Source organism: Amycolatopsis anabasis, assembly GCF_009765355.1.
Classification (GTDB): Bacteria; Actinomycetota; Actinomycetes; order Mycobacteriales; family Pseudonocardiaceae; genus Amycolatopsis; species Amycolatopsis anabasis.
Map to the genome: position 1 here is coordinate 1 of NZ_VTHK01000032.1, position 57671 is coordinate 57671.

Sequence of the window (57671 nt, forward strand, 5' to 3'; positions counted from 1 at the left end):
CGGGCAGCCGCGTGGTGAGCGTCCGCGCAAGCACCACCTTCCTCGCCGCCTTATGCTCGGTCAGCTTCAGCGTCCACGCGACTTCGACGGGCACACCCCGGGATCTTCCTTGCAGGTTGTCCAGTTCCGCAATGGCTCTCAACTGCCGAGCCTGCGCCTGCGCGATCACCTCCCCCTCCGATTGAATAATGTCTTTCAGGTCCGCAAGTCTGGTATTTGTTTCCACGTCTCCTAGTTTATCGAAAACGGAAGATCGACACCTTTCTCGAATGGGTGAATCGGGCACAGAAACCAACGTAACCGAACGTGCTCATTCCGTGGGGAACTGTCGCTGGTGACCAACAACGCGAACCGACCCGAGGAGCGACAGTTTCCCACGGCGCGCCGAAGGCGTGCCTGAAACCCAACCCAACTCCAAGAAACGGCAACCACTCACCGCCCCGAACGTGCAACTCACCGCCCCGAACGTGCAATTCGCTTACCCGAACGCGCAACTCACCGCACCGCCACCGGCCACCGGATCACTCGAGAGCCGCCCGCGGAATCTGCGTGGTGAAGCAGAAGGGGTGTCCTGCGGGATCGAAGAACACACGCCACTTGTCCGGCCCGGGCTGGGTATCGGCCCGCCGCGCGCCGAGGCGAAGGGCCTCGGCCTCCGCCGCGTCCAGGTCCTGCACATCGAGTTCGAGGTGGATCTGCTTGGGAACCTCGTTGCCGGGCCAGGAAGGCGGCCGGTGGTCCGGCACCTGGATCATCACCAGCAGCATTCGTTCGATCTTCACCGCGACGACCTCGTCCTTGCGCATCACGATCTGACCGTCGAGGAGTTCGGACCAGAACTCCGCCAGTGCGGTGGGATCCGCGCAATCCAACGACACTGCCACCAAATGAGCCACCGCCATAGGCCGAGCCTAGCGAGAATCAAGATCGCGGGAAATCCGGATCAACCGCTGAGCACGCCGTCGAGCAGGTGGATACGGCGATCGGCGACCCGGTGGACCGCGTCGTCGTGCGTCGCGACGAGGACCGCGGCGCCCTCGTCGGCACACCGGCGCAGCAGGTCCAGCACGGCGGGTGTGCTTCCCGGGTCGAGGTGTGCGGTCGGTTCGTCGGTGAGCAGCACCTTCGGCCGCCCGCTCACCGCGCGGGCCAGCGCCGCGCGCTGTTGCTGACCGAACGAGACCTCCGGCGGATACCGGTCGCCGAGCCCGTCGATGCCGAGCCCGGCCAGCAGTTCGCCGACCCGCGCGCGGATTTCCCGTTCGCCCGGGCGATTGCCGTCCACCGCGAGCCGGAGCGGCAGGGCCACGTTCTCCGCGATGGTCAGTTCACCCGCGAGGCCGAGTGCCTGGGGGAGGACCGCGCAGGTGTGCCAAGGCGGCGCGCCGGCGATCGGCACCCCGTTGAGCAGTACGCTGCCCGAATCCGGGGTGTCGAATCCGCCCAGCAGCGCCAGCAGCAGGCTCTTGCCCGAACCGGACCGGCCGAACAGCGTGACCAGTTCACCGCTGGAGACCGAGAGTTCCAGGCCGCGCAGGACGTCGACGGCTCCGCTGGGATGCGCGAACCGGCGCCGCAGGCCGATCGCGCGCAGGATCGGCCGGTTCACCGTTCGACTCCGGCCAGCGCGCCGCCGCGCAGCCGCGCGACCCTGGTTCCCAGGCCGATCAGCCGATCGTCGTGGGACGCGACGAGCACCGCGAACTCCTGGGCCACCAGCTCCCGCAGCGTCTCCAGCACCAGATCCGCGGACGCCCGGTCGAGCTGCGAGGTCGGTTCGTCGGCCAGGATCACCGAGCACCCGCGGGCGAGCGCGCAGCCGAACGCCAGCCGTTGCTGCTGGCCGCCGGACAACGCGGCGATCGGCCAGGCGCCGGTTCCGGGCAGCCCGAGCCGGTCGAGGATCTCGGCGGGCCGGCAGGTCCGGCGGGCGGATCGCGCCGCGGCCACCAGGTTGTCCGCGACTGTGAGGTGGGGGAGCAGGTTGTCCGGCGGGTTCTGGAACACCAGGCCGAGGTGTTCGCGGCGCAGGGCGCGGCGTTCGGCGTGCCGCAGCGGACCGGTTTCCCGGCCGCGGAACCGGATCTCGCCCCGGGTGGGCGGCTCGACCAGCGCCAGCACGCGCAACAGGGTCGACTTGCCCGAACCCGAGGGCCCGGCGAACACCGTCATCCCGGCGCGCGGCACGTCGAGGGTCACGTCCCGGATGCCGGGCACCGTGCCCGCGGCGGTCGGGTAGTCGACCCCGACCCCGCTGAGCCGGAAGATCATCTCGTCAGGCACGCAACAACTCCGCGGTCCGGGTGGTGCGCACCGAGCGCACCGCGAGCCAGCCGGCCAGCACGACGACCAGCAGGCCGATACCGAGCACGCCGAGGACGAACGGCGTGGCATCCGGCGGCGTGGATCGCGGGGCCAGCCAGGTGGCGGGGTCGAACCGGGGCGCGGAGACCGCCGCGACGCCCGTCCCGCAGACCACCCCGATCAGCACGGCGAATCCGGCCAGCGCACCCAGTTCGAGCAGATGGCTGCCCAGCATCGCCTTGCCGCTCATCCCCATGCGCAGCACCAGCGCACCGGCGAGCGCGTTCTGCCGCCTGCGGAGTTCGACCGCGACGAGCAGGCCGAGCACCGCGACCACCCCGAGCACGACGCCCAGCACCCGGACATAGGAGAACGTCCACTCCACGACGTAGAACGGTAGCGCGTCGAGCGCGGTCGCCTTGCTGAGCGGATTGTGCACGGCCAGGCCCAACGCGGTGAGCGCGTGCGAGGTCGTCTCGAGCGAGGCGCCGGACAGCACGCTCCAGCGGGGAACCGCCGCCAGTTGTTCCGGGGTGAGTGAACTGCGGGAGATCACATAGCCGGGCTTGCCGCCGATCAGGGGGAACACCGGCAGATCGGCGATCGGCACCGCATCCGGCAAACCGGGCAGCGCGAGGCTTTGCGCGTCGGTGTGGCCGATCCGGATCGCGGGCAGCCCGGGTCCACTTCGGACATCGAGCCGGTGCAGCAGTTCGTTCGCCCGCTCGGGCGTCAGGTCACCGAGCCAGGCGGCGGTGGCGAAGGTGGCCGGGTCGACCACCAGCACCACGCTTCCGGTCCCGGTGATCTCGCCGACCAGGCTGCTGTTCCCGCGCAGTTCGGCGGGCAGCGGAACGGCTCCGGTGCCGAGCTTGGTCTCCGTGTCGACCTTGGTGTTGGCGCCGACGAACAAACCGGACTTCTCCTCGAGCGCCTGCCGCTGCCCGGCGGCGATGCCGTCCCCGGTGGCCAGCGTCCCGATCGCGAGGACGCCGATCACCAGCACCCCGGTCACCGGGGCGCGGGCACTGGCCAGCCTGCGGATCGCGAGTTGCAGGGCCGGGCGGGACCAGAACCGGGCCCGGTGCGAAACCCGCAACAGCAGCCAGACCACCCGCGCCGCGAGCAGTCCCGCGGTGAGCACCACGCACACCGGGTAGGTCAGCGCGATCGGGTCCACTCCGGGCAAAGGGCTGCCGCGGGCGCCGGTGAGCCGGGTCCAGCCGAGCACCGCCAGCCCGGCGGTGACCAGTTCCCACGGGAACAGCGCGAGCAGCCGCCGACGGGTGCGCCGGGGACGGGTCCGGCCGAGCTGGAAATCCCGGTGCGACCGCACGGCCACCACCCCGGCCGGTAGCAGCAGGGACACCACCAGGACCGCCGCGGCGATTCCGGCCGCGGCGAACGCGGCGGGCGGATCGACCCCGCCGGGCGGGCCGTAGACCCCGAGCGACAGACCGGCCAGCACGGCTCCGGCAGCCCCGCCGATCAGCACCGGGAGCGCGAGTTCGGCGACCGCGAGGGCGCCCAGCGCGGCGGGGGAACTGCCGCGCGCGGAAAGCAGTCGCAGTTGCGCGTGCCGCCGGTGGTACCACTGCAACCCGATCGTCCCGATCCCCGCGCAGCCGACCAGCACGCTCAACACGGACAACGGCATGATCGAGAACGCCACGTTCTCCTGCGCCTGCCGGGCGATCCCCACCGAGCGTTCGAAGGGGACGGCGGCGGTCAGGCCCCCGGCCAGCCCTTGCCGGTCGAGGTCCGCGCGCACGGCGGCCACCAGCGCCTTCGACCGCTCGAGGGTGTCCTGCGCCGCCCCGAGCGTGCGCGGAACCGGTTCGGGGAACGTCGCGCTGAAGCTCAGCGACCGCGCGCCCAGCCGGGTCGCCGCCTCGGTGAAGCTCGCCCGGTCGGTCGCGAACAGGGTGTGGAAGCGCTTGTCCGCCACGCCGCTGTGCGCGGCCAGGGTGCCCTGGGAGCACCACCACGGCGGCACCGGGGTGTAGAGGTCGCGGTACACCCCGGTCACCGGTGGCAGTGCGGCGCCGCCGAACGTGCCGGTCAGGGGCAGCGGCAGCCGCGCGTAGTCGGCGACTTCCGAGTTGATCCAGAGACCGCTGCCCCGATCACCGCGCAGCAGAGCGAGGTTGTCCGTATCGCCGTCGCGGTAGGACAGGTTGAAGGAGTACGCGACGCCCTGGTACGTGATTTCGTAGCGTCCGCCCGCATACAAGCCGATCGTCGGGGCGGCGAATCCGTGCGCGGCGGCCTGCCGTTCGATCGTCGCGATCAGCGCGGGGGCGGCCGTGATCGATGCGGGTGTCATGGTGAAGGTCGGCCCGAAGCCGTCCGGGCAGACCGTTCCCGCCTGGTACTGGGCGGCCGCGCCACCGGACGCCGAGGCGGTGAGCACGGCGGCCACCGCGAGAAAACCGGACAGCAGTGCGGTCACCGCCGCCGCGACGAGCGTCAGCGGGCTGGCGAGCGCCGCCCGCGGAGCCGCGCGCAGGACCGGACCGCCGAGCGAGAACTTTCCCCAGTGCACCCCCATGGGCACCGAGACTATCTCGCCCGAACCGGTCGGCGAACCTCTTGCGCGTCGAACAGGGCCGGCGCTACCGTCGAAGTGACCAGTTGACCAGAATGGCAAAACTGGTCAACACGTCAGACAAGGGGCCTGTCGTGCCGGAGAACCGGAACTATCCCGTCGGCCGAGCCGATCGGATCCTCGACGCCGCGGGCGCGCTGCTGGTGCGCCTGGGCTACCGGAAAGTGACCATCGAGGACATCGCGCGGCAGGCCGATATCGGGAAGGGCACGATCTACCTGCATTGGCGCACCAAGGAGCAGCTGTTCGAGGCGCTGATGCTGCGCGAGTTCAGCACGCTCCTCGCCGAACTCGTGGACCGGGTGCGCGCGGACCCCGCCGAGATCGTCCCGCACCGCTTCTTCCGCGCCTCGTTCCTCGCCGCGCACCGAAGGCCGTTGGTGACGGCGTTGATCGCCGGGGATCGCGAGCTGCTCGGCAGGCTGCTCGACCACCCCCTGCACGGGCACGATCTGGTGGCGAAGGAACAGTTCTACGAGTTGATGACCCGCAACGGCCTGGTGCGGGACGACATCCCGAACCTCGCGTACGCGATGGAGGCCACCGAAGTCGGTTTCCACCTGGCCGGTGGTCTCCACGTGGGGGAGGGCGGTCTCGAACCGGAGGCCGAGGCCGACGCGCTCGCGCACACCATCCGGCATGCCTTCGAACCGGCCACCGAGCCCCCTGCCGAGGCGGTGGCCGCGACCGCGGCCGAACTCATCGCGATCTTCGAGGAAACGGCCGCGGGCTACCAAAAATGGATCTACCCGCATGATCCGGCACCGGGGCCGGCCTGATCTCCGGCTCCCAAGCGAAGGGGCAGCACATGACCATGCTCGCCGATAACTGGGGCGTTTCCGAATCGCAGTTCTGGCTGCGCGGCGAAACTCCCGGAGAACCCGTCCAGTTCGCTCCCGAGCAAGGGATGTGGAACGTGTACGGCTATCCCGAAACGATCGAGATCCTCAGCGATCCGGCCACGTTCTCCTCGGACACCGGCCGCGTGGTGCCCGAATCGATCGCACCCGACAAGGACGAGACCGCCGAGGGAAACCTCATCCGGCTGGACCCGCCCGAACACAACAAATTGCGCAAACTGGTCAGCCATGCCTTCACCCCGAAGGTCGTCGCGGACCTCGAACCGCGGATCGCCGCGCTGACCCGGGAACTGCTCGACGCGGCCGACGGGACACGGATCGACCTGGTGGCCGACCTCGCCTACCCGTTGCCGGTCATCGTCATCGCGGAACTGCTGGGCGTGCCCGGCTCCGACCGGAACCTGTTCAAGCAGTGGGTCGACAAGATGATCGAGGCCTCCAAGGATTTCTCCCTGACCGAACAGAGCGAAGCGCAGAAGGCCAAGCTCGCGGTTTCCCGGGAACAACGGAAGCTGCTGACCGATTACCTCGGCGAGCACGCCGCGGACCGCAGGCGGCATCCGCGCGAGGACCTGCTCACCAAGCTCGTCGAGTCCGAAGTGGACGGTGAACGGCTCACCGCCAACCAGATCGTGAACTTCGCGGCCCTGCTGCTGGTCGCCGGGCACATCACCACCACGATGCTGCTGGGCAACACGGTGCTCTGCCTGGACGCGCATCCCGGACAACTCGCGCGCGTCCGGGCGGACCGGTCGACGGTGCCGGGTGCGATCGAAGAATCGCTCCGCTTCCTCAGCCCGTTCGCCACGCTCGCCCGGGTCACCAACCGGGATGTCGAACTCGGCGGCGTGGCGGTGCCCGCGGACCAGATGCTGCTGCTGTGGATCGCGGCCGCGAACCGGGATCCGCGCCAGTTCGCCGATCCGCACACCTTCGATCCGTGCCGGGACCCGAACCCGCAGGTCGGCTTCGGGCGCGGGGTGCACTTCTGCCTCGGCGCACCGCTGGCCCGGCTGGAAGGGCGGATCGCGCTGAACATCCTGCTGGACCGGTATCCGGCCCTGCGCACCGATCCGGAGCGCCCGCCGGAGTTCATCGACAGCCCGAACATGACCGGGGTCAGCAAACTCCCGTTGCTGCTCGCCTGACCGGAAACAGAAGGGGTTCGCACCCTGCCGACAAGGGCCGCCGCTTCTTGGGGGTGTGACTGTTTGGACCGGTTCCAACCGGCCTGTCCACGCACGACTGTTGCCGGTCTGGCCGAGGTGTGCCACACTCTCCACCAACCACTTGGTTGGGAGGGTGATGGTGGAGCGTGCCGACCGGCGGGCGGAGATCGTCCGTGCCGCGTTTCGTCAGGTGGCCGACGTGGGCTTCGAGGGGTTGCGCCTGCGCCAGATCGCCGAGGATGTCGGGATCGATCATTCGACGCTGCACCACCACTTTCCGGGGAAGAAGGACATCGTCGCCGGGGTTGCCGAATACGCGATCGGCCAGTTCGCGGCCACGCCGCCGGCGGGCGCCGGTCCGCTGGAGTCCTTGCGGGGATACCTGAGGCATTTGCGCGAGTTGCTGGCGGACTCGCCGGAGGTGTTCGTGGTGACCGCCGAGCTCGACCTGCGTGCTCGCCGCGATCCGGTGGTCCGGGCGGTGCTGGAACAGCACGAGGCCAACTGGCGGCGGTCGTTGGGCGATTTGCTGGCCGCGGGGGACGCGCGCGGTGTGTGGTCGCGTCGCGTGGGTGCGGAGGGGACGGTGGAACTGGTGATCGCGGTGGTCAAAGGCGTTCAGCTGGCGCCGGACGCGGCGGGCGCCGCATTCGCGCAACTGGATGCCTTGCTCGCCAAATAGTTCATGGAGCACAGGAGAGGATCTCAGGAATGGTGGATCGGCGTTTCCGCTTCGGCGTGATCGCGGAACCGGAGTACACCGGGGCTCAGTGGCGTGCCGTTGCGCGCCGGGCCGAGGAACTCGGCTACTCGACTTTGTTGATGCCGGACGGGCTGCAGCTGCTCGCACCGCTGCCGGCCGTGGCGGTGGCGGCCACCGTCACCACCACGTTGCGCGTGGGCACGTTCGTCCTGGCGAGTACGGTGCGCCCGCCCCGGACGACCGCGTGGGAGGCGCACAGCCTGGCCACGTTGACCGATCACCGGTTCGAACTCGGCATCGGCACCGGGAACCCCTGGATGAACCAGGCCGCGGTGGACGAGATCGGCGTGCCGGTGACCACGCCCGCGCAGCGCCTGGAACTGGTCCGGCGCACCGTGGAAGACCTGCGCCGACTGGAGACGGCCCGGACTCCGGTGATGATCGCCGCCGGTGGCCCCCGGGCACGAGCCCTGGCCGGTCAGCTCGCCGACATCGTCACCTTGGCCCACAGCCCGCTCGCCCCCAGGCAGGACGTCAAGCAGATGTTCGCCGAGATCGCGGAGGCGGCGGGGGAGCGCGCCGACCAGATCGAATACAACCTGAACGTCCCCGCCATCGGCGATTCCATCCCACCCCACATCGCGCCGTTGGTCGGGGACGACCTGGGCGCTCTGATCGAGGCCGATTCCTTGTACCTGCTCCGCGGAACGCCGCGAGAGATGGCCGACGAAATCCAGCGCCGCCGCGATGTGTTCGGCTACTCCTACGTCACCGTCAACGCGCTGTACCTGGAAGAGTTCGCTCCGGTCGTCGAACTCCTGCGCGGCCGGTGAGAACACCGCCCGCGCGGATGGGGTGAACGCGGCCGAGCCGTTGCCTTCCGGCCACCGCGGCGCCACCGTGCGCTCCCTTGCCGGAAACCCACCGGCACTAGCGTGAACAGCTCTGCCTTTCGACACGACAGGAGTGCGTGTCGTGCGGACCTGGGCTCGCGCGCTGGCGCAGGAGCACCTCCTCGGGGCGTTGCCGCGCCGGTGGCGTCACGTGGACGCGGTGGCGGCCCGAGCGCACCGGATCCGCCGCGCCTTCGAACCGGACGGCGATCTCCTGGTCGCCGCGGCCTATTTGCACGACATCGGCTATGCGCCCGGGATCGTGGACACCGGTTTCCATCCGCTCGACGGCGCGCGGTACCTGCGGGCGCTCGGGGCGCCGCCGCGGTTGGTCGGCCTGGTCGCCCACCATTCCCTGGCTGCGGCCGACGCGGAAGCCGTTGGCCTGACCGGGGAACTCGCCGAGTTCGCCGACGAACGGACACCGGTGCGCGACGCGTTGTGGTACTGCGATTTCACCACCGGCCCGGACGGCCAGTCCATGACCGTCGCCGAGCGCATCCGCGAAGTCTGCGCGCGCTACGGCCGGGACGATCCCAAGTGCCGCATCCGCCTGGCCACCGCCCGGGAACGGATGGCCGTCGCCTGGAAAACCCGGAAACGCCTGTCCGAAGCCGGAATCATCCCGCCTCGCGGGCGTGCAGCGCCTTGACCGTGGGGGAACTGGGGACGCGTGCCGGATCCGGGTAGGTGCCCAGGACCCGGTCGCTGGTACCGGAACTGGTGACGCTGAACCAGTAGTGCTCGTTCTTGAAATGGTGCAACCGGTGGTTGCGCCAGACCGCGCGGAACGCCCACGTGCGCGGCTTGTAGTCACTGTGCACGAGGTAGTGCGTCCATTCGTAGCCGAGGCCGAGCAGGCCGAGGAACACCAGGAAGGTGAGGCCGAGACCGAGGCGGGGGAAGGCGAGCAGCGCGAGCGCGGTGACGGCCGGCAACAGCCAGAGATGCGTCTGCCAGGGAATGAACACCAACGGCACATCGCGGGGATCGGCGTGGTGCTCGCGGTGTTTCCGGGCGAGCAGCGAATCGACGGTCAGTCGTCCCAGCCGACGCGGCCGCCAATGCAGCACGCAGACGTGCACGATCCATTCGAAGAACGGGAACACGGCGAGCATGATCACCGGCACCAGGGCATCGGTCCACCGCCAGTCGCCGATCAGCACGCGGGCGACCACCGCGGCGGTGAGCAGCGTGGCGATCAGCCAGGGCGACGGGTAGCGCCAGAAAACGCGGGCGGCCTCGATGAGCGGGAGTTGCGTGCGGCGGGCTCCGGGGTGGTTCATGAATCCTCCTCCAGGCGTTCGATGGCCTTGAGAAATTCGGTGGTGGCCGGGGCCAGCAGATCCTCGGCGGCGCGTTTGGCGAGCGTGGGGTTCCGCGCGGTGATGGCGTCGGTGAGCGCGCGATAGGCGTTCACCCGGTTGACCTCGGCCGCCATGATCCCGGCCAGCGCGTCGAGGGCGGGTTCGTACGCCTCGCGCAGGCCGTTGAACAGGAGGCGGAACACGATCGAGTCCGCGCCGTCGACGACGTGGTCCCAGAACGCGATCGCGGCGCGTTGCCGGGCTACCGGATCCTGCTCCGCCTTCAGCGCGGCCACCGCGTCGCGCAGCAGCGGTCCCAGACGCGCGTTCGCGCGTTCCGCGGCCAGGGCGGCGACCTCCGGCCCGATGATCAAGCGCGCCTCCAGCACGCTGCGCACGACCGCGAGATCCGGTTCGCCGCCGCGGAACAGCAGGCTCGGCAGCAGATCCAGGCCCGCATGGCGCCGGAAGTCGCGGACGGTGGTCGCCCCGCCCTGGCGCACCTCGACCAGCCCGGCATGCGCCATCCGTTGCAGCGCCTCGCGGACCGCGGGCCGGGACACACCGAGCACCTCGGCGAGCCGCCGTTCGGCGGGCAGGGTCTCACCCGGCACGAGCTCACCGCCGACCACGTCGGCGAGGACCTGCTCGAACACCTCGTCGGGAACCGACCGGCGTGCCACCCGTTTCAGCGCCATGGCCAGGAGGCTAGATACCTGGCGGCCAGAGGTCAAGTGGCCAGACCAGTTCAAATTCGGTGATCCGCAATCGGCCGTCAACCGCTACTCTGTTTGGGCGCTGCCCCGGACCCCGGCACAGTCAGGTTGAGATCAAATCCAGATCAAAACCGGGGAAAGGCACAGTCATGAACATGTGGCACTCCGTCATGATCGACTGGCGTACCAGCAGCTACACCCACTACGAGGAAAACGCGTGTGTGGAGGTCGGCGCCACGAGGGACCTGATCGGCGTCCGGGACACCAAACAAGCCGGGATCCCCGCGCATGCGCGGCCGGTGCTGGTGTTCACCCGGCGGGCGTTCAGGGCGTTCGTCGAGGGGCTCAAGGCGGGCTGAGTCCCGCGGCGGTTGCCGATTCCGGAACCAGTCAGCAGGCTGGGACCGTGCTGACTGATCACGCGGACCCCGAACTGCTGGCACGTGCCCGTGCGCTGCTCGCCGAGCATCCGGTGGTCGACGGCCACAACGATCTGGCCTGGGCGTTGCGGACTCAGGTGGGCTACGACGTGGACCGGCGCGATCTCGCCGCCGATCAGTCGGCGTACCAGCACACCGACCTCGCGCGCCTGCGCGCGGGCGGCGTCGGCGCGCAGTTCTGGTCGGTTTTCGTGCCCGCTGACTACCAGGGAGATCGCGCGGTGAGCGCGACGCTCGAGCAGATCGACTGCGTGCGGGCGCTGGCGGATCGCTACCCCGGGGAACTGCGTCTCACGTGCACGGCCGACGAGGTGGAGGCCGCGCGGGCGCAGGGGCGGATCGCGTCCCTGATGGGCGCCGAGGGCGGGCACTCCATCGCGTGTTCGCTGGCCACGCTGCGGGCGCTGTACGCGCTCGGCGTGCGGTACCTGACCCTCACCCACAACGACAACGTCCCCTGGGCGGATTCGGCCACCGACCGCCCCGCCGCGGGCGGCCTGACCCGGTTCGGCGAGGAGGTGGTGCGCGAGATGAACCGGCTGGGCATGCTGGTGGATCTCTCGCACGTCTCCGCGGACACCATGCGGGCCGCGCTGCGGACCAGCCGCGCTCCGGTGATCTTCTCGCACTCCTCGGCCCGCGCGGTCTGCGACCACCCGCGCAACATCCCGGACGACGTGCTGGAATCGTTGCGCGCCAACGGAGGCGTGGCGATGGCGACCTTCGTGCCCAAGTTCGTGCTCCCCGAAGCCGTGGCCTGGACCCAGGCCGCCGACGAGAACATGCGGGCACACGGCCTGCACCCGCTGGACACCACGCCCGCCGCGATGGAGGTGCACCGGGCGTTCGAGGCCGCCCGGCCACGACCGGTCGCGACGGCGGCGACGGTGGCCGACCACCTGGACCACATGCGCGCCGTCGCGGGAATCGACCACCTCGGCCTCGGCGGCGATTTCGACGGCACGGCCTTCACCCCGGCCGGGCTCGACGACGTCTCCGGGTATCCCAACCTGATCGCCGAACTCCTCGGCCGCGGCTGGTCCGCGGCGGACCTCGCCAAACTGACCTGGGGCAACGCGGTCCGCGTGCTGCGGGAGGCCGAACGCGTGGCCGGGGAGCTGCGCCGGACCGAGCGGCCGTCGATCGCCACCCTCGAACAGCTCGACGGCCAGGATCAGGTGGCTTCGGCGTAGTCCTCCTGCCGCGACTTCCAGGACGACAGCGCCGTGTCCGCGGTCGACGCGGCCGCGCCCAGGGCGTCGTCTCCGGCGATCTCCTCCAGGACCGCCACGGCCCGTTCGGCCATCCCGTACCGGAGCAGGTAGGTCGCGGCGGTGCAGCGGACGTACGGCGACTCGTCGTCCAGCAGGGGGAGCAGGATGTCGTCGACGGTAGCCGCCTCGGCCCACCGCGCGACGAGGGGATCCGGTGCGGTGGATGCCTCGTCCGCGGCCGTGTCCTCGTCGCCGGTGTCCATCGCTGCCTCCAAGCTGCTCCCGATCGTTCCCGGCACCCTAGCCGCCGCCAGGATGCGCGGAGTGAACCGGCCCCGCGCCACCCGTCCGGGAAACCCTTGGCAGTCTTAGCCTTGCGAGCTTGTGCGTGTCTACTACACGATGTGGTGAAACGGCGTTCGCCGGACGGTCACGTCCGAAGTGGATTCGCCGGTCCCGTTTCCTGTTCGGAGAACGAACGTTTCGACCGGAATGCCATGTGGAATGACATATCCGTTCGAAATGCGGTTTCCGTATGTTTCGCGGCCCAAAGCCTACTTTCGGCGGTGGTCGGGGCAGACGCGCCTCAGGACACTGGTCACGTCTCCGGAGCGCCTCACTTCCCGGTCGAAATCCCCAAGGAGGCACGATGTTCTTCCGGAAAGCCGCGACCACATTGGTCACCCTGTTCGGGCTGGCGTTCCTGATCCCAGCGCTGGTCGGCGCTCCGTCTTCGGCGGCGGCACCGGTCGCGGTTCGCACGATCTACTACGACGCCAGTCAGGCGCAGGAGTTCAGGGCGGCCGTCGACGAGGGCGCCGAGGCGTGGAACAAGGCGGTGCCGACGATCGTGCTCAAACCCGCGACCGGGAGCCAGGCGACGGTCCGGGTGTACGCCGACGACGGCTGGCCGCGGGCCATTCCCGCCGGGTTCGGCCGCGGCACCGTCTACATGGGACGGCAAGCGGTCAACGACGGGTTCTACCCACCGCGGATCGCGGCGCACGAACTCGGGCACATCCTCGGGCTGCCCGACAACCGGAACGGGCGCTGCGACTACCTGATGTCCGGTCACAGTTCGCCGACCTCGTGCAAGAGCACCACGCCGCACGCCACCGAGGCGGAGCAGGTCAGGCGGAACGCGGGTGGCGGCGTTCTCGCGGTCGACACCCGGCAGGCCGCCTACGCGGACTGCTTCGTGTTCTGACCGCCACCGGCGCCCCGGGCACACCGACGTGCCCGGGGCGCCCTACGCCAGCGGGCGGTCGTAGCGGATGAAACCGTTGAAGCTGGCGACCTTGTCGTAGAGGAGCCGGGCCCGGGCGTTGTCCTGCTGGGTCGTCCAGTAGAGCCGGGACGCCCCGCGCTCGCGGGCCAGCGACGCCACGCGCTCGATCAGCGCGCGGGCCGCGCCCTGCCCGCGCGCCTCCTCGGCGACGAACAGGTCCTGCAGGTAGCAGCCTTCGCCGAGCCAGACCATGGTGTGGAACAGGTAGTGCGCGATGCCGACCGCCCGCCCGCCCGAGCGCGCGGCCAGGCCGTGCACACCGTCTCCGGTCATGAGCCTGTCCCAGGTGTGGTGGTAGGCGTCATCGGGCAACGGGGTGCGGTAGAAGGCCTTGTAGCCACGGGCCAGGACCTCCCAGTCCGCACGGTCTTCGGGGCGCAGCGGGCCGATCTCGATCACGAGCGTCTCCTCCGGGTGAGCTTCTTCGCGCTCGAGACTGTCCTCATGAGTGGCCTTGTGAAATGGCCAACCGTCACATGATCCGAAAGGCCACTTAGACGTCGTGAATGGACCGTGTTGCTGTGCGAACTCATTTCTCGAACCCCCGGACGTTGCGGGAAAAGCGACGACGCCTCCAAATGCGGGTGCGGCGCCGGGGATCGACGGCCTACGCTCCGCGATATGGGCGACGAGCCGGAACTGCCGTGGATGCGGTCCGAACGCGAGGTGCTGCTGCACTACCTCGACAAGATGCGGAACGCGGTGGTCCGGACCACCGAGGGACTGACCGAGGAGCAGGTGCGCGCGCCCGGTGTGCCGTCCGGGACCAACCTCCTCGGCCTCGTCCAGCACCTCACCGCGATGGAAGTGCACTGGTTCGAGCGGGTGTTCCTCGGTGAGGACCGAGTCATCGACGAGTCCATGGCGGTGCCCGCCGGGGTCACCCGTGACGAGGTCGTGGCCGCCTACCGCGCGGCGTGCGCCCGGAGCGACGAGATCGTGCGCGCGTGCCCCGACCTCGCCACGATGTCCAGGATCGCCAACCCGGGCGAGGACTTGCGGGACCCGCTGCGCGTCATCGTGGCGCACATGATCGAGGAGACCGGGCGGCACGCCGGCCACGCCGACATTCTGCGCGAACAACTCGACGGCGTGACCGGCCGATGATCCCGCCCGCCCCGAACCCTCACTCGAGGTCGGGGACGGCCGGGAGTTCGATCCGCACGCAGGTCCCGCGCCCCTGCGGCGGGTCGACGCAGCGGACGGTGCCGCCGTGGGCGGCCACGGTGTTGGCGACGATGGCGAGTCCGAGCCCGGAGCCGGGGAGCGCGCGGGCGCCCGGGGCGCGCCAGAACCGTTCGAACGCCTGCTCCCGGTGCTGCTCCGGGATCCCGGGCCCCTGATCGGCGACGGTGAGCCAGCCCGGGCCGGACCGGACGGCGACCACGGATCCGGCCGGGGCGAATTTGACCGCGTTGTCGAGCAGGTTCAGCACCGTGCGTTCCAGGGCCACGGCGTCCCCGACGGTGCACCACGGCGTGACGACGATGTCGAAGACGTGATCCGGTGCCCGGCTGGACGCGCGCCGCACGGCCCGGTCGATCACGGTCCGCACGCGCACCTCGTCGCGCGCCAGCTCGGTTCCGTCCCGGGCCAGTTCGACCAGTTCGCCGATCAGATCGCTGAATTCCCCGGCCTGCGCCTGGAGCCGGTCGAGGACCGTGGCCCGCCGGTCGGCCGGGATGGCGCGGCCGCTGCGTTCGCTGCGGACCAGCAGATCCACGTTCGTGCGCAGGCTGGTGAGCGGGGTGCGCAACTCGTGGGCGGCGTCGGTGACGAGCTGGTGCTGCCGCGTCCGGGATTCCCGCAGGGCCGAGGTCATCGCGGTGAACGCCCGGCCGAGCCGGCCGACCTCGTCCTGTCCGGTGACCTCCACCGTGGTTTCCAGGTCGTCGGTGCGGGCGATGTGCTCGGCGGTCATCGTCAACCGTTCCATCGGCGCGAGCGAGCGGCGGGCCAGCAGCAGTCCGGTGATCGCCGCGGCGGTGACGCCGAGGAAGCACAGCACGACCAGGATGTTGGCCAGCCCGGTCAGCGTGTCGTCGATGGCGGTGGTGCCGCGCCAGATGGCCAGTACGTCACCGTTCCCGAGCGGGCGCAGGGTGATCCGCACCGGCTCGCCGGATTCGGTTTCACCGTCGCGCAACGTGACCGCGGTGACGGCGCGATCCTCGGGGATGGCGCGCACCGGGTCGATACCGGGCGGGGTGCAGGAACTGCCGTCGGCACGCAGGAGCTCGATCCCCTGCAGGAACTGCAGCATCGCCCCGGCCGGATCGGTGGTGTCGCAGAGGAACGTCAGTTCGGCCGGCTGGGGTGGTTTGCGCGAGCCCTCCGTCGCCTGGAACACGCGCGGGATCGGCTGCCGGAGCAAGGTTTGGTCCAGCTGCGCCCGCAGGTTGTACCGGGTCGCGAACCAGGTGACGGCGCTGATGCTCATGATCGCGGTGGCGACGATGCAGGCCGTGGTGAGGGCGATCCGGCTGCGTAGCAGGAGCCGCCTGGCCCGCGGCGAGCGGCGGTAACGCGAACGCATCGATTCGTCCGTCCATTGTGTACCCGGGTGAACGGTTTCGGAATGCGACACTACTACCGGAATACCCGCGGCGGCGCTTCTCTCACGATCTTCTCAGTTTGCGCCCAGGCTTCTCTCACCGGCGACCGGACACGCTTTCCGGAGGTTTCCTCACCACGAAAGGGAAGAATGCACATGACGACGGCCACATCGGGGGCGGTCACGTCGGCCCCGGCCACCGCGCGCGGCGCGTACCGGTGGCGGAGCTGGGCATTGCCGGCGATCTGCCTCGCGGCCGGAGCGCTGTACGTGTGGAAAATCGGCGCCGGGCAGATGGGCAACGCATACTATTCGGCCGCCGTGAAATCGATGTCGCACAGCTTCACGAACTTCCTGTTCGGCTCCTTCGACGCCATCGGTTTCTCCACTGTGGACAAACCGCCGATGGCGCTGTGGCCCCAGGTGATCTCGGTGTGGATCTTCGGCTACCACGGCTGGGCGCTGCTGCTGCCGCAGGCGATCGAAGGCGTGGCCGCGGTCTTCCTGCTGCACCGCACGGTGCGGCGCTGGGCGGGGGAGAACGTCGCGCTGCTCGCCGCGCTGATCCTGACGATCACCCCGATCACGGTGGCGATCAACCGGAACACCAACCCGGACACCCTGCTCGTCCTGCTCCTGATCGCGGGCGCCTACGCGGTGACCCGGTCGATCCAGGCGCCCACCGCCCGCGGGCGGACCACCTGGCTGTTCTGGTGCGCGTTCTTCGTCGGCTGCGGGTTCCTCACCAAGATGCTCCAGGCGTGGATCGTGGTGCCCGCTTTCGCGCTCGCGTTCCTCGCCGGGACCGCCGCGCCGATCAAACGGCGGATCCTCGACCTGCTCGGCGCCGCGGTCGTGCTGTGCGGCTCCTCGTTCTGGTGGGTCGCGGTGCACGACTTGTGGCCCGGGGGAGCGCCGTTCGTCAGCGGCAGCAAGGACGGCTCCGCCTGGGACCTGGTCTTCGGCTACAACGGGCTGGGCCGGGTCTTCGGTCAGGGCGGACCCACCGGCGGCGCGCGGGTGGGCCCCGGGGGTCCGCAGCCCGGCCCCGGAGGACCACCGGCGCAGAACCCGGGTATGCCCGACGGCATGCAGATGACCGGCGGGGGGCCGGCGATGCACGGCCAGGACCCCGGGCTGACCCGGATGTTCGACGCCACCGTCGGCGGCCAGATCTCCTGGCTGCTGCCGCTGTCGTTGTTCGTGCTCGTCGTCGTGGCGGTGCTGGGAATCCGGCGGATCATCGCCAAACTTCCCGGCAATCCGGCCGAGCGCGGGGGCTGGTTCCTGTGGGGCGGCTGGCTGCTGGTCACCGCGTTCGTGTTCAGCTTCGCCCAGGGCATCTGGCACGCCTACTACACGACGATGCTGGCCCCGGCCGTCGCCGCCCTGTCCGCCGCCGGACTCGCCCTGCTGTGGCGCCACTACCGCCGCGAACCGGTCACCTGGGTTCTCCTGCCCGCGGCCATCGCGCTCACCGCGGCCTGGGCGTTCGTCCTGGTGTCGCGGGATCCGTCGTGGCACGGCTGGGCCCGCTGGGCCGTGCTCGCGCTGGCCGTGCTCGCCCTCGCCGGGCTGGCCTTCGGGCGGATTTCCCCGGCCCGGCGCCGCACCTTCGGTCGAGCCGCGTTCGTCGCCGGGCTCGTGTCGCTCCTGTTCACCCCCGGGCTGTGGTCGGCCGCGGCCGCGATCGACAACGTTTCCGGGATGCCGTCCGCCGGGCCGCCCGCCAACGGCCCGCAGGCCCAGAGCCTCCCCGGCGGCATCGTCATCATGACGGGTGGCCCCAGTGGAACCTCGCCGGAGGGGACCGAGCAGCAGCGGCGGATTCTCGACTACGTCGAACGGAACCGCGGTGGGGCCGAGATCGCGCTGGCGATCAACGGCGCCCAGGCCGCGGCCTGGTACGCCATGCGGTCCGATGCGGTGGTGCTCGGCATGGGCGGATTCATGGGTGGGGACCGCGATCCCACGCCCGACCAGCTCGAGCGGTGGGTGCGCGCGGGGAAGCTGAAGTACGTCCTCGGCAACCCCGCGGGGAAGGGGAGGAACATGCTCGGCGGTGGCGAGGCCCAGGGGCAACGTCAGGCGTGGGTCGAGCGGAACTGTTCGGTGGTCGATCCCAGCGAGTACGGCGGGACGGCCACCGGCGGGACGGACAGCACCCCGATGAGCGGTGGCAACACGCTGTACCGATGCGGCTGAGGAGCTAACGGAATTCGAAGCCGGTCGCGGTGATCAGGGAGGACCAGCCCAGGACGGCGTCCACCACGTCCTGGGTGGTCCCGGAAGCCTCGTTCACGATCCGGCCCTGCACGATCCGCACGGCTTCGGCTTCCGCCACGTCGTACACCTTCACCGCGTCCCGGACATCGGCCCACTCGCGGATGAACAGGAGCATGTGCAGGTCTTCCGGATCGCCGATCGGCACCGAGAGAAACCCGGCGGCGACGAGCATGCGCACCGCGGTCAAGGCTTCCTTCTCCGAAACCTGGTCCTTCACCATGCCACGTTCACCCCAGTGCGCCTCTGCACAGGCCGATCCCGGAAAACCGCCCCTTCGAACTCCCGACTACGCGAACGTAACCACGAACGCCACGGCACGCACCGCGGAATTCTGGTGAGCGGAATTCCATCCAGGTTAATTCGGGGCGAGCGGGGGCGGAGGAGGTGGTGAACATGCTCCGCCGTGGCTCACGCACGATGCGGGGCGCTCGCCAGGCGTTCCGGTCAGTATTCGGCGAGTTTGGCGAGTTCCGTGTCGAAGTCGAACCACTCGTGCTCTTCGCCGACCGGCACCTCCTGGTAGGTGCGGTCGAGGAACTCCGCGAGTTCCTGCGCCGGGGCCTCCAGTACGGCGGCCCCGTCCGGGGTGGTCAACTCCACCAGGACCAGTGCGGGATCCGTGGCGGGGCTGATGCGCAGGTCGCCTTCGCCGGTGGGGCCGAGCAGGCCGTCGGCGAGCAGGTCCCGGGCGAAGATCCAGTGCACGGTGCCCCGGCCGGAATGGAACGCGGCGACCACGGCGAAGGGGTCCCGGGTGTCGTAGATCAGGTCGACCAGCACGGGGAGCGGCCCCGCCCCGAAGGTGCGCAGCGCGAAGCCCAGGGTTGTCTGGACGGTGTTGTGCTCGGTATCCATCGTGTTCCTCCCGCGGGCTGTGCGGACCCCGTTTTCCCAGATAACGCTCCCGGGCCCCCGAAGAAATCCGAAAAGCCCTCGGATCACGCGAAAGGTGGTGACCCGCGTCTCAGTGCCCGCCGGAAAACTCGTCGATGAGGACACGGTAGGTGTCGAAGGCGGGTTTGGGGGAGTAGTCGTCGGCGGTGAGGCCGAACTGGTGGAACGGGTCCGGATTCGCGCTGTCGGCGTCGCGCAGCGTGAAGTGCGTGTACCCGCCGATCCGCAGCCGGGACGCGTTCGCGGCGATGACGCGGATCACGGTGTCGACGACCTCCGCCTGCCGTGCCGGCGGGCGACCGGGGCCGGTGGGCCAGCCGTGCTCGGTGACGTGCAGCGGCACGTCACCGAGCCCCGCGGAACCCAGCACCGCGTCGCGGTGGTGGCCCAGCAGTCCTTCGACCGCGCCGGGCAGCTCGGCCGCGGCGAGCGGCCGGAACACGTCGGGGAAGAAATCCAGGCCCACGTAGTCCAGATCGGCGACGAAACCGGGCCCGCCCCGGCGGGTCAGTTCGGCGACGAAGGAGGTGGCGGGGCCGAACAGCGGGGTGGTGTTGAAGCCGATCCGCAGGTGGTCGTGCCCGAGCCGGCGCGCGTGCGCCTTGGCCGCCGAGACCCCGGCGACGAGCGCCTCGGCGACCGCGGGGTAGTAGCCGTCCAGCGTCGGCTGATCGGTCATGTTCGGTTCTTCGGTCACCTGTAGCGTGCTGGTGACCGCGCCGTACTGCGCCACGAGTTCGCGCAGGAACGCGCAGTAACCGGTGACGTTCCCGGAGGCGGACTGGTACTGCGCCACCAGATCCAGCGCCCGGCCGTCGCCGGTGTATCGGGCCGCGTCGGCCGGGGTCGCGGTCGGATGTGGTTCGCCGAGCGGGGTGGCGTCGGTGAAGCTGACGTAGGCGCGCACCAGGAACGGCCGGCCGGAGCGTCCCTGCAGCCGGTCCAGGGCGGCGGAAATCCGGTGCGGGTCGTCCGGCGCCCCGGTGGCCAGCCCGCCGCTGTCGTCCCCGGCGGCTCCGCCCGGGTAGATACCGAAAACCAGTCCGTTCCGTTCTGCGGGCAAGGTTCGTCCCTTCGTTGCCGGTCGATGATCGCAAGCTATCAGTCGGCACCGACTATTCGCTACCGGCTGTTTGAAGTTTCTGGGGTTCTCCGTGGTGGGAAGGCGGGCTACTGTCGGGGAGTCACGTGAATCGCTCACAAGTGCACGCCGAGGGCTTTTGACAACGTTGTCAGACGGGTTCGGGAGGGCGTTGTGTCCGAACGCAGGGCGGTGAGCCGCAGGCGCCTGCTGGGATTGGCCGCCGCCGGGGCAGTGAGTCTCGGCGCCTGCGGGACCGAGCGCCCGCCGAGAAGCTTCCGCTGGCAGATGATTCCCACCTATTCGCTGCAGGCGCCTTCCCCGGAACGCGTCGACTACATCCGCGCGCGGCTGGCGGAATACCGGCGTGCCACCGGCTGGGAGCCCCTGCCCGAGGTCAGCAGCAACGACATCAACGCGGCGATGGCGAAACTGCTGTTGCAGGCGTCGCAGGGCCGGGCCCCCGAGGTCGGCCAGGTCGACTCGTACGTCTTCCCCCGTTTCGCGCGCTACGCCAAGGGTCTGACCGATCCGCTGCGGCGCGCCGGGCTGCGGCTGGACGACTGGTTCCCGCAGTTCCGCGAGGTGATGACCGCCGGGACGGGCGAGCCGCGGGCCGTGCAGTTCAACACCGACGTCCGCGTGCTGTACTACCGCCGGGATCTGGTGCCGAAACCGCCCGCGTCCTGGGACGAGGTGATCTCCGTGGGCCGCCGGACGGCGGCGCGGGGCAAGTACTTCCTGTTCTGCGGCAGCCGTTCCGAGGACAGCGTGAACACCGCGCTGTGGCCGCAGTACTGGTCGCAGGGCGGCGAGATCCTCAACGCCGACGGCTCGGCCGGATTCGCCTCGGGCGCCGGACGGCAGGCGATGATCGACAGCCTGGGGTTCCTCCGGCGGTTGATCACCGAGGGCATCACCCCGCAACGGATTTCCACCCTGCGCGGCGACGACGACGTGAACCCGGACGTGATCGCCGGGAATGTGGCCATGTTCCTCGGCGGCAGCTGGCAGGGCGCGGATCTGCAGAACCTGGTCAAGGGCGCCGATTTCGCGCGAGAGTGGGGCGCCGCGCCGGTGCCGAGCCGGTCCGGGGACAACCACCGGTGCGTCGCGGGCGGCTGGACCTGGGCTTCGTTCGCGGAGGACCCGGAGGTCGTCCGGCAGAGCATGAAACTCGTCCTCGACGCCTACACCGGCGACGAGGGAATGGCGAAGTGGTGCACGCTCGGCGGCTACCTGCCGACCCGGGAATCGGTCTACGACCATCCCGACTACCACGGCGACGCGTTCACCCCGGTGTTCCGCGAGCACCTGCGCCGCTACGCGCGCGTCCGCCCGCTGCGGCGGGAGTACCAGCAGGTTTCCGGCGCGATGCAGATCGCGCTGTCCTCGGTCACCTCGCTGAGCAAGGAACCGGAAGAGGCGGTCGACGCGGCGCTGGCGCAGATCGTCTGATGTGGACACTCCAGGGAGGGCGGATGTCGCGCAACCCCGTCGCCGCACGGCCGTGGCTCTGGATGCTGCCGCTGGGGGCCGTGCTCCTGCTGGTCTTCGTCTACCCGCTGGTGGAGATCGTGCGGCTGAGCTTCACCGACGCGACCCTGGTGGCCGGTGAGCCCTATTCGTACACCGCGGCGCCCTACCGCAGCGTCGTGGCCGGTCAGGACTTCGCGGACATCCTGCGGATCACCTTCCTGTTCGTGGTGTTCAGCGTGGTTTTCCAGCTCCTGCTGGGGTTCGCCATCGCGTTGCTGGTGGACACCGCGAAGCGCCGCGGCCTGCGCGGCGCGCTGGTCACCCGGACCGTGGTGCTCACCGCGTGGGCGATCCCCGGAGTGGTGATCGGGGTGATCTGGAGCCTGCTGTACCAGGAGGGCTCGGCGGGAATCCTGAACTACCTCGGCGGGCTGGTGGGACTTTCCGGGGACACCGCGTTCCTCTCCGATCCGGACGCCGCGCTGATCTCGGTCACCGTGGCGAACATCTGGCGGGGCACCGCGCTGTCCATGATCTTGATGTACGCCGGGCTGCAGACGGTTCCCCGCGATCTGCTCGAGGCCGCGCGCATCGACGGCGCGGGCCCGGTGCAGTCCTTCCGCGCGGTCACCTTCCCGGTGCTGCTGCCGCTGATCGCGATCGATCTGGTCACCATCACCGTGGAAACCTTCAACACCTTCGACATGGTGCTGGCGCTCACCGGGGGCGGTCCGGGCACCGCCACGCAGGTGCTCGCACTCGGCGTCTACGACCAGATGTTCAACCAGTTGAACCTCGGCCGGGGCGCGGCCATGTCGGTGGTGCTGCTGCTGATCAACGTGGTGATGATCGGCTTCTACTTCCGGTACACCGCACGGCGGGAGGCTCGGGTGTGAATACGAGGCGCTGGCAGAACGTGCTGCTGTACCTGGGCATGGTGGTGACCGTCCTGGTCTTCGTGTTCCCCGTGCTGTGGGTGTTCTCGCTTTCCCTGCGCACGCCGGAAGAAGTGGCCGCCGCCCCGCCGCCGCTGGTACCCGCCAGTCCGCGGTGGAGCAACTACGGGCACGTGCTCGCGACCACGGACATGGGTCGTTACCTGCTGAATTCGGTGATCGTGGTGTCCGGTTCGGTGGTGGTGTGCCTCGCGGTCTGCCTGCCCGCCGCCTACGGCCTGTCCCGGTTGCGGTTCCGGGGCGCGCGCACGTTCTCCCGGTTCGTGCTGGCCTGCCAGCTGATCTCCCCGGTGGTGCTGGTGGTGCCCGTCTACCGGGCGTTCGTGGCGGTCGGCCTGATCAACAACTACCTCGGGATGATCCTGGTGTACGTCGCGGTCACCGCGCCCTTCCTCACCTGGTTCCTGCGCGACTACCTGGAGTCGATTCCCGACTCGCTGGACGAGGCCGCGATGGTGGACGGTTGCACGCGCGGGCGGGCCCTGGTGTCGGTGGTCATTCCCGCCGCGGCGCCCGGCATCGCTTCGGCGGCGATCGTGGTGGCGGTGTTGAGCTGGTCCCAGTTCGTCGTGCCGTTCGTCCTGGTCGACGACTCGGACCTCTACCCGGTTTCGGTGGGGGTGGTGAACCTGCAGCAGACCAGCAGCGAGATCACCACGCAGTACCTCGCCGCGGGCAGCATCCTGGCGGTCGTCCCGGTGATCGTCGTGTTCGTCGTTCTGCAGCGCTACATCGTCGGAGCCCTGACCGCGGGCAGCCTGAAGGGATAGGAACCTTGCACGACGACCGGAAGCTGATCGAGGGGCGGATCGAGCGGGTGCTCGGCGAGCGGGTCCGGCCCGCCGTGTACCCGGAATCCATCCCGGTGCGGGTCGCGGCCTGGCACGCGCCCGGCGAACCGGTGCCTCCGGCGACCGCGCTGGCCGCGGAGTTCGGTCCGTTCGCCGTGGGCGAGGAGTGGGGGCCGGCGTGGGGCACCACCTGGTTCCGGTTCACCGCGACCGTGCCGGCAGCCTGGGCGGGGCGCGTGGTGGAACTGGTGGTCGACCTCGGCTTCGACCGCGTGATGCCGGGGTTCCAGTGCGAGGGGCTGGTCTACTCCGGCGACGGCACCCCGGTGAAGGGGCTCAACCCGCGCAACGGCTGGGTGCGCGTGGGCGCCCCGGTCGCGGGCGGGGAAGAGATCGTCTACTACGTCGAAGCGGCGGCGAACCCGGTAATCCACGACGAACGGTACCTGTTCCGGCCGACCCGCCTCGGGGACCTCGAGACGGCCGGGCCGGAGCCGCTGTACCGCCTCGCGCGCGCGTCGCTCGCCGTGTTCGACGAAGAGGTCTGGGAACTCGTCGCCGATGTCGAGGTCCTCGACCAGCTCATGCGTGCGCTGCCGGTGGATTCGGCGCGCCGGTGGGAAATCCTGCGTGCCCTGGACCGGGCGCTGGACGCGGTGGACCTCCAGGACGTACCGGGCACCGCGAAGGCCGCCCGGGCCGGGCTGGCCGAGGTGCTCGCCCGGCCCGCGCACGCCAGCGCGCACCGGGTGTCCGCGGTCGGGCACGCGCACATCGACTCGGCGTGGCTGTGGCCGCTGCGCGAGACCGTGCGCAAGGTGGCCAGGACCACGGCGAACGTGACCGCGCTGATGGACGAGCATCCGGAGTTCGTCTTCGCGATGTCGCAGGCCCAGCAGCTGGCCTGGCTTTCCGAGCACCATCCGGCGCTGTACGCGCGGGTGCGGGAGAAGGTCGCCGCCGGGCAGTTCGTCCCGGTCGGCGGGATGTGGGTGGAGTCGGATACGAACCTGCCCGGTGGCGAGGCCCTGGCGCGGCAGTTCGTGCACGGCAAGCGGTTCTTCGCCGACGAGTTCGGGATCGAAACCGACGAGGTGTGGCTGCCGGACTCGTTCGGCTACAGTGCGGCCCTGCCGCAGCTGATCGCGCTTTCGGCGTCGACCTGGTTCCTCACCCAGAAGATCTCCTGGAACCAGACGAACGCGTTCCCCCACCACACCTTCTTCTGGGAGGGCATCGACGGGACCCGGGTGTTCACCCACTTCCCGCCGGTCGACACCTACAACTCCGAGCTGTCCGGGGCCGAACTCGCCCACGCGTCGGCCAACTTCGCGGAAAAGGGCCGGGCGCGCCGCTCGCTGGTCCCGTTCGGCTGGGGTGACGGTGGCGGCGGCCCCACCAGGGAGATGCTCGCCCGCGCGGCCCGCCTGTCCGATGTGGAGGGATCACCGCGGGTCGCGATCGAGCGGCCCGCCGAGTTCTTCCGCCAGGCGCAGGAGGAGTACCCGGACGCCCCGGTGTGGGCGGGGGAGTTGTACCTGGAGTTCCACCGCGGCACCTACACCAGCCAGGCCAGGACCAAGTACGGCAACCGGCGGAGCGAGCACCTGCTGCGCGAGGCCGAGCTGTGGGCGGCCACCGCGTCCGTCCGGTGTGGACTCGACTACCCGTACGAACGGCTGGACCGGCTCTGGAAGTCCGTGCTGCTGAACCAGTTCCACGACATCCTGCCCGGCTCCTCGATCGCCTGGGTGCACCGGGAAGCCGAGCGGACCTACGGCGCCGTGGCCGGGGAGCTCGAGGAGGTCATCGGCGAGGCGCAGCGCGCGCTGGCGGGCGCGGGCGACCGGATGATCGCGTTCAACGCCGCACCACACGAGCGGGCCGGGCTGCCCGCGGGGGGTGCGGCGGCCCTGGCCGCACCGGCGGACCCGGTCACCGCGCACGCGCGGGACGGCGGCTTCGAACTGGACAACGGCCTGCTCCGGGTCACCGTGGACCGGCGCGGGCTGATCGTCTCGGTGCTGGATCTCGCCGCGGAACGCGAGGTGATCGCCCCGGGTGCGGTGGCGAACCTGCTGCAACTGCATCCCGATCTGCCGAACCAGTGGGACGCGTGGGACGTGGACGAGTTCTACCGCAACACCGGCACCGATCTCGTCGAGGCGGACGAGGTCTCGCCCGGGCCGGCGGGGGTGCGGGTGGTCCGGTCGTTCTCCCGGTCGACGGTCACCCAGTTGCTGACGCTGCGGCCGGGCGCCCGCCGGTTGGACATCGAGACCGAGGTGGACTGGCACGAGACGGAGAAGTTCCTCAAACTGGCCTTCCCGCTGGACGTGCACGCGGACCGGTCGGCCGCGGAGACCCAGTTCGGGCACGTGTACCGGGCCACGCACCGCAACACCAGCTGGGACGCGGCGAAGTTCGAGATCTGCGCCCACCGCTGGGTGCACCTGGCCGAGCCGGGCTACGGGGTCGCCCTGGCCAACGACGCCACCTACGGCCATGACGTGACCCGGTTCGCCAAGGAGGCCGGGGGAATCGCCACCACGGTCCGGGCGTCCCTGCTGCGCGCGCCGCGGTTCCCGGATCCGGAGACCGACCACGGCGTGCACCGGTTCCGGCACGCGCTCGTGGCCGGCGCCGAGCTCGCGGACGCGGTGCGGGAGGGGTACTTCCTGAACCTGCCGGTCCGGGTGGTCGAAGGCGGGCAACCGGTCGAACCGCTGATCTCGGTCGACAATCCGGCGGTGTGCGTGGAATCGGTGAAGCTCGCCGATGACCGGTCCGGTGATGTGATCGTGCGGCTCTACCAGGCCACCGGCGCCCGGAGCGGCGCCCGGATCACCGCGGGCTTCGCCCTGGCCGCTGCCTGGTCCACCGATCTCCTCGAACGGCGGTGGGACCGGACCGAGGATTACGCGGTGACCGGTCGTGCGCTGAGCGTCCGGCTGCGTCCGTTCGAGATCGTCACGCTCCGCCTGGCCCGGTCCTGACCACGCTCCGCATATACCAGGATGCCCGAACGGCGGCAATGTCCATTCGGGCAGAGTAACGGGCCGGATAGCGGTAAGGGGTTCGGGTTGACTTGAACCCGGCTTCAAGAGCGAAACTGCGACCGGCCAATTCCTGCCAATACTCGGCCGGGTCGACAGGGGCCCTGGTCAGGTCCGCTGGGGTGACCAGAGATCGGAGGTCGGACGAGCGAGTTCGGACAACGAATCGGGTGTCTTGCGGTGCGGATACTTCCGATTCGAGAAACTATCGGCGTGGAAAATTGAGTGGCCGGTAGGTTGACATTAGTCGAATCAAGTCTGGCCGTTTGGTCGAGATGGCGAGACGGTCATTTATCGTATCATTTTCTCCATTGCTTCCGCCTTTTGGCGCAATCGTTAGCTTCCTTGCCGCTTGGGACTGCCTCCGGTAGACTCGCGCTTGTCAAGGAATGATCTCCGATGGTGGGGGATCGCTGGGGTCCTGTTCTCGCGATTGACTGTGAATCCAGGGCAATCGACTGTTTCGGCGTGCGTTCCTCTGGGGAGGGATACTCAATGTGTCAGGACGCACCGGAAGAATTCCGCCGGTTTGATTGAGTGGGGGATTTCGTGAAAGCACACATCTGCAGTGCATTGGCCGCGCGTTGGTGGCCAGCGGATTCTTGCACGAGTACGGTATCGCGCGCAAGACGTACCGGAAGTTTCGGGTGGGATCGCCATGTTCTCGCGGCCGGTTATCGGATTAGGGGCGCTCGGTCGCGTACCGCATGAGGATCGTTGCACACCGCTATTCGGTCGAAATTCGATCTGCTGAACGCTGAGGTCCGACTTGTATCGAATTCATGCGAATTTGCTAATACCCGGCAAGGGGGAGCCGGTCGCCGACGGGGTGGTAGTCCTCGATGGCGCCCGTATCCACTACGCCGGTCCGGAAACGAACGCACCCGGTGCCGGTTCGGGGGACGAAATAGTTCGGGTTCCGGTGGTAATGCCCGGAATGTGGGACTGCCACACGCATTTCGTCGGTTTGCCGGACTCGGTCAGCACCGAACGGCTGATGCTCACCCGATCGGAGGTCGCGGTCGCCCGATCGGTGCGGGATGCCGAGGTCGCCCTGCGGGCGGGATTCACCAGTGTCCGCGAGGTCGGCGGCTACGGGATCTTCCTGGCCCAGGTGGTGAACGAAGGCACGGTCCCGGGTCCGACGATCTACGCGGCGGGCTGCGTGATCAGCCAGTCCGGCGGGCATTCCGACGCGCATTCGCTGCCCTACACCTGGGTCTCCGATCCGCAGCGGCCGAACGGCATGCTGCACGTCGCGGACGGGGTCGCCGAATGCCTGCGGGCGGTCCGGTTGCAGCTCCGGCTGGGCGCCCGGGTGATCAAGGTGTGCACCTCGGGCGGGGTGATCAGTGAACTCGACCATCCGCGGCACCAGCAGTTCAGCGCTCCCGAGCTGCGCGCGATCGTCGAGGAGGCCACCCGGTCCGAACGGGTGGTGGCCGCGCACTGCCACGGCAAGGCCGGGATCCTGGCCGCGCTGGAAGCCGGGTGCCGGACGATCGAGCACGGGACGGAGGTCGACGAGGAGATCGCCGGTGCGATGAAGGAGGCCGGCGCGATTCTCGTGCCCACCCGGACCGTGTACGAGGGGTTCCTCAGCCGCAAGAACCTGCTCCCGCCCGCGGCGAGCCGCAAACTCGAGGAGATCGAGGAACGTCATCGCGAGGCGATGGCCATCGCGTACTCGGCCGGGGTGCGCATCGCGCTCGGCACCGACCTCGGCACCAACGCGTCCGGCAATTCGCCCCTGGCCTGGGGGCGCAACGGCGAGGAGTTCCGCCACCTGGTCGCCGCGGGGCTCAGCCCGCTCGAGGCGATCGAGGCCGGTACGGCCACGGCGCCGCTCACGCTCGGCCCGCAGGCACCGCGGTCCGGGCAACTCGCCGAAGGCTTCGACGCCGACGTCATCGCACTGGCTTCCAGTCCGCTGGACGACATCACCGTCCTGGCGCGGCCGGATGAGATCACGCACGTCTGGAAATCCGGGGCGCTGGTCAAGAGCTCCGCCACGGCACAACGCATCACCGCATGACCCGATCAAAGGATAACTATGTCATTTACGCCTCAAAAAGAGGGTGACCTGGTGGCCGCCTTGAAGACGATCGACGACGTCCTGGCGCATTTCCAGGTCGTCGGTGACCTTGCCCGCGAGGCGCGTACCAAGCTGGCCGCCTACCAGGAACAGCCGCCGAGCGAGCAACGGCGGGCCATCCGGTCCGAACCGGTCACCTCCTTGCTGGACGGCGTGAACGCGGGATTCCTCACACCGCGGCCCGCGGTCCGGCTGACCCGGCGCCAGCAGCAGGTGCTGGAACTCCTCGTGCAGGGCGTGTCGAACCGCCGGATCGGCCGGACGCTGCACATCACCGAGCAGACGGTGAAGGCGCATCTGCACATGATCTACCGCAAGCTCGGTGCGACCGACCGCACCGAGGCGGTGGTGATCGCGTTGCGGTCCTCCCTGGTCCCCGAGCACCTGCTGGGCGGCAGACCGGCGCCACCGCCCAGCGAAGCCGCTTCTTGAACGCGCTTCTCAGGTCGCCCGAGCCGGCGCGAACTCGTCCAGTTCGCTCGTGAGGACCGCCAGCATCGGCTCGGGCTCGTTGAACAGGAAGAAGTGGTCGCCGGGAAACTGCTCCACCCGGCAGCCACCGTCCGTGTGCCGGCGCCATCCGTCGAGTTCGGCGGAGTTCACGTCGGGATCCTCGGTCCCGCCGAATACCACGATCGGGCAGTTCAGCGCTGCCCGGTTCTGGTAGCGGTAGGTTTCCGAGATCGTGAAATCGGCCCGCATGACCGGGAGGAACATCCGGAGGAACCCGGGATTCTCCAGCACGACCTGGGGCGTCCCACCCAGTTCCCGCAGCCGCGCGACGAACTCCGCGTCCGGCAGGTGGTGGATCACCTCCTCCCGCAACGGCAGGTGCGGGCCCCGGTGCCCGGACACGAACAGCCGCGCCGGCGCGCGATCCCGCAGCCGGTCGGCCGCCTCGAACGCCAGGATCGCGCCGAGGCTGTGCCCGAACAGGGCGTAGGGAAGGCTCGTGTCCACGACCGGGAGGATGTCGTCGAGCACCGCGTCCAGGGTGTCCAGCGGACGCTGGCGCAGCCGCTCGCCCCGGCCGGGCAACTGCACCGGGCACACCTCGATGTACTCGGGCAGCAGCTCGGCCCACTTCGCGAACATCCTCGCGTCGCCACCGGCGTGGGCCAGGCAGTAGAGCCGCACGGTCGCGGTCCCGGACCGGGGGACCGGCCGCTGGATCCGGCCCCGGTTCGTCATGCTTTCTCCTCGGGAAGCGAACCGGCGATACCCCGCAGCAAGATGTTCGAGGTGCCCTCGTAGATCCGGCCCGCCTTCGCGTCCCGGTAGAACCGTTCCACCGGGTAGTCCCGGGTGAACCCGTTGCCGCCCAGCACTTCCACGGCGTTGGAGGCGGCGCGTTCGGCGACCTGGGAAGCGAAGTACTTGGCCATCGCGGAAAGCCGCAGCCGTTCGGCGATGTCCGCGCCGCCCTCCACGATCCGGGTGACGTCGTAGAGCAACGCCCGGGCCGCGGCGACTTCGGTCGCGATCTCGGCCAGAGTGAACTGAACTCCCTGGAACGAGCCGATGCGCTGGCCGAACTGCTCCCGCTTCCGGCTGTAGGCCAGCGCCTCGTCCAGCGCGCCCTGGGCCAGGCCGACCAGCTGTGCCGCGATCCCGATCCGGCCGATGTCCAGCGCCGCGATCGCCACGCCTTCGCCGTTGCCGAGCCCGCCGAGGCACTGCTGCTTCCGCACCACGACATCGGAGAGCACCACGTCCGCGGTCGACGCCGCCCGCACACCCAGCTGTTCGGTGCGGGGTTCGACGGTGACGCCCGCGGCGGAACGTTCGACCAGGAACGCGGAAGCGCCGTGCTCCTCCGCGCGGGCGAACAGGAGGAACAGATCGGCTTGTGCCGCGTTGCTGGTCCACCGCTTGCGGCCGTTGAGCACGTACCCGCCGTCCTTCTCGGTGGCGGTGGTGGCGACCGCGAACGCGTCGCTACCCGCCTGTTCCTCGGACAATGAGAACGCGCCGACCTGCCGGGTGGCCAGCAGCGGGAGGTACTTGCGCTTCTGGTCGCCGTTGCCCTGCCGGAGCAGCGCGGCCACGATCAGGGCGTTCTGCACGTCGACCGCGACCGCGACCCCGGGATCGACCCGGGCGACCTCCTCGATCGCCAGCACGACCTGGAACAGCGAGCCACCCCGGCCGCCGTAGCGCACCGGCGCCTCGATGCCCATCAGGCCCGCGGCGAACAGTTTCTCGCGCAACCCGGGATCCAGGGTCGCCTTGCGGTCCATCTCGTCGGACAGCGGCGCGATCTGCTTGCGCGCGAAGTCCCGCACGTGGGCTTGCCACGCCGCGTCCTCGGGGGACAGCCGGGTAAGCGATGCCGTCGTGGGTTCGGTGGTGGTCATGCGGACGTCTTCTCCCGTTCCACGAGCTGGGCCAAGGCTTCCAGGGTCGGCGCGACGAACAACTCGCGCAGCGGAACCGAAACGCCCCACCGCGAACGCAGGATCGTCATCAGCCGCATCAGATGCGCCGAGTGCAGGCCCAGGTCGCCGAACCGGTCGTGCACGCCGATCCGGTCGGTCTCCACCAGTTCGCCGACGATCGCGCCGAGCGCCCGTTCCATCTCGGTGCGCGGCTCGACGATCTCGGCGGTCGCCGCCTGGTCCACGCCCAGTTCGGGGAGGGCCTTGGTGTCGATCTTGCCGCCGATCCCGGTCGGGATCTCGTCGATCCAGCCGATCGCGGCCGGGACCATGTGCTCGGGCAGGCGCTGGGCGGCGAAGTCCCGCAGTTCGGCCGGTTCGACCTGACCCTTGTCGCTCGGTACCGCATACGCGACCAGTTTCGCCGAACCGGAAGCGTCCCGCCGGGTGATCGCGACCGCCGAGCGCACCGCGGGGTGGGCCCGCAGCACGGATTCGATCTCACCCAGTTCGACCCGGTAGCCCCGGATCTTGACCTGGGTGTCGCCGCGGCCGAGGTACTGCAGGGCGCCGTCGGGCAGGGCGCGCACCAGGTCGCCGGTGCGGTACATCCGCTCACCCGGCGCGGCCGGTTCGGCGCCGAACCGGCGGGCGGTCAGCTCGTCCCGGTTGTGGTAGCCCAGCGCCACCGCGGGCCCGGCCACGCACAGCTCGCCCTGGGTGCCCAGCGGCACCGAGCGGCCCCGCTCGTCGAGCAGGTAGGCCCGCTGGTTGGGCAGCGCCCGGCCGATCGGGACCGGCCCGTCCTCGGCCACGTTCCCGGCGGTGATCCGGTGGTAGGTGGACACCACCGCGGCCTCGGTGACGCCGTAGAGGTTGTACACCCGCGGGCGGTCGTCGCCGTGGCGGTCGATCCAGTCCCGCAGGATCGAGGCGTGCAACCGGTCGCCGCCGATGAAGATGCGGCGCAGCGCGGACAGCGACGGCACGGATTTCCGCGTGCCGTCCCATTCGGCGTCGGCGGCGGCGAAGTGCTCGAACAGCGTCGGCGTCTGGCTGCACACGGTGACCCGTTCGGTGAGCACCAGGCGGTGGAACTCCTCCGGCGAGCGGACCGTCCACTGTGGAACCACGACGAGCCGGGCGCCGTTGCCCAGCGCGCCCCAGATCTCCCACACCGAGTAGTCGAAGGCGAAGGAGTGGCTGAACGTCCACACGTCGCCGACGCCGAACTCGAAGAGCTCGCGGCCCGCCGCGAGCAGGCTCTGCACGTTCCGGTGGGTCACCACCACGGCCTTCGGCCGCCCGGTCGAACCGGAGGTGTAGAGCACGTACGCCGGTTGCTCCGGCCCGGTTTCCGGCAGCGCCAGCCCGGACGGCCGGGTGAGGACCTCGCCGTCGAGGGTGAGCACCGTTCCGTCGAACTCCGGCACCCGCTCGGCGAGCTCCGGGGACGTCACGACGGCCTCGATGCCCGCGTCGGAGAGCATGTCGGCCAGCCGTTCCGCGGGATGCTCCGGATCGAGCGGCACGTACGCGGCGCCCGCCTTGAAGACGCCGATCATCGAGGCGACCAGCCGCGCCGAGCGGTCCAGGCAGAGGCCGACCCGGGCGCCCGGGCGCACGCCGGCGCCGATCAGGCGGCCGGCGATCGCGTCGCTGTACTCGTCGAGTTCGGCGTAGCTGAGCCGCTGGTCGCCGAACGTGAGCGCCTCGGCGTCCGGATTGCGCCGGGCGTGCTCGGTGAACGCGCCGTGCAGGGTCTCCTCGTCGATCGCCATGGTGGTCCCGCCGCTCACCGGAACCGCCTCGGCCGCGCCGGGGGACAGCTCGCCGAGGGTGAGTTCGGGATGCTCGACCATCTTGGTCAGCACCTCGCGCAGCTGGTCGCAGAACCGGTGCGCGGCCTCGGGGGAGAACCGGTTGCGGTCGTAGATCACCCGCAGCGGCATCCCCTCACCCGGCATGATCACCATGGTGATCGGGTAGTGCGGGCGGCCGTCGTACCGCATGTTCGTCATCTTCGAGCCGGTCTCGGCGAGCGCGAAGTCCGGCATCGGCATGTTCTCGTAGGAGACGCTGCTTTCCAGCAGGGGCACGTCCAGCGCGCGGCCCAGCACCCGCTGCACGTCGAACAGCGGCATGGTGGTGTGGTCGCGCACGGCGGCGATGTGCACCTGCAGATCGCGCAGCCAGGACAGCGCCGCCCTGGTCATCTCCAGCTTCTCCCGCACCGGCATGGTCGCGATCAGCGGGCCGAGGATGGTCTCGCTGCCGCGCAGTTCCGGCGGCCGGTGCGCCATGGTGAATCCGCAGGCGACATCCGTGGTGCCGTAGTAGTGCGCGAGGACGATCAGCCAGGCGCCCTGCACGATGGTGTTCAGGGTGAGCTGGTTGGTCCGCGCCAGCTCCTTCAGGCCCGGTTCGATGTCCACCAGTTGCAGTTCCACGAAACCGTGGCTGGGCTCGCCCGGGCCCGGTGGCTTACCACCGAGGAACAACGGCTCCGGCGGCTGGAAACCGTCCAGTTCGGACCGCCAGAACTCGAGGCTGTCCTCGCCGTCCTGCTTGCTCCACCAGGCCACGTAGTCCCGGTAGGGGCGCATCGGGCCCCAGTTGGGTTCGTGGCCAAGGCACTGCGCCCGGTAGGCCTCGATGAGATCGGTGACCGCGAGGCCGAAGGACCAGCCGTCCATCAGCAGGTGCGAGAGCCGCCAGACGAACAGCCATTTCTCCGGTTCGCTGCGGATGACCGAGATCCGCATCAGCGGGGCCTTCGTCAGATCGAACCCCTCGACCCGCTCGCGGTCCAGCCACGCCTGCAGTTTGTCCTGCTGCTCGTCGGCCGGAATGTCCCGCCAGTCCAGGATTTCCAGCGGCAGCTCGGCCTTCGCGTGCACGACCTGGAGCGGCAGGCCCTCATCGCGCCAGTGGAACGAGGTGCGCAGGATCGGGTGCCGGTCCACCACCTGCTGCCAGGCGCGCTGGAACTCGCCGGTGTGCAGGGTGCCCTCGAAGGTGAGGACGAGCTGCTCGAAGTAGACCCCCGCCTCCGGGCGCTTCAACTGCTCGAACAGCAGGCCCTGCTGGATGGGGGCGAGCTCGTAGACGTCCTCGATGCCCTTCTTGCTAACTCGGTTGGAGCTCACGTAAGCGTGCCTTTCGTCGTGGGGAAGTGGGATCGGGGACTATTCGAGCGTGTCGAGGAAAGCGCTCAGCTCTCCCGAATCCAGCCCGGCGAGCGGGAAGTCCGAGGGTTCGTAACCGCCGGCGGAGTCCTGGTGGCAGTGCTCGACGATCGCGGCGACCGCGTCCGCGAACGCCTGCGACACCGGCGTCACGGACTCGCCCTGGTGCCGCCAGTGCAGCCGCAGTTCTCCGGCCACCAGCGCGGCGCCGATCTCGCCAATGGTTCCCGGCGGCGCGGCGACTCCGCGCGGCCCGGTGAACCCGTCCAGCACGAGCGGGCCGGACGCGGGCCGCCAGTCGTCCTCGACGAACTCGCGCACGTACACCCACCGGTCGCCGCGGGCGGCGGTCGCCTCCTCGCGGAAGTCCCGCTTGACCGAGGTCAGCACCGCGGCCGGATCCTCGGCGCCCGCCGGGGTGAGCGCCACCAGTTCGGTGAACCGCCCGGTCGAACCCTCGACCGCGGGTTCCCGGGCCGAACGCTCGGCGAGCACGGCGGGTGCGCCGCCCGGCCACCGCCGCAGCGCCAGCAGGATGCCCGCGGTGACCGCCTCGCCCAGGCTCAGGTGGTAAGCGGTGAACGCGGCCTCGCGCAGCGCGTCGACGGTAGCGGCGTCGAGCGTGGTGACCTCCTCGGCGGCCAGCGCCACCGGTTCGAGTTCGGCGCTCGCCGAGGATCCGCCCGTCCGGTTCCGCGACCACTCGAGGAAGCACGCGGGCCGACCGGTCCACTCGACCGTGCCGTGCTCGGCCAATCCCTGGTAGGCATGGGCGAACTCGTCCAGCAGCACCCGCCAGGAGTTGTCGTCGAGCGCCGCCGCCGCGCCCAGCCAGACCAGGCGGTCCCGCTCGGCGCCGGTGGCGATGTGCACCAGTTTGGTGCCCTCACCCGCGGCCAGATCCAGTTCCTCGGTCATCTCGGTGACCAGTTCGTCCAGCGCGGCCGCGCGTGCGTCGGCCGGCAGGCCGCTCAGGTCGATCGCCGAGACGACGTTCTCGACCGCGGATCCCGCGTCGAACAGGCCGGGCGTCTCGTCCTCCCGGGCGCCGAGGCGGAAGCGCAACGCCGTGTGCCGCTCGGTGATCTCGGCCAGGGCGCGCTCGGCGAGCTCCGGGTCGAACCCGGCCGCCACGTCGACCTCGATCCAGGTCACCGCGCCGGTGAGCCCGGCCTGATGGGCGGTGAGCGGGACCGCCTCCGCGTCGACCACGGCCGTGCCGCCCTCGGCGACGCGCTTGGCGAGTTCGAGGAAGTTCGCGCTCTCGAACAGGTCCTGCGGCCCGACCGCCAGGCCCTGCGCGTTCGCCTGGCTGACCAGCTGGATGCCCATGATCGAGTCGCCGCCGAGCTCGAAGAAGTTGTCCGACGCGCCGATCGTGTCCAGGCCGAGCACGGACCCGGCCAGGGCGATCAGCCTGCCGACGCTCGCGGCCAGCCGTTCCTCGACCGCGTCGTCTTCCGCCGCGTGCCCGGCGCGTTCCGGCGCCGGCAGCGCGGCCCGGTCGACCTTTCCGTTGCTGCTCAAGGGAAGGTCGTCGAGCACCACGATGTCCGCGGGGATCAGGTATGCCGGGATCGTCCGGGTCAGGTGCTCCCGCACCGATTCGACCAGAGCCTCGTGGTCCCCGGCCGGTTCGGTGGGCACCACGTAGCCCACCAGCCGCTGGTTGGTCCGCGGGCCGAGCGCGGTCGCGGCCGTGTTGGCCACCGCCGGGTGCTGGGCCATGGCGTGTTCCACTTCGCCCAGCTCGACCCGGAAACCACCGATCTTGACCTGGAAGTCCTCCCGGCCGAGGAACTCGATGTTCCCGTCCGGCAGGTACCGGCCGAGGTCGCCGGTGCGGTACAGCCGTTCGCCGGTGACCGGATGGGTGATGAACGATTCGGCGGTGCGCTGCTCGTCGTTCCAGTAGCAGGCGGCGAGGCCGACCCCGCCGATGTACAGCTCACCCGCGGTCCACACCGCCGCCGGTTCCAGCCGCTCGTTGAGCACGTGGAACGTCTGGTTCCGCAGCGGGCGGCCGTACGGGATGGACGTCCAGTCCGGCGGAACCTCGCCGATCGGGTAGTGGATGGACCAGATCGCCGCCTCGGTCGCGCCGCCGAGGCTGATCACCGTGAGGTCGTCGGCGAGCGCGCGGGCCCGGTCCGGCAGCCGCACCGGGATCCAGTCACCGCTGAGCATCGCCAGCCGGATCGGCAACGTGGAATCGGCCGCATTCTCCAGGTAGGCCACCAGCATCTCCAGCAGCGCGGGCACCGAGTTCCACACCGACACCCGGTGTTCGCGCATCAGCTCGATCCACCGAGCGGGGTCGCGCCGGGCGTGCGCTTCGGGCAGCACCAGCGCGGCGCCCGCGCCGAGCACCCCGAAGATGTCGAACACCGACAGGTCGAAGCTCAGCGACGACAGGCCGAGCACCCGGTCGTCGGCGGTGATGCCGAACCGCTCCTGGACGTCGACCAGGGTGTTGAGCGCGGCGGTGTGGGTGACCGCGACGCCCTTCGGCGTGCCGGTGGAGCCGGAGGTGTAGATGATGTAGGCGATCTCGTCCGGGCTCGCCGGGCTCCGCCACGCCGCGACGTCGACCGAGCGCCAGTCGGGCTCCTCCGCGATCGCGATGGTGTCCACTTCGGACGGCCAGGCGTAGTCGTCGTTCCCGTCGACGACCAGGCAGTCGACCCCGGCGTGCTCGATCAGCCAAGCGCGGCGGCTTTCCGGCAGTTCCGGGTCGATCGGCACGTAGGTGCACCCGGCCGCGGAAACCCCGGCCGCGGCGACGATCTGGCGCCAGCCCTTGACCAGCCCGATGCCGACCAGCTTGCCCGGCCCGAGGCCGTGCCCGGCCAGCGTGCGGGCGAGGTCGACGGCGCGGCCGGACAGTTCGGCGTGGGTCAGCGTGCGGTCCGCGGTGATCACCGCGTCCCGTCCGGCGATGGCCGGGTCCGCGCCCGCGGCCAGCACCGGATCGATGATCAGGCCGGTCGGGACCGGGCCCGCGGTCTGGTTGACGCGTTCGCGGGTTTCCAGCTGCCAGCCGGGCAGCGCCGTCGACGGCGGCCGGTTCCAGCCCTCCGGCGACGCCAGGCCGATCAGCAGGTCCTGGTAGACCTCGAACATCTCGGCCATCACGTTTTCCGGGAACAGCTCGTCGACCGCGTGCCAGGCCAGTTCGAGCACCCCGCCGAACTCCAGCACGAAGTGGTCGATGGTCACCTGCGGGGTCTGCGAGATGAACCGGGCCTGCTCGCCGAGCCACGCCACCGGGGACGGCACGCTCGCCGGATCCTGTTCGGTGGACAGCGCGCTGGTGAACACGACCGGCATCACGCCGCCGGTGGTGTCCCGGCGCACCCGGTTGAGCTCGCGCAGGATCCGGACGCCGCTGACGTGGCGGTGTTCGAAGTCCTCCCACGCCTGGCGCTGCACCTGGGACACCAGTTCGGCGAAGGTGCTCAGCTGCCGGGTGTCGACCTCGAGCAGTTCGAAGGAGGCGAACTCGCCGACCATGTCGTCCACGTCCTCGTGGAACGGCAACCGGTTGACCGCGGTGAAGTTCAGCGTGAAGTGCTGGCTCTTGCTCCAGCGGGAGACCGCCGCGGCGTAGGCGGCGACGAGCACGCTGGACGGGGTGACTCCGCGTTCCCCGGCCTGCTCCTTCACCTTGGCCCAGACCTGGGAGTCCAGGCTCGCGTGCCGCCGGACGAACGTCGGCCGGATCAGTTCGCCGGGCGCGACGGCCGTGGGCAGCTCAGGCGCGGGCGGGAGTTGCTGAACGCGTTGCCGCCAGTATTCCAGCGAACGTTCGTAGAGCGGCGTCTCGCGAAGCTCCTCCTCGGCGAGCACGTAGTCGCGAAACGAGAGCTCCGGCAGGACGGTGGACCGGTCGGGTTCCGCGTAGAAGTCCCGCCACGCGGGCAGCACCTGGTAGAAGAAGCTCGCGACGTCGGCGCACAGCAGGTCGAAGCTGATGTGCACGCGGAGCTTGCCGTTGCCGAGTTTGCTGGCCCGGACTTCCCACAGCGGCCAGGTGTCGGCCGGGCGCACCTCGGCGCCCATCCGGTCGGACAGTTCGGCGAGCTGCTGCCGGGCCACGTCGCCCTCGGCGTCCCGCAGGTCGAGCACCTCGAAGCGGTACGGCGGCACGTCCTTCAGCACCCGCTGGCGGCCGTCGGACAGGACCACGATGCGCAGCATCTCGTGCCGCTGCACCACCTGCTGCCACGCGCGTTCCAGCCGCTCGAGGTCGAGGGTGTCGCTGTCGAACTCCAGGTAGAGGTGCGGGGCGTTCCCGCCCATGTCGAAGCTGCCGAGCCGGCCGATCCACTGCGCCTGCTGCATTTCGGTGAGCGGGAACGGGTCGTACCGGTGCTCCGGATCGGGATCGATGGCCGGGAGCTTGTCGTCGTACGCCTGGCCCGGCTCCTGGTCCTCGAGCAGTTCCGCGAGCGCGGCCACGGTCGGCCGGGACAGCAGCTGGGCCGGGCTCGCCGAACGCCCGAGCTCGGTGCGCAACCGGTTGAGGATCTGGGTGGCCAGCAGCGAATGCCCGCCCAGTTCGAAGAAGTTGTCGTGGATGCCGATCCCCTGGAACCCGAAGAACTCTTCCCACAGCCCGGTGACCTGGCGCTCCAGATCGGTGCGCGGGGCGACGTAGGTGGTGAGCAGGTGCTCGGGACGGCCGGTCCCGGTGGTTTCGGTGTCGTCGGCTTCCTGCGCGGGGGTGTCGATGACCAGCTCGCCGCTCGACTCGCCGCGCGGTTCGATCCAGTACCGCTTGTGCTGGAAGGGATAGGTGGGCAGCGGTGTCCGGCCGGCCGGTGGCTGGAGCCGGGTCCAGTCCACCTCGTGCCCGGCCAGCCAGAGCCCGGCGAACGCGGTGAGCAGGACGTCGAGATCGGGCTGCTCCTGGTCGGGGCGGCGCATGGTGCCGACCACCGTCGAACCGGCGCACGGGTCGATCACCTGGCGGGACAGGGTGCCCAGCGTGTTGCCCGGGCCGACCTCGAGCAGGATGCTCCGGCCGAGGCTGCCGACCTGGCGCACGGCGTCGCCGAACCGGACCGGCTTGCGCATGTGCGTGCCCCAGTACTCGGGGTCCGTGGTCTGCGCGGCGTCGATCCATTCCCCGGTGACCGTCGAAACGAACGGCAGTCCGGGCGCGCGGAGGCTGGTGCCGCGCACCTCGTCGGTGAACGCCGGCACGATCGGGTCGATCATGCCGGAGTGGAACGCGTGCGAGGTGTGCAGCCGGCGGGACGAGATCTCGTCCGCCGCCAGGCGTTCTTCGAACGCGGCCACCGCGTCGTGCGGGCCGGAGACCACGCACAGCGAGGGTGCGTTGACCGCGCCGATGGACAGCTCGGCGGGCAGCAGCTCGCGCACCCGCTCCTCGGGGGCGGCGACCGAAAGCATCGACCCGGACGGCAGTTCCTGCATCATCCGGCCGCGCGTGGCGACCAGCCGGAGGACGTCGGGCAGATCGATCACGCCGGACAGGCAGGCCGCGACGAACTCGCCGAGGCTGTGCCCGACCATCGCGTCCGGTTTGATCCCCCAGCTCTCCAGCTGGCGCGCGAGCGCGTACTCGGTGACGAACAGCGCGGGCTGGGCGAACGCGGTGTTCTCCAGCCGCCGGGCGGCCGCTTCCGGGTCGGCGCCCGCGGGGGGATACATCACCTCGCGCAGATCGGTGCCCAGCAACGGCTCGAGGATCTCGACACAAGTGTCCACTTCGGACCGGAACACCGGCTCCTCGAGGTAGAGGCCGTGCCCCATCCCCGGGTACTGGGTGCCCTGTCCGGGCAGCAGGAACACCACCTTCGGCGCGCCGGGCGGCGCGGCGGCGCTGGACACCCGGGCCGGATCGGAACCGGACAGCAGATCGGCGGCCTCGCCGAGGTCCCGGGCCACCACGGCCCGGCGGAACGGCAACGCGCCGCGGCCGAGCTGGGTGGTGGAGGCGAGCGTGGCCAGCCCCACCGGGGTGTCGGAGTCCCGTTCGGTGGCGAGGTGCGCGGCGAGGTTCTCGGTGGCGCGGTCGAGCGCCTGCGGGGACCGCGCGGAGAGCACCACGATCTGCGCGTCCCGTTCCGGCACCGGCACCGGCCGCGCCGGGGGCGCCTGCTCGAGGATGACGTGCGCGTTGGTGCCGCCGATGCCGAACGAGCTGACCCCGATCCGGCGCGGATGCGTGCCGTTCTTCCAGTCGGTCAGTTCGCGGTTGACGAAGAACGGGGTGCTGTCGAAGTCGATGCGCGGGTTCGGGTTGCGGTAGTGCAGGTTCGGCACGAGCTGGCGGTGCCGCAACTGCAGCACGGCCTTGATCAGGCTCGCCACCCCGGCCGCGGACTCCAGGTGCCCGATGTTGCCCTTGACCGAGCTGACCGCGCAGAACCCCTTCTCCTCGGTGTGCGGGGCGAAGGCCCGGCTCAGCGCCTTGATCTCGATCGGGTCGCCGACCTGGGTCGCGGTGCCGTGCGCCTCCATCGCGGTGATCGTGTTCGCCTCGACCCCGCTCGCGGCCAGCGCGGCGGCGACCAGGCGCTCCTGCCCGGCGACGCTCGGCGCGGTGTAGCCGACCTTGTCCGAACCGTCGTTGTTCACCGCGGAGGCCCGGAGCACGGCGAGGACGTTGTCCCCGTCGGCGACGGCGTCCTCCAGGCGGCGCAGCACCACCACGCCGACCCCGTTGCCGAACACCGTGCCGCGACCGTCGGCGTCGAACGGGCGGCAGTGGCCGTCGGGGGAGTAGATCAGCCCTTCCTCGTAGAGGTAACCCACCCGGTGCGGGACCCGGACGCAGACGCCCCCGGCGAGCGCGGTGCCGCATTCGCCGGCCAGCAACGCCTGGGACGCCTGGTGGACGGCCACCAGGGAACTCGAGCACGCGGTCTGCACGGTCACCGCGGGCCCGGTCAGGCCGAGCAGGAACGAGGTGCGGCTGGCGAGGTAGTCCTTGTCGTTGTGGATCTGCAGCTCGAAGACCGCGGGACTCATCACGATCCGGCTGCCGCCGAGCAGGTTCGACATCAGGTACGCCGGCATGTTCGCGCCGGCGAACACCCCGACGTCGGTGTCGGTGCCGGGGCCGCGCCCGGCGTCCTCGAGGGCGTGCCACGCGGTTTCCAGGAAGAGCCGCTGCTGCGGGTCGAGCAGCGCGGCCTCGCGCGCGTTGATGTTGAAGAACGGCGCGTCGAACTGGTCGACGTCGGTCAGGATCGGGGCGGCGCGGACGTACTGGGGGCGGGAGAACACATCCCGCGGCACACCTTCGGCCAGGAGTTCCTCGTCGGACAACGGCGTGATCGACTCGACGCCGTCGCGGAGGTTCTGCCAGAAGGAAGGGATGTCCGGGGCGCCGGGAAACCGCCCGGCCATGCCGATGACGGCGATGGCCGCGGCGGACGTGTCGGTGTCGTTGCGGGCACTGTCGCGCCGGATCACTGCTGAGCCTCCTGGGTGGCGGTGGGGGAGAGCCGGGAGATGTCGTGTTTGGTGGTGCCGCTCATCGCGAGATCGACGCAGATCTCCCCGAGCAGCGGGACGAACTTGAAGCCCCAGCCGGAGCTGTAGAGCACGATGTGCTCCCCGTGCGGCACGAGCTTGTCCGCCAGGCCGAGGTAGAACTGCCGCCGCGGGTCCCCGGGCAGCACGGCGAGGCAGGTCGAGGTCTGCGCGGGCGTCGGATCGAGCGAGGGGACGTGCTCGCCGACCCAGGAGGTGAGCCGTCGCACGTGGCGCGGATCGGGCACGCCGGTCGCCTGATCGGCGTCGTCGATCGGGTTCACCTCGAACACCGGGCCGAGGCGCACCAGTTCGCTGGGGGACCACGGGTTGCGCCCGAAGCCGTAGAACAGGTTCGTGTCCTCCTCGGTCGGCTGCTGGAACACGAACCAGAACGGGAAGTCGACGTCCTCGTCGCGGCGGGGCAGCGACACCAGGGCCATCTCGTAGAGCTTGATGTCGAGCGTGGCGCCGAGCGGGGTGAGCAGGTGGTTGACCTCCGCGCCGTTCGCCAGGACGACCTTGGCGGCCCGGTAGGTGGTCCGGTCGGTCCGGACGGTCACCCCGTCGGCGTCCGGCGTCAGTCCGAGCACCCGCTCGCCGCCCCGCAGGTGGCAGCCGTGCTGCTGGGCGAGGCCGTACAGCGCGGCCAGCGTGCCGCGCACGTCGATCGCGCCACCGTCGGGCTGCATGAAGCCCGCGTAGTGCTTGGGCAGGTTGGTGAACCCGTAGCGGCGCTCGATCTCCTTCGCGGTCAGCCAGTCGTAGCGGAGTTCCAGCTTGTCCATGACCCGCGCGGTTTCGGCGATCTGGCCCTCGTTGGTGTCGACCTCGATGTCGCCGAACCAGAGGCTGCCGATGTGGTGGATCAGCTTGCGCTCGGCGAGGCTCTCCAGCCGGCGCCACAGCGGAAGTGTCTCCAGCGTGAGCCGGAACAGGTCTTCCTGGGTGTACTGCAACCGCCAGTGCCGCTCGGCCCCGCTGGTCCCGCACTGCTCGTTGAAGAACCCGTGCCGGTCCAGCACCAGGGTGCGCTGTCCCTGGGCGGAGGCCTGCCAGCCGCAGGAAAGGCCCACCGGGCCGCCACCGACGACGATGATGTCGAACGAGGTGGAATCGGTCATTCTCTCTTCGCCGTCCTTCGAGGTTTTCGTTACTGGCTTGCCAAGGCGGAACCGCTGGACGCCGCCTCGGTGAGGACCGCGTCGAGCGAGTCGAGGAGGGTGTTCACCTGTTCCTCGGACAGGCTGGGTTGGCAGGGCACGTTGATCTGCTGCTGGAACCACATCTGTTCGGCGACCGGGCATTCACCGAGGCGGTGCCCGCGGGCCCGCCATTCCGGCAGCAGGTGCAACGGGAAGTACCGCAGCTGGAACTGCACACCCCGCTCGGCGAGCCGCTCCACGATCAGATCGCGATCCAGGCCGGCGCTCGGGTCGAGGAAGAAGGTGTAGAGGTGGTACGCGTTCAGGACGTCCGGCGGCTCGGGGATGAGCCGGGCGAACGGGAACCGGGCCAGCACGGCGCTGATGCGCTCGGCGGTCTCCCGGCGCCGCTTGACCAGCCGGTCCAGCCGGCCGAGCTGGGCGATGCCCACCGCGGCGCTGGGTTCCGGCAGTGTCGCGTTGGTGCCGGAATAGCGGACCTCGAGGCAGCTGTGGGTGTAGGAATTGCCCGCGTGCAGCATCCACGGCCGGGCGCCGTCCCGTTCCCCTATTCGGCGGGGGGAACGCACGAAAACGGCGTCTGAATCGTTCGAGCGCATCCGGTCGAGCCGATTGCCCCATTCGTCGTCGTTGACCGTCACCATTCCGCCCTCACCGAGGGTGGTGATGTTCTTGCTCGAGTGGAAGCTGAAGCAGCCGATATCGGCCAGCGCCCCCGGACGTCTTCCGCGATAGACACTTCCGAGCGCGTGCGCGCAGTCCTCGATCACCCGGATGTCGTGCGCGCGGGCGATCCGCATGATCTCGTCCATGTCCGCGGGCAGGCCGCCGTAGTGGACGATCAGTATCGCGCGGGTTCGCCTGGTGATCAGCGATTCGATGCTCGCCGGATCCGCGTTGAGCGTATTCGGGTCGACATCGCAGAAGCGGACGTTGACCGGGAGGTCCAGCAACGGCTGGATCGTGGCCTTGTAGGTCTGCGGGGTCACGATCACTTCGTCGCCGGCACGCAGGTCGAGCAGATTGATGGCCAGCGAAAGGGCGACTGTGCCACTGGTCACCGACAGCGCGTGCCTGGTGCCGATCAGGTCGCGAAACCGCTGCTCGAAGGTCTCTCGATAGACGCCGCCGGAAAGCGGCAGGTCCGACTTCACGACCTCGGCGAGCGCGTCCAGTTCCTCATCACCGAGCAAACTGCCACGCTGCGGGTACGGGACGAGATAGTGATCTGGTGACATCCGAGTAACCACTTCTCCGTAGTTTCGGCGAGAGAGGCTGCAGTCTCCGGGCCTGAATCGGCCGCATCCCCAATCTTGCGGAGGAACGCTCCTGATCAGGTATTGGCCAATTGGTGTTGGCGGTTGTACGACCCCGCGCCGAGTACTAGGAGTTTTAGCACCAGAGATGTACTGAGCTGGACCCTGTTCTGCGTTACCGTCCTTTTCATGGGCGAACTGTGCGAAATCCTGCGGGAAATAGGCGTCGAAGAAAACGAGATCGCCGCGGATCGCCAGCTGCGATCCCACCTGGCCCTCGATTCGACCGAGACGGTCGAGCTGGAGGAGGAACTGCGCCGCCGGTTCGGCGTTGTGGTCGACCTGTGGGACAAGCACGACTACACGATCGCCGAGCTGGCGGCCCGGATCGACGACGCCCGCGCGCAGCGGGCCTGAGGGGAGAATTCCGGTGCGGGAGACGTTGAGCAGGATCGACCAGGGACGGGCGCGGCGCTACCGGCGGGAGGGGATCTGGGGCCCCGAGCGGGTGGACGAGACCGTGCTCGCGGGCGCGCTGTCCCGGCCCGGCGAACTCGCCCTGAGCTGCGGAGACCGGCGGCTCACCCACGGCGAACTCGCTGCCGCGGTGCGCGCCGCGGCGAAACGGCTCCACGCGCGCGGAATCCGGCGCGGTGACGCGGTGATCGTGCAGTTGCCGAACGAGCCGGAGCTGGTCGTGCTGACGCTCGCGCTGTCGAGCATCGGCGCCCCGCCGGTGCTGACGCCGACCGCCCTGCGGGACTACGAACTCGACCACATCGTGCGGATCACCCAGCCGGTCGCGATCGCCGTACCGGAGAAACTGGCGCGCTTCGACCACTTCGCGATGGCGCGGCGCCTGCGGGACGCCCACCCGTGCCTGCGCACCCTGCTGGTGTCCGATGTGGACGATGGGGACGCGGTCGGGCTGGCCGCCCTGTGCGCCCCGCCCGCGGCAGGGGAATCGCTGCCCGACGCCGAACCCGCCCAGCTCGACGATCCCGCGCTGTGCCTGCTCTCCAACGGAACCACCGGACCGCCGAAGGTGATCCCGCGGTTGCAGGAGGCCTACGACTACCAGCTGCGGGTCACCCCGGAAGTCGCGGGCGTGGGCCCCGATTCGGTGTACCTCGCGGTCATGCCCGCGACCCACGGGTTCGTGCTCGGCTGCCCGGGTGTGCTCGGCACGATCGGGGCCGGTGGCCGGGTGGTGCTCGGCGCGTCGGCCGAACCGGAGGCCGCGTTCGAACTGATCGAGCGGGAGCGGGTCACCCACACCACGCTGGTGCCCGCGCTGGCCGAGCGCTGGGTGGCGGCGGCCAAGGACACCGGGTACGACCTGTCCAGCCTGCGCGTTCTGCAGGTCGGCGGGGCCCGCCCGCGCCGCAGCCAGATCGAACAGGTGCCCGCGGTGCTCGGGTGCCGGGTGCAGCAGTGCTACGGGATGAGCGAGGGCCTGCTGAACTACACCGCCCTGGACGATCCGGACGACGTCGCTTTCGACACGCAGGGCCGGCCGGTCTCGCCGGTGGACGAGATCCGGATCGTGCGCGAGGACGGATCCGAGGCGGCGCCGGGGGAGGTCGGCGAACTGCTGACCCGCGGCCCGTACACGGTCGCCGGGTACTACGCCGATCCGGACGCCAACGCGAAGAACTTCACCGGGGACGGGTTCTACCGCACCGGCGATCTGGTCAGCGTGCACCAGCCGTCGGGTTCGCTCGTGGTGGAGGGCCGCAGCCGGGACGTGATCAACCGCGGTGGGGAGAAGATCCCGGCCGCGGAACTCGAACTGCTCGCCGCCGAGCACCCCGCGGTGGCGGCCGCCGCGGTGATCGGCGCGCCGCATCCGCGGTACGGCGAAGTCGTCTGCCTGTTCGTGGTCGCCCGGGACGGCGACACCGCGCCAGGACTGCGGGAGATCCGCCGGTTCCTGCAGGATCGGGGACTGGCCCGGTTCAAGCTGCCCGAGCGCATCGAGGTCGTCGACGCGCTCCCGTACCTCGGCATCGGCAAGGTCGACAAGAAAACCCTGCGCGCCAACGCCCACTTCGACTGATCATGCACTGATCCGAAAACAGAAGAATTTCCGCTGGGGAGCGGACTCGTTTCGGACGTGCGAGTTCCCCGTTTCGGTAGGCGAGTTCCCAGCCGGGCGCCCGGCGAGCGCGGCGCGAAGCCGCGCGCTGAGAAACCCCAGTGCAGGACTCGTGCTGGTGGCGGCCGAGCACGAGGGTAGGTCGTGAGTATTTCGGCCGGTCAGCACCGGTCTCCCCGCGGCTAAGTGCGGCACCTATTGGTCAGGAGGACCCGCCTGCGCACGGCAGCGCTGAATTGTCGGAGGTCGTGGCTATCCTTCGGGCATGCTCGATCACATCGGTGTTCAGGTGGCTGACGTCGAGGCGTCGCTCGCCTTCTACCTGCGTACGTTCGCCCCGATCGGTATCCGCGAGGTGATGCGCTTCCCGTACGGCGACAGTCTCGTCGTCGGCCTGTCCGGGTCTGACGGCAATCCGGACTTCTGGCTCAGTCCCGCCACCAGCACCGAGACTCGGGAACTGCATCTGGCTTTCCGCGCCCTCGACCGTCAGGCCGTGGACGCGGTGCATGAGGCCGCGGTGCGGGCGGGTGTCGAGGTGCTGCACGCTCCGCGCGAGTGGCCCGAGTACCACCCGGGTTACTACGGCGTGTTCCTGCGCGATCTCGACGGCCACAACGTCGAGGCCGTGTATCACGGTGACTAGGTCTCGGCCCCCGGCGAAGCCACCACCAGCGGCAACACATCAAACGTCACAATCTGCCGCTTGTGAGGCCAGGTCGCCGATGTGCCGCACTTGGCCGACGAAGTCATCCCTGTGCGTTGTCAGGTGCGGCCGTTGAGGGAGGTGACCAGGGGGCGCCTTCTTGGGTGGGTCGTGAGTGGTACGGGCGGTTCCAACCGCCCTAACCGGTCACGACCGCGCACTAGGGTTTCGGGACGTTCTTGGCCACCACCAGGGTGTCCTCGCGCCATTCGTCCCGGGTCTCGCCCGCCTGCGGGAACAGATCGTGCACCGCGGTGACCGACTCCCGCTGCGTGTGCTCGGTGAGGCCGCGGTTCTCCGTTTCCCAGGTGTCCAGCGCGAGTTCCACGTCCGCGCCGGCGGCCACGATCCGGGCGAGGTTGAGGGCGTTCATCATCGCGGTCCCCGCACCCTGCCCGATCGTCGGCGGCATCGCGTGCGCCGCGTCCCCGACGATCGCGACCCGGCCCGCCGACCACCGGGTCAGCCGCACCACCTCGTAGCGGTCGTATCGCGGCGCCTCCGGCAGTTCGGCCAGAACCGGCTCCAGGGTGGGGAAGGAGGCCGTCCAGACCGCGGGATCCAACGGCAGGCGCAACGCGCTGTCGTCGGCGGTCGCGCCGAGGAGGAGGTACAGGTCCTCGGTGTTGCACGGAACGTAGAGGACCCGGCGTTTTCGCGCGATGTTCCAGTAGTTCACGTAGTTGCGCCACCGGCCGTCCCGGCCCGGTGCGCGGTCGAGCGGCACCAGGAAGCGGTAGAGGCCGAAGTCGAACACCTGGTGCTCGTCGAGCAGGCCCAGCGAATCGCGGACCGCCGAACGGATCCCGTCCGCGCCCACCACGAGATCGGCCGTCCACCGCCGGCCGTCGGCGGTCACCAGTTCGCCGTCGCGCCCGGCGGCGATCGCGCGGGATCCGGTGCGGATCTCCACCCCCGCCGCCACGGCCTGCTCGTGCAGGGCCTCGAAGAGGTCCTGGCGGGTGAGCGTGATCATCCGCAGCCCGCCGGGGAGCGGGAACGGGCGCGTGCCCAGCTGGCTGCCCGCCGAATCGCATTCCTCCCACAACGAGGCCTCGTGGTAGCGGGACAGCGCCCGGTCGGTGGCCCCGAGTTCGTTGAGTACCTGGAGTCCGTTCTCCCACAAGAAGATTCCGGCCCCGAAGGCGCGTGGCTCGGGGCTTTGCTCGTGCACGCGGACCCGCCACCCCCGGCGGGCGAGTTCGGTGGCCACGGTCAGCCCGGCGAACCCGGCGCCCGCGATTTCCGCTGTTCGATTCATGCTGTTCAGGTCCCCGCTAATCGACGATCACGGCCTTGGAACGCATCAGGAACTCGCCGAGGTAGCCCTCGTGCGGCAGGCCCGGGCGCGTCCAGGTCGTCGGATGGTCCCCGATGTGGATCTTGCTGATGGTCGGCTCCTCGACCAGTGCCGTGATCAGCTCGGGGTCGTCGGTGACCGCGGTGAGCGCCAGCGTGTCGCGCAGCGGGGCCAGGCCGTCGGCACGCGACCAGGGCGCCACCCACACGCACGGGAAGCCCATTTCGATCCGCGCCTGCGGGGCGTCGGCCCGGTCGAGCAGGAACACCGCCGGGCGCAGCACCGCCGAGCCGTCGCCGAGTTCCTCGGCGATCGTGTCCCCGCCGAGCAACGCCTTCGCGTCACCCGCCTTCGCGTGCAGGTATTCGTCGATGGCGCGGGCGGTGTCGGCCTGGGTCACCGGCAGCGCCGCGCGCTCGTCGCCGGGCGGGAGCGAAGGCAACGCGCCCAGCCGCTCGGCGAGCGCCGCGGCCACGGGTGCGGGATCGCCCTCGACGAAGACCGCGGTGGCGTTGATGCAGCCGGTCCCGGCCTGGCTCGCGACCGAATCCACGATCGTGTCCAGGTGCCGCGTGAAGTCCGCGCCGGCGGTGAGCAGAACCTTCGACCGGCCGGGTCCCTGCGGCAGGACGAGGGTGCTGGCCTGGTACTTCTGGACCACCTCGTCGGCGCCGAACGCGATGGCCACGTCCGCTTCCGCGATCAGCCGGTCGGCCGTCGCGTGGTCGGTGGGCAGCAGCATGACCTGGTCGTCGCCGTAACCCGCCTGCCGGAGCGCGGCGACCAGCCGGTGCGGGGTGAACGGTTCGCGCCGGGACGGCCGCACCGCCACCCGGTAGCCGAGCGCCAGGGCCTCCAGCCACGCCGTGTGCACCGCGGGTGTGTTGGCCGGGGCGTGGACGACGAGCACCTCACCGCGTCGCGCCCACACCCCGGAGCCCAGTTTCGTGTTCGGATCCTGCCAGTCCTCCGCCGCACCGGCCGGGCGAGCCATACCGGCGCTCTCGTACGCCAGCGCGGCGTAGTCGCCGACCCGCCGCGTCGCCTCGCGCACCCCGGAGATCGGCATCCCGGACACCGCGGCCACGGTCCGCTGGAAGGAATCGGCGGAGACCCCGTCCACCGAGCCGTCGGCGAACAACCGGCCCGCCTCGGTCAGGAGTTCCCGGCGCCGGGCCGGTTCCGGCGCCCGCGCCTTGCGCAACGCCCGGATGCTGCGCTGCGCGAACAGCCAGGGCACCAGGCTCAGTTCGGCCACCGGGTTCGCCGCGACATCGGAGACCAGTTCCAGGTTGCGACTCCGGTACGGGCCGCTCGCGCCCAGCGCGTCCAGCCGGGCCAGCGGCGTGGAAACGGCCGGCACGTCAGTAAACCCCTTCGATCACCTTGGTGTCGCCGAACTCCTGGACCGGCTTGACTTCGGAGACCGCGTCGCCGGTGTACCCGCGCCCGTGCGGGTGCCGGGTCGCGACGTCCCGCTCCAGGTTGTTGGGCAGGAACAGGTTTCGCGTGATGTGGTGGGAAACGACCTGCCCGCGTTCGCCGTACGGCACGTTCTCGCCGGTTTCCGGGTCGATCACCGAGAACATCGAGAACGGGGAAGGCGGATCGAAGACCGCCGGCTCGCCGTCCGGCGTACCGGGCCGCTCCGGGATCCCGCAGAAGATCATCGTGCTGCCGAAGATGCCGACGATGTTGGCCTTCGGGAAGACCTCGGACCGCAGCAGCTGGCGGGTGTCCTCGTCCATGGACGCGCCGCTCCAGGTGATCGTGGCGACCTTCTCGTTGATCAGGTCCACCAGGTGATCGCGCGTGCAGACCGCCTCCAGCAGCGGCGGGGTGATGGCCAGGATGCCGATGTCCTGGCTCTGCAGGATCCACTCCATCTGGTCGACGAGATGGTTGACGTAGGCCTTGAGCTCGTCCACGGCGCCGCGGGCGACGCAGCCCTTCGCCCAGCGCGGGTCCAGGTCGAGGGTGAAGAAGATGCCGCCGAAGCGCGCCGCGGTGTCCCGGGCGAGCGAGCCGACCATATGCGGTCCGGCCGGCACCACGCCGAGCCAGTTGGCGCCGGGGGTGACCCCGTGCTCGGTCAGCCGGTCGTAGTACCAGGACCAGGACTGCTCCCGGACGTCGGGCAGGACGAACACCCGCTTGGGCGTCCCGGTGGTGCCCCCGCTCTCGCCCACGACCGGCGCCGAGTCGATGCCGAGGGCTTGGTATCCCTTCGGCACCAGGCTTTCCAGCCGGATGTCGCGGAGTTCGTCGACGATGTTCGGGAACAGCGTCAGATCGTCCACGGTCCGGACGTCCTTGCGCGGATCGAAGTCGAGGGACTTCGCGCGCTCCAGCCAGAACTCCGAACCGGTCTTCGGGTCGAAATGCCAGGCCACCGCCTCTTGGACGAGATCGGCTGCGTCGGGCGGGCTACCCCATGCCATGTCCAGTGCGGATGCGGCACGTGCGGTCATAGCCTCACTCCTTGCGTTCGTGGTGGGTGGCCGGTCGACCCGGACGCGGATGGCGGCCTCGTCCCAGGATGAGCGCTGACCCCGCAAAAGTCCCTGCGGTAGTACCGAAGTCTTTGCCGAAGGCCCAAGCCCGGGGGGTTGACGTGCGGCGAGCACACCCGGCCGCCGCGGGTGTTGAGACTTCAATTCCATCGAGAACATTTCACTCCCGGTGCACGGTATTTCTCTCGGTGTATGCGAATTTGGGTGAGTTTCCAACTTTCGGCGATTTCCTGCGATTATCGCACGCACGACTGGAATTTCCCCTAGCTAACGTTTGACGCGATCCGTCGTTCGTCGTGCGACAATCTTGGTGAAAGATCTTTTATTTGTCGCGCGTGTATTTGCGACCCGAAATCATTCTTACGCGATCGAGGTATTTTCATGCCCGAATTCAAGACCAGAGTCCTGATCACCGGTGCTGGACCGGTGGGGCTGTCCACCGCCTTCTTCCTCGCCTGTCAGGGGATCCGCCCCGTCGTCATCGAGAAGCGAGCGGCGACCTCGGTGTACCCGCGGGCGTCGACGAGCATGCGCACGCTGGAGATATTCCGTTCGTTCGGCCTCGCCCCGCAGCTCGGCCGATTGGGCTGGGTCAACTACGGTCCTTCGCGCGCGGTGTACATGGACTGCGCCGTGGGAACCACGTTCGCCGAATCCGAGGCGCCGCCGAGCCACACCCGGCGGTTGGAGGAGTGCAGCCCGGCCGAATCCCGGATGGTGCCGCAGAACCTGCTGGAAGTGGTGCTGCTGCGGGAAGTGCGTCGCCGCGGGGGAGAGGTGCGGTTCGACACCCGGCTGACCGGGTTCGAGCAGAACGGATCCGGCGTGCGCGCCACGCTGGCCGACACGCGCAGCGGTGCGAGTTCCGAGGTTCGCGCCGAGTACCTGGTCGCCGCGGATGGCGCCAACAGCGATGTCCGGGACATGCTCGGCATCGGGATGCCCGACCGGGAGGTCGCCGGGCATCTCACCACCGCGTTCCACCAGACCGACCTCGGCCCGATCATGCACAAATGGCGCGCCCACCTCTGCCTGGTGCGCAACGACGAGGTGTACTCCACCCTGTATTCGTTCGACGGGCGCGACAAGTGGTCCACCCATTTCCTGGGGTATCCGGGCAAACCGGACGGTCCGGCCGAACTCGGCGCGGACCTGATCGCGAAACTGCTGCGCGCGACCATCGGCGACGACACCGTCACCAGCAACGTCATCTCGGCGAATCCCTGGGTGGCCCAGATCGGCATCGCGTCGTCCTTCCGGCGGGGCAGGGTCTTCCTGGCGGGTGACTCGGCCCATGTGCAGACGTCCGCGGGCGGGCTCGGGATGAACACCGGTATCCAGGACGGGCACAATCTGGCCTGGAAACTCGCCGCGGTCCTGCAGGGGCAGGCGGACGCGAAGTTGTTGGACACTTACGAACCGGAACGCCAAGCCGCCGCCCTGGACTCCCTCCGGCTGTCCCGGAACCAGTTCCGGGCCTTCGTGGGCGATTCGGAAAGCGCGGAATCGGTGCACGAATCGACCTCCACCGACTACCTGCGCGGTCTGATGTTCTACCGCTATCAATCCGCCGCGATTCTCGGCGAGAACAACGGCGACGGCGAACTCGGCGTCCTCGACGACGACGCACGACCGGGTTACCGCCTGCCCCATTGCTGGCTCTCGGAAAACGGCGATACCCTTTCCACAGTGGACGTGTCGGGCGGGGGCTGGCTGCTGCTCGCGCGGTCGGACGGGCACGATTGGCTGTCCGCGGCCGTGGACGCCGGGCGGACCTGGGGGATCGACCTCCGCGCGCATCGGGTCACACCCGACGGCCGCGACGGCGCGCTCGGCGACCGGGACGGGAAGTTCGCGGAAGTGGCCGGATTCGGCCCGGAGGGAGCGGTGCTGGTACGGCCGGACGGGTTCGTCGCCTGGCGGAGCACGGGCGCGGTCTCGGACCCGTCGCGCCGGCTCACCGAGGCCGTCGGCCGGGTCCTCGGCCGCGTCTGACGCCGGTCGCCCAGACCGGTGGCGTCATCCGGTCCGGTTGTAGAACCGGGCGATGGCGCCACCGGGTGTTGACGAACTTTGGTACGAATTTCCACCGAATAATCTTGGGTCCACTGTTTCGATCGGCTTTTCGGGTTTACAACCGGGGACCTAGTCTCGTTGTCGCGACCGAGTGCGGCTGATAATCTTTCCGTTACCGCATGTCGGGGAATGCGAAAACGAAAGTTGAGTGAATTTGATGCACTCGGGTCCGGGGCCGGTCTGATGACCGTCGAGCTGGAACCGGTCAACGGCACGGCGGTGCCGGACCTCCGGCACGAGCTCGCGGCGCGGTTCACCGGTGGCCACGCGAACCGCCTTTCCGGCCGCGCGGCGGAACTGCGGATACTCGAGCAGCAACTGGCGGCCATCGAACGCGGGCCGGTCGTCCTCGTCGAAGGGGGCATGGGCACCGGAAAGACCGCCCTGCTGCGGGCGGGCGCCCGGGCGGCGCGGGAACGCGGTTTCCGCGTGCTGCAGGCCGCGTGCAGTTCTTACGAAGCGGACTTCCCGCTCCAGCTCGTCCGCCGGTTGGGCGACGGCGTGCTACGGGATGCCGCGCCGTCCGGGGACGCGGCGGACGGCCGGGCGGCCCTGCGCGAGGCCGGCGCCCTGCTGTTCGAGCGCATCCGGGAGCTGGCGCGGTTGCGCCCGGTGCTCCTGGTCGTCGACGACCTGCAGTGGTGCGATCTCGGTTCGCTGCACTGCCTGGCGTTTCTGGTCCGCCGGTTGACCGGGCATTCCGTCGGAATCCTGGCGTCCCGGCTGAGCGGCAGCCAGAGCGCCGATCCGGTGCTGGTCGACGAGTTGCTGCGCGCCCACCACCCCTGCGTGCGGATCAACCTGGAACCGCTCGGTGAGACCGCCACCGGGATCCTGCTCGAAGCCGCGCTCGGGCTCGCGGCGGCCGGTCAGCGTCCCGCCGTCACCCGCTGGACCGGGGGAAACCCCTTTCTGCTCGGCGAGGTGCTGTCGGTGCTCACCCGGCACGGGGAAGCCGGCACGCCGGTCACCGAGATCGCGCCGCCCAGCGTGCACACCTGGCTGCGCAGCCGGGTTCCGGCCGCGCCGCGGTGCCTCGACGTGCTCCGGGCCCTGGCCATCCTGGGCAGCCAGGCGACCACCGCGCTGATCGCGGCCACCGCGGGGATACCGGTGCTGGAGGCGGCCCAGGCCGTGCGGACGCTGGCCGACCTGGGACTCATCCGGCCGGGCGAGGTGCCCACCTTCACCCAGCCGATGGTGCGCGCGGCCGTGCTCAACGCGATTCCGCTGGAGGAACGGGCGCGGCTGTACCTGTCCGGCGCCGAGCGCCTTCGGGAAGTCGGCACCCCGGACGACAAGGTGATCGCCTACCTGCTGGCGAGCCACGCCGTCGAATACTCCTGCACGACCGATCTGCTGCTGGCCGCGGTGCGGCGCATGGTCGAGGGCAAGCCGGTGCACGAACGCGTCGTGCGGCTCCGGCATGTGCTGTCCCACCACGTATCGGCGGGCGTCCGGGCGCAGCTGTTGCCGCTCCTCGGCGAGGCCGAACTCGACCTCGACCCGGTGGCGGCCGAAGCCCGGCTCGCCGAGGCCCACCGGCTCACCAGCGAACCGGTGGCGCGCGGCCGGATCGCGTTCCAGCGCGCGACCGCCCTGCACGCGCTGGATCGGGGCGCCGAGGCCGTCGACCTGCTGCGGACCGCCGCGGAAGAACTCGCCCGGAGCGGGCGGAACGCGGGCGGCCTCCGCGACCGGATGGCCGTGCACCTGGCCGCCCTCGCCGCGGACGATCCCGAGTCGGCCTCGGCGGCGCCACCCGAGCGGCTCGCCGAACCGGCCCGGCGGATCGTCGCGGTCCTGAGCGGCACCGTCCCCGGAGACACCGCCCCGCCGCTCAACGACGCGTGGCAGCTCCTGCGCCCGGCCGATCCGCTCGGCCTGCCCGTCGCCTGGCTCGCCCTCACCCGCGCGCTGATCTCGGCCGGGGCGCGGACCCGGATCCTGCCGTACGCCACCGCCTGGGCCGCCGCACGCAACCAGGGACCGCTCCGGGAGGGGCTCGCGCGCGCGGCGCACGCCGAAATCCTGTTACTGCTCGGCCAGGTCGAACCGGCGGCCGCCGAATCCACGGTCGCGTTGTCCCGGCTTTCCGCGCTCGGTGCTCCCCGGCCGCGGGGCGTTCTGGCGCTGGCCCTGCCACCGCTGATCGAAACGCTCGTCGAGCGCGACGAACTCGACGCGGCCGTCCGCGTGCTGTCCGAGGCGGGGCTCGACGGCGAACTGCCGCCGCGCCGGGACCACGCGCCGCTGCTGGTGAGCCGCGGGAAACTCAGATACGCGTACGGGGACGCGGAAAGCGGCCTCGCGGACATGGTGAGCGCGGGCCGGTGCGAAGCCGAGCGCGGCGGAACTCCGGCACTCGTGTCGTGGCGGGCGGCGGCCGTGCCGGCGCTGGTGGAACTCGGGCGGCAGGAGACCGCGCGCGAACTGGCTCAGGCGGAACTCGTCCAGGCGCGGGGCCGGGTGCACGATCGACCCGCGCTGGGCGTCGCGCTGCGGGCGGCGGGCCAGGCGGCCGGGGGAGCGGCCGGGGTGGAACTGCTGGGTGAATCGGTCACCGTGCTCGAAGAATCCGGCGCGCCGCTCGAGCTGGCGCGGTCCCTCGGCGAACTGGGGACGGCGTTGTGCCGGCTCGGCCGGTTGCCCGGCGCCCGGGACCGGCTCCGGCGCGCCTGCGCGCTGGCGGAGAAGGCGGGCGCCATCCGGTTGCGGCGGCTGCTCGAGCGCCAGCTCCGGGACGCCGGTGGGCGGGTCCGCGGGCGGATCCAGGGCCTGGAGTCGCTCACCGCGAGCGAACGCCGGATCGCGCGGCTCGCCGCGGCCGGTCGCACGAATCGGGAGATCGCCGAGGAACTGTTCGTCACCCGGCGCGCGGTGGAGATGCACCTGACGCAGATCTACCGCAAGCTGGACATCCGCGGTCGCCGCGAGCTCAACCGGGAATGGCTGGGCCGGTTCTGACGCACGCGCCGGGTCAGCCGCCGCTCGCTCGGCGGAAGGGCTGGAGCCGCAGGTGGTAGTCGCGGCGGTAGCGGCCGCTGAGGATCTCGTCGGCGCGTTCCCGCAGATGCTCGCGGTAGTCGGGGCAGTCGGAGACCCGGTCGTGCACGCACCGCAGAATGTGCGAGAGGAACGTCTTGACGTGCGTCGCCTGTTCGATGAGTTGATCGAGTTCGGCGACGCGGGCGGAGGCCACCTTTTTCGTCTCGTCCATACTGGCCGACGAGTTGTTGATCAGCTGGGCCATTTCCTTGATCGAGAATCCGGCCTCCTGCCAGAAATCGATGGCGGCCAGTTGCAGCAAGCCCTGTTCGTCGAAGACCCGGCGCCCGCCGGAGCGACCGACCGGGGTCAGCAGCCCTTCCCGCTCGTAGTAGCGCAGCGCGGAAGGCTGTACCCTGGCAAGTTCCGCCAGTTCGCCGATGTCCAGGCGAATTTCCTCGTTCCCGTCGGGATCGCTCATTAGGTTGAAGTCTACTTCAATCCGTATCCACTGGCTAGCTGGGCTAATCGGGTGCCGCGCATTGCTCCATCCGGCGGTGGTGGACGAGCGGGCTTGCCAGGCGTGTTTCGGCGGCGGTTCCTCCGGGGCGCTGCGATCAATCCGGTTCGCCGCATTTATCCGTGGTTCGGCGGACGTTCTACAACCAGCGGACGAGTTGAATTTCCGGCCCCGGCCTTGACAATTACTTCGGCCGATAGGTGAATTACTAATCATGGATGAGGCTTATGAGTATCAGCGCGGTATCGACGCGATCTGGCCCGATACCGAGCACCTGTTGCCGGAGACGGTCACCAAGGAACTGGCCACCCTGACCGAGGAGAACGACCGGACGGGACGCCTGGCCGATCGCAGCATCGAGGCGCTGCGGGAGGCCGGGTATTTCGGCCTGCCGGTGCCGAGCGACTTCCAGGGCGGCGGCGCGACCCTGGTCGAGTGCTGCGCGGTGCAGCGCCGGATCGGCGCGGCCGATCCGGCGCTGTCCATCGGCGCGAATATGCACCTGTTTTCGCTCGGATTCATGGTCGAACATTGGATTCGGCATCGCGACGAATCATGGGTATTGCTGGAGGAAACCGCCAGCAAGAGCAGGATTGTCGGATCCGCATTCGCGGAACCGGGGCTGGGCGGCAGTTTGACCCGATCGAATTGCACGGCCCGCCGGATCGGTGACAAATGGGTTACCAGCGGTGTCAAGGTGCCGTGCTCGCTGGCAGAGCGCAGCGACGTGCTCTGCCTGCAGATGGTCGACGAAGCCGGTGGGCCGGAGAGCCTGCTGGTGGCGCTGGTGCCGACCGATCTGCCGGGGATCACCGTCGAGCGCACGTGGAACACCCTGGGCATGCGGGCGTCGGAGTCGGACACGGTGCGGATGACCGACGCCGAGATCTCCGACGACATGATCATCCACCGCAGCGCGCCCGGTTCGGTCGGCGACGAGGTCTTCGCGGCCGGCGTGGGCTGGTTCTGCACCACGGCCACCGCGTGCTACCTCGGGGTCGTGTCCGCGGCCATCGACCAGGCCCGCAAGGCGCTCGCGAACTCCAAGATCAGCCACATCGGGGCGACGCGGGCCGCGCTGCCCTCGTTCCAGTCCACGCTCGGCGAGATCTACACCGAAGTGCTGCCGCTGGAGACCGCCTGCGCGGGGCTCGCGCAGCAGCTGGAGGAGCGCAAGACCGATCCCCGGAGCCTGGTGCCGACCGCGCTGGCCCTGCGGCACCAGTCGGTGGAGAAGGCGATCCGGGCGGTGGAGATGGCCTCGGAGCTGGTCGGGGTC

The 57671-nt window shown here is 70.0% G+C and carries 44 protein-coding genes and 1 pseudogene (1 of these 45 running past the window's edge); 22 read left to right on the forward strand and 23 right to left on the reverse strand.

What is annotated here, in order from left to right:
• The 5 genes and pseudogenes from FXO23_RS33230 to FXO23_RS33250 form a co-directional block, all read right to left on the reverse strand.
• Positions 1-226: pseudogene (locus FXO23_RS33230) on the reverse strand (13E12 repeat family protein); the annotation flags it as partial.
• Positions 227-521: 295 nt separating this feature from the next.
• On the reverse strand, positions 522-884 hold the full coding sequence (locus FXO23_RS33235; RefSeq protein WP_246258178.1) for a VOC family protein: 363 nt from the start codon (positions 882-884) through the stop codon (positions 522-524).
• Between the two features lie 59 nt (positions 885-943).
• Positions 944-1609 carry an ABC transporter ATP-binding protein gene (locus FXO23_RS33240; RefSeq protein WP_158889607.1) on the reverse strand — a complete coding sequence of 222 codons (666 nt, stop codon included), beginning with the start codon at positions 1607-1609 and terminating at the stop codon, positions 944-946.
• Positions 1606-2283, reverse strand: a complete 678-nt coding sequence (locus FXO23_RS33245; RefSeq protein WP_158889609.1) for an ABC transporter ATP-binding protein — start codon at positions 2281-2283, stop codon at positions 1606-1608. Before FXO23_RS33245 ends, FXO23_RS33240 begins: the two co-directional genes overlap by 4 nt.
• Positions 2276-4855: an FtsX-like permease family protein gene (locus tag FXO23_RS33250; RefSeq protein ID WP_158889611.1), complete on the reverse strand. Its 2580-nt coding sequence runs from the start codon at positions 4853-4855 to the stop codon at positions 2276-2278. The genes FXO23_RS33245 and FXO23_RS33250 overlap by 8 nt, the downstream gene beginning before the upstream one ends.
• 131 nt (positions 4856-4986) lie before the next feature.
• Here FXO23_RS33250 and FXO23_RS33255 point away from each other — a divergent pair, with 131 nt between their 5' ends.
• The 5 genes from FXO23_RS33255 (at position 4987) to FXO23_RS33275 (ending at position 9189) form a co-directional block, all read left to right on the forward strand.
• A complete protein-coding gene (locus FXO23_RS33255; protein ID WP_246258179.1) occupies positions 4987-5691 on the forward strand; it encodes a TetR/AcrR family transcriptional regulator in 705 nt (234 codons plus the stop codon).
• A 29-nt stretch (positions 5692-5720) separates the two neighbouring features.
• Positions 5721-6920, forward strand: a complete 1200-nt coding sequence (locus tag FXO23_RS33260; RefSeq protein ID WP_158889613.1) for a cytochrome P450 — start codon at positions 5721-5723, stop codon at positions 6918-6920.
• A 100-nt stretch (positions 6921-7020) separates the two neighbouring features.
• Positions 7021-7623 (forward strand): TetR/AcrR family transcriptional regulator, encoded by a 603-nt coding sequence (locus tag FXO23_RS33265; protein WP_158889615.1) that lies wholly within the window; start codon positions 7021-7023, stop codon positions 7621-7623.
• Between the two features lie 29 nt (positions 7624-7652).
• A complete protein-coding gene (locus FXO23_RS33270; protein ID WP_158889617.1) occupies positions 7653-8477 on the forward strand; it encodes an LLM class flavin-dependent oxidoreductase in 825 nt (274 codons plus the stop codon).
• Positions 8478-8619: 142 nt separating this feature from the next.
• Positions 8620-9189: an HD domain-containing protein gene (locus FXO23_RS33275; protein ID WP_246258180.1), complete on the forward strand. Its 570-nt coding sequence runs from the start codon at positions 8620-8622 to the stop codon at positions 9187-9189.
• Here the strand turns inward: FXO23_RS33275 and FXO23_RS33280 are convergent.
• Together FXO23_RS33280 and FXO23_RS33285 are read right to left on the reverse strand one after the other, a co-directional pair.
• On the reverse strand, positions 9158-9823 hold the full coding sequence (locus FXO23_RS33280; protein WP_158889619.1) for a sterol desaturase family protein: 666 nt from the start codon (positions 9821-9823) through the stop codon (positions 9158-9160). The two genes, FXO23_RS33275 and FXO23_RS33280, sit on opposite strands and share 32 nt — an antisense overlap.
• Positions 9820-10542 (reverse strand): FadR/GntR family transcriptional regulator, encoded by a 723-nt coding sequence (locus FXO23_RS33285; RefSeq protein ID WP_158889621.1) that lies wholly within the window; start codon positions 10540-10542, stop codon positions 9820-9822. The genes FXO23_RS33280 and FXO23_RS33285 overlap by 4 nt, the downstream gene beginning before the upstream one ends.
• A gap of 173 nt (positions 10543-10715) precedes the next feature.
• Between FXO23_RS33285 and FXO23_RS33290 the strand changes: the two genes are divergently transcribed.
• Together FXO23_RS33290 and FXO23_RS33295 are read left to right on the forward strand one after the other, a co-directional pair.
• Positions 10716-10919, forward strand: coding sequence for a DUF397 domain-containing protein (locus FXO23_RS33290; RefSeq protein ID WP_246258181.1), 204 nt, complete (start codon positions 10716-10718; stop codon positions 10917-10919).
• A 47-nt stretch (positions 10920-10966) separates the two neighbouring features.
• Positions 10967-12193, forward strand: coding sequence for a dipeptidase (locus FXO23_RS33295; protein WP_246258182.1), 1227 nt, complete (start codon positions 10967-10969; stop codon positions 12191-12193).
• Here FXO23_RS33295 and FXO23_RS33300 read toward each other — a convergent pair.
• Positions 12175-12477, reverse strand: a complete 303-nt coding sequence (locus tag FXO23_RS33300; protein ID WP_158889623.1) for a HEAT repeat domain-containing protein — start codon at positions 12475-12477, stop codon at positions 12175-12177. The genes FXO23_RS33295 and FXO23_RS33300 overlap by 19 nt on opposite strands.
• 386 nt (positions 12478-12863) lie before the next feature.
• Between FXO23_RS33300 and FXO23_RS33305 the strand changes: the two genes are divergently transcribed.
• The gene (locus tag FXO23_RS33305) at positions 12864-13421 is read left to right on the forward strand and encodes a snapalysin family zinc-dependent metalloprotease (RefSeq protein ID WP_158889625.1); all 558 of its coding nucleotides are present in this window, start codon (positions 12864-12866) and stop codon (positions 13419-13421) included.
• A 42-nt stretch (positions 13422-13463) separates the two neighbouring features.
• Here FXO23_RS33305 and FXO23_RS33310 read toward each other — a convergent pair whose 3' ends face one another.
• Positions 13464-13901 (reverse strand): GNAT family N-acetyltransferase, encoded by a 438-nt coding sequence (locus FXO23_RS33310; protein WP_158889627.1) that lies wholly within the window; start codon positions 13899-13901, stop codon positions 13464-13466.
• 222 nt (positions 13902-14123) lie between these two features.
• Between FXO23_RS33310 and FXO23_RS33315 the strand changes: the two genes are divergently transcribed.
• Positions 14124-14609: a DinB family protein gene (locus FXO23_RS33315; RefSeq protein ID WP_158889629.1), complete on the forward strand. Its 486-nt coding sequence runs from the start codon at positions 14124-14126 to the stop codon at positions 14607-14609.
• Positions 14610-14628: 19 nt separating this feature from the next.
• Here the strand turns inward: FXO23_RS33315 and FXO23_RS33320 are convergent, their stop codons facing one another.
• Positions 14629-16038 carry a sensor histidine kinase gene (locus FXO23_RS33320; RefSeq protein WP_158889631.1) on the reverse strand — a complete coding sequence of 470 codons (1410 nt, stop codon included), beginning with the start codon at positions 16036-16038 and terminating at the stop codon, positions 14629-14631.
• A 174-nt stretch (positions 16039-16212) separates the two neighbouring features.
• Between FXO23_RS33320 and FXO23_RS33325 the strand changes: the two genes are divergently transcribed.
• Complete coding sequence (locus FXO23_RS33325) at positions 16213-18261, forward strand: ArnT family glycosyltransferase (protein ID WP_158889633.1); 2049 nt, start codon at positions 16213-16215, stop codon at positions 18259-18261.
• A 4-nt stretch (positions 18262-18265) separates the two neighbouring features.
• On the opposite strand, the gene FXO23_RS33330 is transcribed toward FXO23_RS33325, so the two are convergent.
• From FXO23_RS33330 to FXO23_RS33340, 3 genes are all read right to left on the reverse strand, one after another.
• On the reverse strand, positions 18266-18562 hold the full coding sequence (locus tag FXO23_RS33330; protein WP_158889635.1) for a hypothetical protein: 297 nt from the start codon (positions 18560-18562) through the stop codon (positions 18266-18268).
• 224 nt (positions 18563-18786) lie between these two features.
• Positions 18787-19197: an SsgA family sporulation/cell division regulator gene (locus FXO23_RS33335; RefSeq protein ID WP_158889637.1), complete on the reverse strand. Its 411-nt coding sequence runs from the start codon at positions 19195-19197 to the stop codon at positions 18787-18789.
• A gap of 109 nt (positions 19198-19306) precedes the next feature.
• Complete coding sequence (locus tag FXO23_RS33340) at positions 19307-20299, reverse strand: hypothetical protein (RefSeq protein WP_246258183.1); 993 nt, start codon at positions 20297-20299, stop codon at positions 19307-19309.
• Positions 20300-20491: 192 nt separating this feature from the next.
• On the opposite strand from FXO23_RS33340, the gene FXO23_RS33345 reads away from it, so the two are divergent.
• The 6 genes from FXO23_RS33345 (at position 20492) to FXO23_RS33370 (ending at position 29126) form a co-directional block, all read left to right on the forward strand.
• Positions 20492-21775, forward strand: a complete 1284-nt coding sequence (locus tag FXO23_RS33345) for an extracellular solute-binding protein (RefSeq protein ID WP_158889639.1) — start codon at positions 20492-20494, stop codon at positions 21773-21775.
• Between the two features lie 23 nt (positions 21776-21798).
• Positions 21799-22692, forward strand: coding sequence for a carbohydrate ABC transporter permease (locus FXO23_RS33350; protein WP_158889641.1), 894 nt, complete (start codon positions 21799-21801; stop codon positions 22690-22692).
• Positions 22689-23522 carry a carbohydrate ABC transporter permease gene (locus FXO23_RS33355; protein ID WP_158889643.1) on the forward strand — a complete coding sequence of 278 codons (834 nt, stop codon included), beginning with the start codon at positions 22689-22691 and terminating at the stop codon, positions 23520-23522. Before FXO23_RS33350 ends, FXO23_RS33355 begins: the two co-directional genes overlap by 4 nt.
• 5 nt (positions 23523-23527) lie before the next feature.
• Positions 23528-26539 carry an alpha-mannosidase gene (locus FXO23_RS33360; RefSeq protein WP_158889657.1) on the forward strand — a complete coding sequence of 1004 codons (3012 nt, stop codon included), beginning with the start codon at positions 23528-23530 and terminating at the stop codon, positions 26537-26539.
• 988 nt (positions 26540-27527) lie between these two features.
• Positions 27528-28634, forward strand: a complete 1107-nt coding sequence (locus FXO23_RS33365) for a metal-dependent hydrolase family protein (protein ID WP_246258184.1) — start codon at positions 27528-27530, stop codon at positions 28632-28634.
• Positions 28635-28685: 51 nt separating this feature from the next.
• Positions 28686-29126 (forward strand): response regulator transcription factor, encoded by a 441-nt coding sequence (locus tag FXO23_RS33370; protein WP_218952222.1) that lies wholly within the window; start codon positions 28686-28688, stop codon positions 29124-29126.
• A 9-nt stretch (positions 29127-29135) separates the two neighbouring features.
• Here FXO23_RS33370 and FXO23_RS33375 read toward each other — a convergent pair whose 3' ends face one another.
• From FXO23_RS33375 to FXO23_RS33395, 6 genes are read right to left on the reverse strand one after another with little or no spacing between them, the layout of a single operon-like run.
• The gene (locus FXO23_RS33375; RefSeq protein WP_158889663.1) at positions 29136-29885 is read right to left on the reverse strand and encodes a thioesterase II family protein; all 750 of its coding nucleotides are present in this window, start codon (positions 29883-29885) and stop codon (positions 29136-29138) included.
• A complete protein-coding gene (locus FXO23_RS33380; protein ID WP_158889665.1) occupies positions 29882-31051 on the reverse strand; it encodes an acyl-CoA dehydrogenase family protein in 1170 nt (389 codons plus the stop codon). The genes FXO23_RS33375 and FXO23_RS33380 overlap by 4 nt, the downstream gene beginning before the upstream one ends.
• On the reverse strand, positions 31048-34221 hold the full coding sequence (locus FXO23_RS33385; RefSeq protein WP_179956952.1) for a non-ribosomal peptide synthetase: 3174 nt from the start codon (positions 34219-34221) through the stop codon (positions 31048-31050). The genes FXO23_RS33380 and FXO23_RS33385 overlap by 4 nt, the downstream gene beginning before the upstream one ends.
• Positions 34222-34260: 39 nt before the next feature.
• Positions 34261-41709, reverse strand: a complete 7449-nt coding sequence (locus tag FXO23_RS33390) for a non-ribosomal peptide synthetase/type I polyketide synthase (RefSeq protein WP_246258185.1) — start codon at positions 41707-41709, stop codon at positions 34261-34263.
• Positions 41706-42893 carry an FAD-dependent oxidoreductase gene (locus tag FXO23_RS50855; RefSeq protein ID WP_179956953.1) on the reverse strand — a complete coding sequence of 396 codons (1188 nt, stop codon included), beginning with the start codon at positions 42891-42893 and terminating at the stop codon, positions 41706-41708. Before FXO23_RS50855 ends, FXO23_RS33390 begins: the two co-directional genes overlap by 4 nt.
• 29 nt (positions 42894-42922) lie before the next feature.
• Positions 42923-44173 carry a DegT/DnrJ/EryC1/StrS aminotransferase family protein gene (locus FXO23_RS33395; protein WP_158889667.1) on the reverse strand — a complete coding sequence of 417 codons (1251 nt, stop codon included), beginning with the start codon at positions 44171-44173 and terminating at the stop codon, positions 42923-42925.
• A gap of 207 nt (positions 44174-44380) precedes the next feature.
• Here FXO23_RS33395 and FXO23_RS51135 point away from each other — a divergent pair, with 207 nt between their 5' ends.
• From FXO23_RS51135 to FXO23_RS33405, 3 genes are all read left to right on the forward strand, one after another.
• The gene (locus tag FXO23_RS51135) at positions 44381-44608 is read left to right on the forward strand and encodes a phosphopantetheine-binding protein (protein ID WP_218952223.1); all 228 of its coding nucleotides are present in this window, start codon (positions 44381-44383) and stop codon (positions 44606-44608) included.
• Between the two features lie 13 nt (positions 44609-44621).
• Entirely contained in the window at positions 44622-46250 is a 1629-nt protein-coding gene (locus tag FXO23_RS33400; protein ID WP_218952224.1) for a (2,3-dihydroxybenzoyl)adenylate synthase, read from the forward strand.
• A gap of 304 nt (positions 46251-46554) precedes the next feature.
• On the forward strand, positions 46555-46935 hold the full coding sequence (locus FXO23_RS33405) for a VOC family protein (RefSeq protein ID WP_158889669.1): 381 nt from the start codon (positions 46555-46557) through the stop codon (positions 46933-46935).
• A gap of 220 nt (positions 46936-47155) precedes the next feature.
• On the opposite strand, the gene FXO23_RS33410 is transcribed toward FXO23_RS33405, so the two are convergent.
• The 3 genes from FXO23_RS33410 to FXO23_RS33420 are packed head-to-tail and all read right to left on the reverse strand — an operon-like array spanning position 47156 to position 50766.
• On the reverse strand, positions 47156-48256 hold the full coding sequence (locus FXO23_RS33410; protein WP_158889671.1) for an FAD-dependent oxidoreductase: 1101 nt from the start codon (positions 48254-48256) through the stop codon (positions 47156-47158).
• 16 nt (positions 48257-48272) lie between these two features.
• Positions 48273-49658 carry an aldehyde dehydrogenase family protein gene (locus tag FXO23_RS33415; RefSeq protein WP_158889673.1) on the reverse strand — a complete coding sequence of 462 codons (1386 nt, stop codon included), beginning with the start codon at positions 49656-49658 and terminating at the stop codon, positions 48273-48275.
• A 1-nt stretch (position 49659) separates the two neighbouring features.
• Positions 49660-50766 (reverse strand): phenylacetate--CoA ligase family protein, encoded by a 1107-nt coding sequence (locus FXO23_RS33420; RefSeq protein WP_158889675.1) that lies wholly within the window; start codon positions 50764-50766, stop codon positions 49660-49662.
• A gap of 423 nt (positions 50767-51189) precedes the next feature.
• Here FXO23_RS33420 and FXO23_RS33425 point away from each other — a divergent pair, with 423 nt between their 5' ends.
• Positions 51190-52803 (forward strand): FAD-dependent monooxygenase, encoded by a 1614-nt coding sequence (locus FXO23_RS33425; RefSeq protein ID WP_158889677.1) that lies wholly within the window; start codon positions 51190-51192, stop codon positions 52801-52803.
• A 264-nt stretch (positions 52804-53067) separates the two neighbouring features.
• On the forward strand, positions 53068-55851 hold the full coding sequence (locus tag FXO23_RS33430) for an AAA family ATPase (protein WP_158889679.1): 2784 nt from the start codon (positions 53068-53070) through the stop codon (positions 55849-55851).
• Positions 55852-55864: 13 nt separating this feature from the next.
• Here FXO23_RS33430 and FXO23_RS33435 read toward each other — a convergent pair whose 3' ends face one another.
• The gene (locus tag FXO23_RS33435; protein ID WP_158889681.1) at positions 55865-56353 is read right to left on the reverse strand and encodes a MerR family transcriptional regulator; all 489 of its coding nucleotides are present in this window, start codon (positions 56351-56353) and stop codon (positions 55865-55867) included.
• 253 nt (positions 56354-56606) lie between these two features.
• Between FXO23_RS33435 and FXO23_RS33440 the strand changes: the two genes are divergently transcribed.
• A protein-coding gene (locus FXO23_RS33440; protein WP_158889683.1) for an acyl-CoA dehydrogenase family protein crosses the window boundary here: on the forward strand, positions 56607-57671 show its 5' portion. 171 nt of this gene lie beyond the right edge of the window; the window shows 1065 of its 1236 coding nt (coding positions 1-1065); the start codon lies at positions 56607-56609; the stop codon falls past the right edge of the window.

Excerpts from the sequence above, each read along its gene's own strand:
- FXO23_RS33250 (WP_158889611.1), bottom strand. The coding sequence starts at position 4,855 with ATGGGGGTGCACTGGGGAAAGTTCTCGCTCGGCGGTCCGGTCCTGCGC.
- FXO23_RS33260 (WP_158889613.1), top strand. The coding sequence starts at position 5,721 with ATGACCATGCTCGCCGATAACTGGGGCGTTTCCGAATCGCAGTTCTGG.
- FXO23_RS33270 (WP_158889617.1), top strand. The coding sequence starts at position 7,653 with ATGGTGGATCGGCGTTTCCGCTTCGGCGTGATCGCGGAACCGGAGTAC.
- FXO23_RS33280 (WP_158889619.1), bottom strand. The coding sequence starts at position 9,823 with ATGAACCACCCCGGAGCCCGCCGCACGCAACTCCCGCTCATCGAGGCC.
- FXO23_RS33285 (WP_158889621.1), bottom strand. The coding sequence starts at position 10,542 with ATGGCGCTGAAACGGGTGGCACGCCGGTCGGTTCCCGACGAGGTGTTC.
- FXO23_RS33290 (WP_246258181.1), top strand. The coding sequence starts at position 10,716 with ATGTGGCACTCCGTCATGATCGACTGGCGTACCAGCAGCTACACCCAC.
- FXO23_RS33300 (WP_158889623.1), bottom strand. The coding sequence starts at position 12,477 with ATGGACACCGGCGACGAGGACACGGCCGCGGACGAGGCATCCACCGCA.
- FXO23_RS33305 (WP_158889625.1), top strand. The coding sequence starts at position 12,864 with ATGTTCTTCCGGAAAGCCGCGACCACATTGGTCACCCTGTTCGGGCTG.
- FXO23_RS33315 (WP_158889629.1), top strand. The coding sequence starts at position 14,124 with ATGGGCGACGAGCCGGAACTGCCGTGGATGCGGTCCGAACGCGAGGTG.
- FXO23_RS33320 (WP_158889631.1), bottom strand. The coding sequence starts at position 16,038 with ATGCGTTCGCGTTACCGCCGCTCGCCGCGGGCCAGGCGGCTCCTGCTA.
- FXO23_RS33325 (WP_158889633.1), top strand. The coding sequence starts at position 16,213 with ATGACGACGGCCACATCGGGGGCGGTCACGTCGGCCCCGGCCACCGCG.
- FXO23_RS33330 (WP_158889635.1), bottom strand. The coding sequence starts at position 18,562 with ATGGTGAAGGACCAGGTTTCGGAGAAGGAAGCCTTGACCGCGGTGCGC.
- FXO23_RS33335 (WP_158889637.1), bottom strand. The coding sequence starts at position 19,197 with ATGGATACCGAGCACAACACCGTCCAGACAACCCTGGGCTTCGCGCTG.
- FXO23_RS33350 (WP_158889641.1), top strand. The coding sequence starts at position 21,799 with ATGTCGCGCAACCCCGTCGCCGCACGGCCGTGGCTCTGGATGCTGCCG.
- FXO23_RS33365 (WP_246258184.1), top strand. The coding sequence starts at position 27,528 with ATGCCCGGAATGTGGGACTGCCACACGCATTTCGTCGGTTTGCCGGAC.
- FXO23_RS33375 (WP_158889663.1), bottom strand. The coding sequence starts at position 29,885 with ATGACGAACCGGGGCCGGATCCAGCGGCCGGTCCCCCGGTCCGGGACC.
- FXO23_RS33380 (WP_158889665.1), bottom strand. The coding sequence starts at position 31,051 with ATGACCACCACCGAACCCACGACGGCATCGCTTACCCGGCTGTCCCCC.
- FXO23_RS50855 (WP_179956953.1), bottom strand. The coding sequence starts at position 42,893 with ATGACCGATTCCACCTCGTTCGACATCATCGTCGTCGGTGGCGGCCCG.
- FXO23_RS33395 (WP_158889667.1), bottom strand. The coding sequence starts at position 44,173 with ATGTCACCAGATCACTATCTCGTCCCGTACCCGCAGCGTGGCAGTTTG.
- FXO23_RS51135 (WP_218952223.1), top strand. The coding sequence starts at position 44,381 with ATGGGCGAACTGTGCGAAATCCTGCGGGAAATAGGCGTCGAAGAAAAC.
- FXO23_RS33405 (WP_158889669.1), top strand. The coding sequence starts at position 46,555 with ATGCTCGATCACATCGGTGTTCAGGTGGCTGACGTCGAGGCGTCGCTC.
- FXO23_RS33410 (WP_158889671.1), bottom strand. The coding sequence starts at position 48,256 with ATGAATCGAACAGCGGAAATCGCGGGCGCCGGGTTCGCCGGGCTGACC.
- FXO23_RS33420 (WP_158889675.1), bottom strand. The coding sequence starts at position 50,766 with ATGACCGCACGTGCCGCATCCGCACTGGACATGGCATGGGGTAGCCCG.
- FXO23_RS33425 (WP_158889677.1), top strand. The coding sequence starts at position 51,190 with ATGCCCGAATTCAAGACCAGAGTCCTGATCACCGGTGCTGGACCGGTG.
- FXO23_RS33430 (WP_158889679.1), top strand. The coding sequence starts at position 53,068 with ATGACCGTCGAGCTGGAACCGGTCAACGGCACGGCGGTGCCGGACCTC.
- FXO23_RS33435 (WP_158889681.1), bottom strand. The coding sequence starts at position 56,353 with ATGAGCGATCCCGACGGGAACGAGGAAATTCGCCTGGACATCGGCGAA.